This window comes from Hydrogenibacillus schlegelii (genome assembly GCF_001653195.1).
Classification (GTDB): domain Bacteria; phylum Bacillota; class Bacilli; order Thermicanales; family DSM-22653; genus Hydrogenibacillus; species Hydrogenibacillus schlegelii.
This window is the reverse complement of record NZ_JXBB01000023.1, coordinates 55691-112610: the sequence shown is the minus strand read 5'-3', so window position 1 is coordinate 112610 and position 56920 is coordinate 55691. Positions and strand designations below refer to the sequence as shown.

General features: G+C 69.2%; 52 protein-coding genes, 1 tRNA gene, 4 pseudogenes and 1 riboswitch (2 of these 58 cut by a window edge). Of the genes and pseudogenes, 14 read left to right on the top strand and 43 right to left on the bottom strand.

The window, feature by feature from the left end:
* The 31 genes and pseudogenes from SA87_RS07465 to SA87_RS07320 form a co-directional block, all read right to left on the bottom strand.
* Window positions 1–817 carry the start of an insulinase family protein gene (locus tag SA87_RS07465; RefSeq protein WP_066201463.1) on the bottom strand. It extends 2114 nt beyond the left edge of the window, so 817 of the gene's 2931 nt are visible here — the first part of the coding sequence; the start codon lies at window positions 815–817; the stop codon falls past the left edge of the window.
* Window positions 818–961: 144 nt separating this feature from the next.
* On the bottom strand, window positions 962–1417 hold the full coding sequence (locus SA87_RS07460) for a bactofilin family protein (protein WP_156423454.1): 456 nt from the start codon (window positions 1415–1417) through the stop codon (window positions 962–964).
* Window positions 1389–2435 carry a M23 family metallopeptidase gene (locus tag SA87_RS13750; protein ID WP_066201456.1) on the bottom strand — a complete coding sequence of 349 codons (1047 nt, stop codon included), beginning with the start codon at window positions 2433–2435 and terminating at the stop codon, window positions 1389–1391. The genes SA87_RS07460 and SA87_RS13750 overlap by 29 nt, the downstream gene beginning before the upstream one ends.
* 126 nt (window positions 2436–2561) lie before the next feature.
* Window positions 2562–3284, bottom strand: a complete 723-nt coding sequence (gene deoD / locus SA87_RS07450) for a purine-nucleoside phosphorylase (protein ID WP_066201453.1) — start codon at window positions 3282–3284, stop codon at window positions 2562–2564.
* Window positions 3281–4780 (bottom strand): protoporphyrinogen oxidase, encoded by a 1500-nt coding sequence (hemG, locus tag SA87_RS07445; RefSeq protein ID WP_066201452.1) that lies wholly within the window; start codon window positions 4778–4780, stop codon window positions 3281–3283. The genes deoD and hemG overlap by 4 nt, the downstream gene beginning before the upstream one ends.
* A complete protein-coding gene (gene hemH, locus SA87_RS07440) occupies window positions 4777–5700 on the bottom strand; it encodes a ferrochelatase (RefSeq protein ID WP_066201449.1) in 924 nt (307 codons plus the stop codon). Before hemH ends, hemG begins: the two co-directional genes overlap by 4 nt.
* Window positions 5697–6827, bottom strand: a complete 1131-nt coding sequence (gene hemE / locus SA87_RS07435; protein WP_066201447.1) for a uroporphyrinogen decarboxylase — start codon at window positions 6825–6827, stop codon at window positions 5697–5699. The genes hemH and hemE overlap by 4 nt, the downstream gene beginning before the upstream one ends.
* Before the next feature lie 44 nt (window positions 6828–6871).
* On the bottom strand, window positions 6872–7381 hold the full coding sequence (gene ribH, locus SA87_RS07430; RefSeq protein WP_066201443.1) for a 6,7-dimethyl-8-ribityllumazine synthase: 510 nt from the start codon (window positions 7379–7381) through the stop codon (window positions 6872–6874).
* Window positions 7382–7463: 82 nt separating this feature from the next.
* Window positions 7464–8738, bottom strand: a complete 1275-nt coding sequence (locus tag SA87_RS07425) for a bifunctional 3,4-dihydroxy-2-butanone-4-phosphate synthase/GTP cyclohydrolase II (protein ID WP_066201440.1) — start codon at window positions 8736–8738, stop codon at window positions 7464–7466.
* A complete protein-coding gene (locus tag SA87_RS07420; protein ID WP_066201683.1) occupies window positions 8735–9379 on the bottom strand; it encodes a riboflavin synthase in 645 nt (214 codons plus the stop codon). The genes SA87_RS07425 and SA87_RS07420 overlap by 4 nt, the downstream gene beginning before the upstream one ends.
* A 53-nt stretch (window positions 9380–9432) precedes the next feature.
* Window positions 9433–10539 carry a bifunctional diaminohydroxyphosphoribosylaminopyrimidine deaminase/5-amino-6-(5-phosphoribosylamino)uracil reductase RibD gene (gene ribD / locus SA87_RS07415; RefSeq protein ID WP_066201436.1) on the bottom strand — a complete coding sequence of 369 codons (1107 nt, stop codon included), beginning with the start codon at window positions 10537–10539 and terminating at the stop codon, window positions 9433–9435.
* A gap of 184 nt (window positions 10540–10723) precedes the next feature.
* A riboswitch (FMN riboswitch) is annotated at window positions 10724–10907 on the bottom strand.
* A 69-nt stretch (window positions 10908–10976) separates the two neighbouring features.
* Window positions 10977–12713 carry a phospho-sugar mutase gene (locus SA87_RS07410; protein WP_245637677.1) on the bottom strand — a complete coding sequence of 579 codons (1737 nt, stop codon included), beginning with the start codon at window positions 12711–12713 and terminating at the stop codon, window positions 10977–10979.
* Between the two features lie 36 nt (window positions 12714–12749).
* Complete coding sequence (locus tag SA87_RS07405) at window positions 12750–13229, bottom strand: MerR family transcriptional regulator (RefSeq protein ID WP_066201432.1); 480 nt, start codon at window positions 13227–13229, stop codon at window positions 12750–12752.
* An 86-nt stretch (window positions 13230–13315) separates the two neighbouring features.
* Window positions 13316–13795, bottom strand: a complete 480-nt coding sequence (locus SA87_RS07400; RefSeq protein WP_066201429.1) for a 23S rRNA (pseudouridine(1915)-N(3))-methyltransferase RlmH — start codon at window positions 13793–13795, stop codon at window positions 13316–13318.
* Between the two features lie 50 nt (window positions 13796–13845).
* The gene (locus tag SA87_RS07395) at window positions 13846–15033 is read right to left on the bottom strand and encodes a S1C family serine protease (protein ID WP_066201427.1); all 1188 of its coding nucleotides are present in this window, start codon (window positions 15031–15033) and stop codon (window positions 13846–13848) included.
* 32 nt (window positions 15034–15065) lie between these two features.
* A complete protein-coding gene (locus SA87_RS07390; protein WP_169793290.1) occupies window positions 15066–15926 on the bottom strand; it encodes an MBL fold metallo-hydrolase in 861 nt (286 codons plus the stop codon).
* 2 nt (window positions 15927–15928) lie between these two features.
* On the bottom strand, window positions 15929–16711 hold the full coding sequence (locus tag SA87_RS07385) for a two-component system regulatory protein YycI (protein ID WP_066201424.1): 783 nt from the start codon (window positions 16709–16711) through the stop codon (window positions 15929–15931).
* Window positions 16708–18141, bottom strand: a complete 1434-nt coding sequence (locus tag SA87_RS07380) for a hypothetical protein (RefSeq protein ID WP_066201422.1) — start codon at window positions 18139–18141, stop codon at window positions 16708–16710. The genes SA87_RS07385 and SA87_RS07380 overlap by 4 nt, the downstream gene beginning before the upstream one ends.
* Window positions 18129–18509: pseudogene (locus SA87_RS14405) on the bottom strand (sensor histidine kinase); the annotation flags it as partial. The gene SA87_RS07380 and the pseudogene SA87_RS14405, both read right to left, overlap by 13 nt.
* A 165-nt stretch (window positions 18510–18674) precedes the next feature.
* Window positions 18675–19946 (bottom strand): annotated as a pseudogene (locus SA87_RS14545) (sensor histidine kinase); the annotation flags it as partial.
* Window positions 19946–20653 carry a response regulator gene (locus SA87_RS07370; protein ID WP_066201418.1) on the bottom strand — a complete coding sequence of 236 codons (708 nt, stop codon included), beginning with the start codon at window positions 20651–20653 and terminating at the stop codon, window positions 19946–19948. The pseudogene SA87_RS14545 and the gene SA87_RS07370, both read right to left, overlap by 1 nt.
* A 120-nt stretch (window positions 20654–20773) precedes the next feature.
* The gene (locus tag SA87_RS07365; RefSeq protein ID WP_066441893.1) at window positions 20774–22276 is read right to left on the bottom strand and encodes a M23 family metallopeptidase; all 1503 of its coding nucleotides are present in this window, start codon (window positions 22274–22276) and stop codon (window positions 20774–20776) included.
* Window positions 22277–22397: 121 nt separating this feature from the next.
* Entirely contained in the window at window positions 22398–23771 is a 1374-nt protein-coding gene (gene dnaB / locus SA87_RS07360; protein WP_066201409.1) for a replicative DNA helicase, read from the bottom strand.
* Window positions 23772–23774: 3 nt separating this feature from the next.
* Window positions 23775–24221 (bottom strand): 50S ribosomal protein L9, encoded by a 447-nt coding sequence (rplI, locus tag SA87_RS07355; RefSeq protein WP_066201679.1) that lies wholly within the window; start codon window positions 24219–24221, stop codon window positions 23775–23777.
* A 61-nt stretch (window positions 24222–24282) separates the two neighbouring features.
* The gene (gene rpsR, locus SA87_RS07350; RefSeq protein ID WP_066201407.1) at window positions 24283–24504 is read right to left on the bottom strand and encodes a 30S ribosomal protein S18; all 222 of its coding nucleotides are present in this window, start codon (window positions 24502–24504) and stop codon (window positions 24283–24285) included.
* A gap of 75 nt (window positions 24505–24579) precedes the next feature.
* A complete protein-coding gene (gene ssb, locus SA87_RS07345; protein WP_066201402.1) occupies window positions 24580–24999 on the bottom strand; it encodes a single-stranded DNA-binding protein in 420 nt (139 codons plus the stop codon).
* 49 nt (window positions 25000–25048) lie between these two features.
* A complete protein-coding gene (gene rpsF, locus SA87_RS07340; RefSeq protein WP_342669834.1) occupies window positions 25049–25354 on the bottom strand; it encodes a 30S ribosomal protein S6 in 306 nt (101 codons plus the stop codon).
* A gap of 116 nt (window positions 25355–25470) precedes the next feature.
* Window positions 25471–26571, bottom strand: a complete 1101-nt coding sequence (gene ychF, locus SA87_RS07335) for a redox-regulated ATPase YchF (protein ID WP_066201397.1) — start codon at window positions 26569–26571, stop codon at window positions 25471–25473.
* Entirely contained in the window at window positions 26568–28559 is a 1992-nt protein-coding gene (locus SA87_RS07330; protein ID WP_066201395.1) for a molybdopterin-dependent oxidoreductase, read from the bottom strand. Before SA87_RS07330 ends, ychF begins: the two co-directional genes overlap by 4 nt.
* A 12-nt stretch (window positions 28560–28571) precedes the next feature.
* The gene (locus SA87_RS07325) at window positions 28572–28772 is read right to left on the bottom strand and encodes a DUF951 domain-containing protein (protein ID WP_066201392.1); all 201 of its coding nucleotides are present in this window, start codon (window positions 28770–28772) and stop codon (window positions 28572–28574) included.
* On the bottom strand, window positions 28756–29427 hold the full coding sequence (locus tag SA87_RS07320) for a lysophospholipid acyltransferase family protein (protein ID WP_066201389.1): 672 nt from the start codon (window positions 29425–29427) through the stop codon (window positions 28756–28758). The genes SA87_RS07325 and SA87_RS07320 overlap by 17 nt, the downstream gene beginning before the upstream one ends.
* 99 nt (window positions 29428–29526) lie before the next feature.
* Between SA87_RS07320 and yyaC the strand changes: the two genes are divergently transcribed.
* Entirely contained in the window at window positions 29527–30099 is a 573-nt protein-coding gene (gene yyaC / locus SA87_RS07315; protein WP_066201386.1) for a spore protease YyaC, read from the top strand.
* Here the strand turns inward: yyaC and SA87_RS07310 are convergent, their stop codons facing one another.
* The 10 genes from SA87_RS07310 to rpmH all read right to left on the bottom strand — a co-directional run bounded on the left by SA87_RS07310 (window position 30100) and on the right by rpmH (window position 38891).
* Complete coding sequence (locus tag SA87_RS07310) at window positions 30100–30801, bottom strand: DUF554 domain-containing protein (RefSeq protein WP_066201383.1); 702 nt, start codon at window positions 30799–30801, stop codon at window positions 30100–30102.
* Entirely contained in the window at window positions 30798–31673 is an 876-nt protein-coding gene (locus SA87_RS07305) for a ParB/RepB/Spo0J family partition protein (RefSeq protein ID WP_066201381.1), read from the bottom strand. Before SA87_RS07305 ends, SA87_RS07310 begins: the two co-directional genes overlap by 4 nt.
* 17 nt (window positions 31674–31690) lie before the next feature.
* Window positions 31691–32467, bottom strand: a complete 777-nt coding sequence (locus SA87_RS07300) for a ParA family protein (protein WP_066201379.1) — start codon at window positions 32465–32467, stop codon at window positions 31691–31693.
* 39 nt (window positions 32468–32506) lie between these two features.
* Window positions 32507–33340, bottom strand: coding sequence for a nucleoid occlusion protein (gene noc / locus SA87_RS07295; protein WP_156423592.1), 834 nt, complete (start codon window positions 33338–33340; stop codon window positions 32507–32509).
* 125 nt (window positions 33341–33465) lie between these two features.
* Window positions 33466–34176, bottom strand: a complete 711-nt coding sequence (gene rsmG, locus SA87_RS07290) for a 16S rRNA (guanine(527)-N(7))-methyltransferase RsmG (protein WP_066201377.1) — start codon at window positions 34174–34176, stop codon at window positions 33466–33468.
* Complete coding sequence (gene mnmG, locus SA87_RS07285; protein WP_066201375.1) at window positions 34169–36061, bottom strand: tRNA uridine-5-carboxymethylaminomethyl(34) synthesis enzyme MnmG; 1893 nt, start codon at window positions 36059–36061, stop codon at window positions 34169–34171. Before mnmG ends, rsmG begins: the two co-directional genes overlap by 8 nt.
* Before the next feature lie 66 nt (window positions 36062–36127).
* Window positions 36128–37504 (bottom strand): tRNA uridine-5-carboxymethylaminomethyl(34) synthesis GTPase MnmE, encoded by a 1377-nt coding sequence (mnmE, locus tag SA87_RS07280; protein ID WP_066201373.1) that lies wholly within the window; start codon window positions 37502–37504, stop codon window positions 36128–36130.
* 12 nt (window positions 37505–37516) lie between these two features.
* Window positions 37517–38290 carry a YidC/Oxa1 family membrane protein insertase gene (locus SA87_RS07275; protein ID WP_169793320.1) on the bottom strand — a complete coding sequence of 258 codons (774 nt, stop codon included), beginning with the start codon at window positions 38288–38290 and terminating at the stop codon, window positions 37517–37519.
* 44 nt (window positions 38291–38334) lie between these two features.
* Window positions 38335–38709 (bottom strand): ribonuclease P protein component, encoded by a 375-nt coding sequence (rnpA, locus tag SA87_RS07270; protein WP_066201367.1) that lies wholly within the window; start codon window positions 38707–38709, stop codon window positions 38335–38337.
* 44 nt (window positions 38710–38753) lie between these two features.
* A complete protein-coding gene (gene rpmH, locus SA87_RS07265; RefSeq protein ID WP_066201673.1) occupies window positions 38754–38891 on the bottom strand; it encodes a 50S ribosomal protein L34 in 138 nt (45 codons plus the stop codon).
* 346 nt (window positions 38892–39237) lie between these two features.
* Between rpmH and dnaA the strand changes: the two genes are divergently transcribed.
* From dnaA to SA87_RS07205, 13 genes and pseudogenes are all read left to right on the top strand, one after another.
* Entirely contained in the window at window positions 39238–40599 is a 1362-nt protein-coding gene (dnaA, locus tag SA87_RS07260; RefSeq protein WP_066201671.1) for a chromosomal replication initiator protein DnaA, read from the top strand.
* Window positions 40600–40719: 120 nt separating this feature from the next.
* Complete coding sequence (dnaN, locus tag SA87_RS07255) at window positions 40720–41844, top strand: DNA polymerase III subunit beta (RefSeq protein ID WP_066201362.1); 1125 nt, start codon at window positions 40720–40722, stop codon at window positions 41842–41844.
* Window positions 41845–41857: 13 nt separating this feature from the next.
* Entirely contained in the window at window positions 41858–43021 is a 1164-nt protein-coding gene (gene recF, locus SA87_RS07250) for a DNA replication/repair protein RecF (RefSeq protein ID WP_066201360.1), read from the top strand.
* A complete protein-coding gene (gyrB, locus tag SA87_RS07245; RefSeq protein ID WP_066201358.1) occupies window positions 43018–44937 on the top strand; it encodes a DNA topoisomerase (ATP-hydrolyzing) subunit B in 1920 nt (639 codons plus the stop codon). The genes recF and gyrB overlap by 4 nt, the downstream gene beginning before the upstream one ends.
* Before the next feature lie 21 nt (window positions 44938–44958).
* On the top strand, window positions 44959–47439 hold the full coding sequence (gyrA, locus tag SA87_RS07240) for a DNA gyrase subunit A (protein ID WP_066201356.1): 2481 nt from the start codon (window positions 44959–44961) through the stop codon (window positions 47437–47439).
* Between the two features lie 21 nt (window positions 47440–47460).
* Window positions 47461–48588, top strand: coding sequence for an HD-GYP domain-containing protein (locus tag SA87_RS07235; RefSeq protein WP_066201354.1), 1128 nt, complete (start codon window positions 47461–47463; stop codon window positions 48586–48588).
* A gap of 86 nt (window positions 48589–48674) precedes the next feature.
* Window positions 48675–49385, top strand: a pseudogene (locus SA87_RS14395) (putative glycoside hydrolase); the annotation flags it as partial.
* Window positions 49312–49998, top strand: coding sequence for a putative glycoside hydrolase (locus SA87_RS13175; protein ID WP_156423524.1), 687 nt, complete (start codon window positions 49312–49314; stop codon window positions 49996–49998). The pseudogene SA87_RS14395 and the gene SA87_RS13175, both read left to right, overlap by 74 nt.
* A 265-nt stretch (window positions 49999–50263) precedes the next feature.
* Entirely contained in the window at window positions 50264–51721 is a 1458-nt protein-coding gene (guaB, locus tag SA87_RS07225; RefSeq protein WP_066201347.1) for an IMP dehydrogenase, read from the top strand.
* A gap of 102 nt (window positions 51722–51823) precedes the next feature.
* On the top strand, window positions 51824–53155 hold the full coding sequence (locus SA87_RS07220) for a D-alanyl-D-alanine carboxypeptidase family protein (RefSeq protein ID WP_066201345.1): 1332 nt from the start codon (window positions 51824–51826) through the stop codon (window positions 53153–53155).
* A gap of 95 nt (window positions 53156–53250) precedes the next feature.
* Window positions 53251–53931 (top strand): type 1 glutamine amidotransferase family protein, encoded by a 681-nt coding sequence (locus SA87_RS07215; RefSeq protein WP_066201343.1) that lies wholly within the window; start codon window positions 53251–53253, stop codon window positions 53929–53931.
* A gap of 127 nt (window positions 53932–54058) precedes the next feature.
* Window positions 54059–55327, top strand: coding sequence for a serine--tRNA ligase (gene serS / locus SA87_RS07210; RefSeq protein ID WP_066201336.1), 1269 nt, complete (start codon window positions 54059–54061; stop codon window positions 55325–55327).
* 127 nt (window positions 55328–55454) lie between these two features.
* Window positions 55455–55531, top strand: a tRNA-Arg gene (locus SA87_RS07205).
* Between the two features lie 334 nt (window positions 55532–55865).
* On the opposite strand, the gene SA87_RS14020 is transcribed toward SA87_RS07205, so the two are convergent.
* Both SA87_RS14020 and SA87_RS07200 read right to left on the bottom strand, forming a co-directional pair.
* The gene (locus tag SA87_RS14020) at window positions 55866–56267 is read right to left on the bottom strand and encodes a copper amine oxidase N-terminal domain-containing protein (RefSeq protein ID WP_245637678.1); all 402 of its coding nucleotides are present in this window, start codon (window positions 56265–56267) and stop codon (window positions 55866–55868) included.
* Window positions 56250–56920: pseudogene (locus SA87_RS07200) on the bottom strand (phosphate ABC transporter substrate-binding protein); its annotated part runs 208 nt beyond the window's last position; the annotation flags it as partial. The gene SA87_RS14020 and the pseudogene SA87_RS07200, both read right to left, overlap by 18 nt.

Sequence of the window (56920 nt, the reverse complement as noted above, 5' to 3'; positions counted from 1 at the left end):
GAACCGTCTTGGCGGTGGCGAAGGGCATCTGGCGGAGCGGGGCGGCGCCTGCGGGTCGGCGGCCGAACGCCGCGAGGTAGTCGTCGGCGAGCTTTTTGAGCGCCGCCTTGAGGTCGAGGTCGCCGTAGAAGAAGAAATACGCGTTGGACGGATGGTAATACGTGTCGTGAAAGCGGACGAACTCCTCCTGCGTGAGCGTCGGGATGACGTCGGGGTCGCCGCCGGCGTCGAAACGGTACGGCGTATCCGGATAGAGGGCGCTCTGAAGCGCCTGGTAGAGGACGCTCTCCGGCGAGGAGTAGGCGCCCTTCATTTCGTTGTAGACGACGCCCCGGATGAGAAGGGGGTCTTCCGGCCGGCGGAGTTCGTAGTGCCAGCCTTCCTGTTTTAAAATCATCGGATCGTTTTTGAGGTTGGGGAAAAACACCGCGTCGAGGTAGACGTCCATCAGGTTCCAGAGGTCTTTTTCGTTTCGGCTTGCGACGGGGTAGACGGTCTTGTCCGGATAGGTCATCGCGTTCAAAAACGTATTCAGCGATCCTTTCGCCAGCTCGACGAACGGCTCCTTGAGGGGGTACTTCCGAGAACCGTTCAACACCGAATGTTCGAGGATGTGCGGCAGGCCGTTGGACGAGGCCGGCGGGGTGCGGAAGGCGACGGCGAACACTTTGTTGTCGTCGTCGGCGAGGAGGGCCAGCACCCGCGCCCCGGTCGGCCGATGCACGAGCCGGAGGGCCAGCGCCGGAATCTCTTCGACCGTCTCCTCGGCTTCGAGGACGAAGCCGGCCCACTCGGCCGGCCAGTCGATCGGCTGCATGCGTCCACCCCTTTTCCTCATCGCGGTGGCGTCGATCATACATAGTGTGAACGGAAAGGTTTGCCTTATGCCGCCTGAGAGCCCCGGCGGCCGACGGGAAGAAAAAGGGCCCGCCCCCGGCCGGACCCCGGACGGCGGGCTCCGTCAGGCGTCCGGCTCCGCCGCCTCTCCCGGCTCCGGCGCCGCCGCGTGGGGCCGGATGCGGGTCTGAAAGCGGCTCCGACGGCCGCCGTCTTCCGCCGGCGGATCGGCCGCCTTTTTCCGAACCGTTCCCGTCAGGGACGCCCCTTCTTCCACCGCGAGGACGGCGTACTCCACCGTCCCCTCGATGTCGGCGGTCCGCTCGAGGACGAGCGCTTCCGCGACGAACAGATCCCCGCGAACCTTGCCGGCGATGTGGGCTTCCCGGGCCCGGACCGTCCCGTGCACCTGTCCGGTGGCGCCGATCGCGAGCGCCCCCTCGACGGTGACGTCGCCTTCGACGGTGCCGTCGATCCGGACCGCCGCGGTGGCGAACAGATGGCCTTCGAGCCGCGTGCCGGCGTCGATGACCGTCATGCCCGCCGGCGACTCAGTCCTGGGCTTCTCCCGCTTCCACACGGATCTCCCCTCCCAGATACGGCGCCGGGTCGACCGGGCGGCCGTAGCGGCGCACTTCGTAGTGCAGATGCGGTCCGGTGCTCCGGCCGGTGTTTCCCATGCGGCCGATGACCGCCCCCTTGTCCACCGTTTCGCCGACCCGGACGGCGATCGCCGACAGGTGGGCGTACACCGTCGAGAGCCCCCCTCCGTGGTCGATCTCGACCATCAGGCCGTAACCGCCGTCCCGTCCGGCAAAGACGACCGTCCCCTTCGCCGTCGCGACGACCGGCGTCCCGACGGCATTGGCAAAATCGACGCCTTCGTGAAAGCGCTGCGTTCGCGTAAACGGATCCGGGCGAAAGCCGAACCCGCTCGTCACCCGGCCGGCCGCCGGGGCGATGTCCGGCGTCCGGCGCAAGCGTTCCCGATACGCTTCGACTTCCGCCGCCGTCTCCTCGATCGCCGCCCCCTGGGCGGCGGCCGCCTTTTCGAGGGCGGAAAGCCCCCGCTCCGCCGCCTCGACGAGCGCCGAAGCCGGCGGCGCGCCGGCCGCGAGCGGCCGGGCGGTGAGGGCGGCGATCCGGGCCGTCTCCCGCTTGGCCGCGAGGAAGACCGCCTGCCCCTTCGCGGGCGCCTTCGAAGTCGGCGGCGCGATCGATTTCAACCGTTCGTCGTTCGTTTCGACGGTTTCTTCCAGCCGGCGAAGCCGCTCGAAAAGCTCCTCATACCGGCTCCGGAGGGTGCGGTTTTCATCCCGCAGACGATCCGACTCTTCCGCCGCCTGCCGGACCGCCTGCCGGCTTTCGCCCCGGACGGCTTCGAGCCGCGCCTCGGCCGCCAAAAGCGCCTGCCGGCTCCAGACGAACGCCAACACGGCCAGGGTGAAGCCGAGCCAAAAAAGCGCGACCCCGCCCAGCGCCAGGGCCAGCATCCAGCCGCGGAGGCGGACGTGGCGGATCTCGCCGGCATCCCCCGGGACGATCTGCACGTGCCACGGCCGACCGAGGCGCCGGACGAGCGCCTTCAGGCGTCTCATCGAGCTCCTCCTTCCCAAACGGAAGGAGTTCGACAAAAAAAGAAAGACTCCTTCCCTGAGAAGGAGTCTTTTTTTGCAAGATGGATCGACCGGCGCCGATCCGTCGTCCCGCGCCGCCGCCGGGCGTCATCCTTCCCGAGCCGCTTCGGCCACGAGCGCCTCGAGGGCGATCTCGACCATCTGCCGAAACGTCCGTTCCCGTTCCTCGGCCGTCGTCTCCTCCCGGGTGACGAGATGATCGCTCACCGTAAGGACCGAAAGCGCCTGGGCCCGGAACTTGTGGGCGAGGGTGTAGAGGGCCGCCGTCTCCATCTCCACCGCCAGCGTGCCGTAGGCGATGAGCGCCTGAAGCGGCCGGTCGTCGTCGGCGTAGAAGCTGTCGGTCGTAAAGACGTTGCCGATCTTCACCGGCACGCCGAGGGCGCGGGCCGCGGCGTCCGCCGCCTGAAGCAGCCGGAAGTCGGCCGTCGGGGCGTAATCGATCCCGTAAAACCGGAGCCGGTTCATCTGCGAGTCCGTCGCCGCGCCGACGGCGAGGACGACGTCCCGGAGCTTGAGCTCCGGCTGGAGCGCCCCGCACGTGCCGACGCGGATGAGGCGCCGGGCGCCGTAGTCGCGGAGAAGCTCGTGGACGTAGATCGAGATGGACGGCATCCCCATGCCCGTCCCTTGGACCGACACCGGCACCCCCTTGTAGGTCCCGGTGTAGCCGAACATGTTCCGCACCCGGTTGTACTGAACGGCGCCTTCGAGGTACGTCTCGGCGATCATCTTCGCCCGGAGGGGATCGCCGGGGAGCAGCACGTTCGGCGCGATCGCCCCGGGCTCGGCCCCGATGTGAATGCTCAAGCCCCTGCCTCCTTTCCCTCCGGCGGCCCGCCGGCGCCCGGCGCCGGAGCGCCGCCCCCTTGAAGGTAATCAAGCGCCGCCTCCGCCGCCCGGCGACCGCTTTCGGCGACGTCGGGGAGCCCGACGCCGTCATAAGCGCTCCCGGCGACGAAGATGCCGGGAAGCGTCCGTTCGAGGGCCGCCCGGAGCGCCGAGAGGCGCTCCCGGTGGCCGACGCCGTACGCCGGCATCGCCGCCCGCCACCGGCTGACGAGGACGCCCGCCGGGGGTCGGCGGACGCCGGACGTCTCCTGGAGAAACGAAAGCGCCGCCGCCTCGAGCTCGGCATCGGTGAGCCGCTCGGCGACGTCGGTCGTGGCGTCGCCGAAGTAGACGCGAAAGAGCGCCCCGCACGGCGGCGTCGTATGGGGCCACTTGCGCGTCGTCCAGGTCACGGCGGTGATCGCCGGTCGCCCGTCCCGGGCGACGACAAACCCCGACCCCGGCGGGAGCGCCGAGAGGGCGGCCGCCTCGGTCCAGACGGCAACGTTCGCCACCGAGGCGTACGGCGTCCCCGCTTCGAGGGGCAAAAACGCCTCTCCCGCCGGCCCCAAAAGCGCCCGGGCCGCCGCCGCCGGCACCGCCAAGATGACCGCCTCGGCCCGGATCGCCTCGCCGCCCTCCAGGGCGACGGCGTACGCCGACCCCTCCTTTCGGATCGCCACGGCGCCGCGGCCGGCGATGAGGCGGGCGCCCCCGGCGGCGAGGGCGGCCGTCAGCGCCTCGACGACGGTCAAAAGGCCGCGCCGGAAGCTCACGAACGTCGAGCTTTGGACCGCCTCCGGCCACGGGGGATCGATCGCCGGCGGCCGCTCCCGCGGCCCGGTGAGCATCGTCCGGAGCAGGCTCCCGTGGCGGGCCTCGAGGGCCTTCAGGTGCGGAAACGTCGCCAGGACGCTCAGCCGGTGCACGTCTCCGGCGTAGATGCCGGATAGGAGCGGGCCGGCGAGGCGATCCGTCACCTCCCGGCCAAAGCGGCGGGTCAAAAAGGCGCCGAGGGCCTCATCGCCGGCCGGGCCCCGGGGGAGAAAAAGCTCGAGGGCCGCCCGGGCCTTTCCCCGAAGGCTCAGAAGGCCCGTACGGACGAGCGGCCCGAGCCGGGTCGGGATGCCCGTCGCCATCCCTTCCGGGAGCGGGTGCAGACGGCCGCGGAAGAAGACGTACGCCCCGCGGCCTTCGGGCCCGGTGCCGACCGCCTCGCCGTCCAAGCCGAGGGCGGCGACGAGCCGCCGGGCGGCCGGCTTCCGGGCAAGGAACGAATCCGGTCCCCGCTCGATGACGTAGCCGTCCCGGCGGACGGTGTCGATCTTGCCGCCGAACCGCGGCGAACGCTCGACGACGACGACCTCCGGCAACCGCTCGGCCGGAAGGCGCCACGGCGCGCCGGCAGCCGGCGACAGGGCGTACGCCGCCGCGAGGCCGGCGAGCCCGCCGCCGACGACGACGACCCGCGTCATGCCTCCCACGCCCCGAGCACGGCCTCGATCCGATCGGCGAGAAGGCCGATGAAGCGCGGATCATCGTCCGGCATCCGAATGCGCCGGACGTCGAGGCCGAGCCGCTCCCCTTCGGCCCGGGCCTCGATGTCGAGGTCGTAGCAGATCTCGAGGTGTTCCGTGACAAACCCGATCGGAGCGACGAGGACGCCGCCGTAGCCTTCGGCCCGAAGGGCCGGCAGCACCTCCCGGATGTCCGGCCCGAGCCACGGCTCCGGCGTCTGCCCGGCGCTCTGGAAGGCAAACGTCCAGTCGGCGACGCCGGCGGCGGCGGCGACGAGCCGGCTCGTCGCGAGGAGTTCCGCCTCGTACGGGTCATTCATCGCCCGGATGCGCGCCGGCAGGCTGTGGGCGGAAAAGACGACCTTCACCTTCGAGGCCGGCGGAAAGGCCCGGAGCGCCTCGACGACCCGATCCCGGAGGAGGGCGATGAGGGCCGGATCGTCGCCGTAGCGCTCGATAAAGCGGGCGGCAAGTCCGGCGGCGTCGGCCGCCTTTTGGGCGCGGGCGAAGTATTCGCCGACCGACAGGGCCGAATAATGCGGGGCGAGCACCAGGCCGACAACCCGCCGCACGCCGGCGGCCCGAAGGGCCTCGACGCCGTCTTCGATGAACGGCGGGGCGTGCTTGAGGCCGAGCCGGACGACCATCGCCCCCGGACGGCGGGCTTCCAGGACGTCCGTGAGCGCCCGAACCTGCCGTTCGGTGTTTTCCCGGAGGGGAAACGTGCCGCCGATCGCCCGGTAGCGGCGTTCGAGATCGCGAAGCTCCCCCTCCGACGGCCGGCGGCCGCGGCGGATGTGGGTGTAGTACGCTTCGATTTCCGCAAAGCTCCGGGGCGTGCCGTAGGCCATGACGAGCACGCCGATCGGTTCCTTCACCGCGCTTCACCTCGCTCTGGCCCATCCCCGGCTCCGGCCGAAGGCCCCCCGGCCGCCGGCGGTCCGCCGGCCGCCGAACCTTCGCCGACCCGCCGGCCGGCGAGGCGCTCGGCCGAATATTCCTGGACGGTGGCGACGAGGTCCCGCACCGCCTCGAGTTCCGCCTCGGGGTAGAGGCCGTGGCCGAGGTTGAAGATAAACCCCGGCGCCTGAAGGCCCGCGTCGACGACCGTCCGGGCGTAGGCCCGCCGGACGTCCGGCGGCGCCTCCAGCCAGAGGGGATCGTAGTTCCCTTGCAGGGCAAACCGACCGTTCAGGCGGCGATTGGCCTCGGCCAGGGGCACCCGCCAGTCGACGCCGACGACGTCGATCGGAAGCGCGCGGAGAAGCGGCAAAAGCTCGCCGGAGGCGACGCCGGGAAAATATATCTTCACCGCCGGGCGGCCCGCCAGAGCCTGAAAGATGCGCCGGACGTACGGCAGCGCATACCGCTCGTAGTCGACCGGCGCCAGGTGCCCGGCCCAGGAATCAAACAGCTGCACCGCATCGGCGCCGGCGTCGAGCTGCGCCTCGAGGTAGCGGACGGTCATGGCGGTGAGCGCTTCCATGAGCTCGGTCCACACGTCCGGGGCCCGCAGCATGAGCCGCTTCGTCTCCCGGTACGTCCGGGTCGGACGCCCCTCGATGAGGTAGCTCGCCAGCGTAAACGGCCCGCCGGCAAAGCCGATCAGCGGCACGGAAAGCGATCGTTTGACGAGCCGGATCGCCTCGAACACGCCGGCGACCGCCGCCGGATCGAAGGCGCCGAGGGCCCGGACGTCCTCGGTGGAGCGGATCGGCCGCTCGACGACCGGGCCCACCCCGGCGACGATGTCGTACGAAAGGCCCACGCCTTCGACCGGCGTCATGATGTCGGCGTAGAGGATGGCGGCGTCGACGCCGAGCTTTTTCACCGGAAGGGCGGTGAGCTCCGCCGCCACCTCCGGCAGGCGGGCGATGTCTTTGAACGAAAGGCGGCCTTTCAAGGCGTGATACTCCGGGTCGTACCGCCCGGCCTGGCGCATGAACCAGATCGGCGTCCGGTCGACCGGCACCTTCCGGGCGGCCCGGAGAAAGCGATCGTTCATCGCAATCGGCCCGTCGCTCCTTTCTCCGTCCGCCCCTTATCTTATCACGTTTCAACGCCGTTTTGCCCGCCCGGCGCCAAACGTTGCCCCGTCCCGAGCTTCCGGCGGAGCGAGGCGAGTTCGATCGCCGTCATCGCCGCCCGTTCGCCGGCGTTTCCCGCCTTCGTCCCGGCCCGCTCGAACGCCTGCTCCAGCGTATCCGTCGTGAGCACCCCGAAAGCGACCGGCACGCCGGTGGCGGCGATGACGCTCTGGATGCCGGAGGCCGCCCCGCCGGCGACATAATCAAAGTGGGCCGTCGCGCCGCGGACGACGGCCCCGAGGGCGATGAGGGCGTCGTAGCGCCCGGAGCGGGCGAGCATGCCGATCGCCCACGGAAGCTCAAACGCCCCCGGTACCCAGACGACGTCGATGCGGTCCGGATCGGCGCCGTGCCGCCGAAGGGCGTCCAAGGCCCCGCTTAAAAGCGCTTCGGTGATGAGGCCGTTGAAGCGGCTTACGGCGATGCCGAAGCTGAGCTCCCGGGCGTCGTAGTCGCCTTCAAACGTCCGCACCGAACTCCCCCTCTCCGAAACTTCTCTGCGCCTGCGACGGCCGGCCGCCGCAGACGGCGCATGCCGGCCCCCTTTCTCCGGCTCAGAGCCAGTGACCGAGGCGAAGGCGCTTCGTCTCCAGGTAGCGGCGGTTGTGGGGCCCCGGCGCGACGACGAGGGGCTCCCGCCGGACGACGGCGATGCCGAGGGCTTGAAGCCCTCGGATCTTCGCCGGATTGTTCGAAAGCAGCGCGATCTTTGTCATGCCGAGGTCGACGAGCATCTCCGCCGCGACGGCGTAATCGCGGGCGTCGGCCGGAAAGCCGAGCTGGTGGTTCGCCTCGACGGTATCGAGGCCCGCGTCCTGAAGGGCGTACGCCCGGATTTTGTTCCCGAGGCCGATCCCCCGCCCCTCCTGCCGGAGATAGAGAACCGCCCCGCGGCCGGCGGCGGCCACCCGCCCGAGGGCCGCCTGAAGCTGCGGTCCGCAGTCGCACCGGAGCGAGCCGAACGCATCGCCGGTCAGGCACTCCGAGTGGATCCGGACGAGCGGCGGATCGATGCCTTCCGCCCCGCCCAAGCCGGCCGCTTCGGCGTCCGGCGCCGCGCCGGGGCGCACGGCCCCCGGTTCCGGGACAAGGGCGACGTGTTCCGCGCCGCCGGCCCGCTCCCGGTAGACGATGATGCGAAAATCGCCGGCTTCCGTCGGAAGCTTCGCCTCGCCGACCCGCTCGATCAGCGGGTCGACCCGCCGCCGGTAACGGACGACGTCTTCCACCGAGAGGACGGGAAGGCCGTGCCGGCGGGCAAACGCCTCCAGCGCCGCCCCCCGGGCCGGGCGGCCGTCTTCGTCCAGAATCTCGCAGATGACGCCGACCGGGGCGGCGCCGGCGAGCCGGGCAAGATCGACCGCCGCTTCCGTATGGCCCCGGCGGGCCAGGACGCCGCCGGGCCGGGCCCGCAGGGGAAAGATGTGTCCCGGCCGGAGGAAGTCGTCCGGCCCGGCGTCGGGCCGGGCGAGCGCCCGGAGCGTCGCCGCCCGCTCGTGGGCGGAAATGCCCGTCGTCGATTCCCGGGCGTCGACGGAGACGGTGAAGGCCGTCCCGAACGGGTCCGTCTCCGCCGCTTCGGGCACCATCGGGGGAAGCGCCAGCCGATCGGCGACTTCCGGCGCCATCGGCGCGCAGACGAGCCCCCGCCCTTCGGTGATCATGAAGTTGACCATCTCCGGCGTCGCCCGCTCGGCAAGGCCGACGAGATCGCCTTCGTTTTCTCGCCCTTCGTCGTCGACGACGATGACGAGGCCGCCGGCGCGGAGGCGCTCAAGCGCCGCCTCCACCTTCGCTTCGACCGCGGAAAAGGTCGCGCCTTCGCTCATTGTCCGATCCCTCCGGCGCCGTCCGGCCGGCCGAACAACCGCCTGTACGGGTCGAGGGCCCGGACGACCAGCTTCGCGATGAGATCGGCCTCCAGGTTCACCGGCGCGCCGACGCCCTTTTCCCCCAGGGTCGTCGCCGCCGCGGTGTGGGGGATGAGGGCCACCTGAAACGCCGTCCCCTCGACCGCCTGGATCGTGAGCGACACGCCGTCGACGGCGATGCTCCCCTTCGGGACGAGGTACGGCGCGAGGGCCGCCGGCGCTTCGATCCAGACCTCGGTGCCGGCCCCCGGGCCCGCCTCCGGCCGGACGGCGAGGATCGTGCCGATGCCGTCGACGTGTCCGGTGACAAAATGGCCGCCAAAGCGGCCGCCGGCGGAAAGCGCCCGCTCGACGTTGACCCGCCGCCCCGGCGCCGCCTCGCCCAAAGTCGTCGCCCGTTCCGTCGCCAAAACGACGTCGACGGCCACGCGCGCCCCCCGGACGTCGACGGCCGTCAGGCAGACGCCGTCGACGGCGAGGGAATCGCCGACGTGAATCTCCAGGCGTTCCGGGAGTTCAAGGAGAAGCCTCCGCCCGCCGGCGGGCTTCGGTTCGACCGCCCGAATCGTCCCGATCGCTTCGATCAACCCCGTAAACATCGCTCCGTCTCCTTCCCGGCCGAAGCGGCGGCCGACCCTCCGCCGGCCGCTTTTCATGGGCGGCGCCTCGCCGCTTCTTCCGTGCGACCGGATGAATCCTGCATAAACCGCGGCCGACCGGTGATGACGAGATCGTCGCCGAGCCGCTCGACCTCCAGCGCCTCAAGCGGCACCGCCGCTTCGAGGGGGACCGGCGGCCCGGCGAGGGTCGGAAGCCCGGCGCCCAGGATTTTCGGCGCCACGAACAGGCTGACGCGATCGACCGCCCGGGCCGCCCAGAAGGCTCCGGCGACCGTCGCCCCGCCCTCGACGAGGACGAGGCGGATGCCCCGCTCGAACAGGACCTGCAGGGCAAAGGCCACGTCCCGGGGGCCGGCGACGATCTCGGCGCCCCGGGCCCGAAGCGCCGCCTTTTTGGCCTCGTCGGCCTCCGGCGTCGTGACGATGAGCACCTCGCCGCGGGAAAAAAGCCGCGCCTCCGGTGGCGTCCGAAGCCGGCCGTCGAGAACGACTTTGAGCGGCGGCCGGGCGCCCGGCAGGCGGGGCGAAAGGTCGGGGTCGTCGGCCAAAACGGTGCCGCTCCCCACGAGAACGGCGTCGGCTTCGCTCCGAAGCTCGTGCACCCGGCGCCGGCTCGCCTCGCCGGTGATCCACCGGCTCCGCCCGTCGGCGGCGGCGATGCGGCCGTCGAGCGTCATGGCGAGCTTCAGCCAGACGTACGGCCGGCCGAGCGCCTGTCCGGTAAGGTACGGAGCGTTGATCGCTTCCGCCGTCTCCCGAAAAAGCCCGACGTCGACCTCAAGGCCGGCGGCCTGAAGCCGGGCGATGCCGGCGCCGCGCACCCGGGGATCCGGATCCTCCATCGCCACGACGACCCGCTTGAGGCCGGCGGCGATGATCGCCTCCGTGCACGGCGGCGTCCGGCCGGTGTGGTTGCACGGCTCGAGGGTCACGTACATCGTCGCCCCGCGGGCCGCCTCCCCGGCCATCCGGAGCGCCTGCACTTCGGCGTGGGCCTCGCCGGGCCGAAGGTGGGCCCCGAGGCCGACGACGCGACCGTCTCGGACGATCACGGCCCCGACGCGCGGATTGGGGTGCGTCTGACCCCGCGTCCCCCGGGCGAGCTCCAGCGCAAGCGCCATCCACCGCTCGTCCGACATGCGCCTCCCTCCTCCTCAAGCGGCCTCCGGCGCACGATAAAACCCCGAAGCACAGCGCTTCGGGGTCGGATGAAGTCGGCCGGGCAAGGCGGGCAGGTCCCAAGACAATACGATCCCTCCGGCATCTCCGGCCAAGCCCGCCCGGCGGGCCCGCCGGCCATGCCGCTCCCGCTTACGCCGTGGCCGTTTCCTTCTCCCATCCGGACTGTACCGTCGGTGTTGGATTCGCACCAAACTCCTGCGGCTTCCGAGTCGCCGGAAGCCGCTCGTGGACTCGTCCGAAGGCTTGGCCTTCGGCATCACCACCGGTCGGGAATTGGCCCGCACCAAAGGCTCGGCCCGGGCCTCACCCTGCCCCGAAGGAACCGCCACGCCTCGATTTTGGGTCCATTGTACGCGCCGGGCCCTCGGATGTCAACGGCCCGCGGCGCCGGCGCTTACGGCACCGCCTCGAGGCGCTCGACGAGCGCCCCGGCGAGAGCCTCCGCCCGGGCTTCCGCCTCCTCCCGCTCCCGGGCGACGGCGCCGACGTACACCTTGATCTTCGGCTCGGTGCCGCTCGGCCGGACGGCCGCCCAGGCGCCGCCCTCGAGACGAACCTTGATCACGTCGGCCTGAGGCAGCGCAAGCTTCCGGAGGGGCCGGCCGGCGGCGTCCAAGACGGCGCCGGCGCGGTAATCTTCGATCTCGACGACGGGAAGACCCGCCAGCGCCTTCGGCGGCGCCGAGCGGAGGGCGGCCATCATCCGCCCGATCCGGGCCGCCCCCTCGGCGCCCTTCAACGTGAGGGACCGGAGCCGCTCGGCGTGGGCGCCGTACGTTTGGTGGAGCGCGGCGAGGGCGTCCACGAGCGTCCGGCCTTCCGCCTTGTGATGCGCCGCCGCTTCGGCGAGGAGGACCGCCGCCTGGACGGCGTCCTTGTCCCGGACGAAGTCGCCGGCGAGGTAGCCGTAACTTTCCTCGTAGCCGAAAACAAACGGCACGCCCTCCCGCTCGAGCGCGCCGATGAGGGCGCCGATGAACTTAAAGCCGGTGAGCACTTCGTAGACCCGAAGGCCGTTCGCTTCGGCGATCGCTTTGCCGAGGTCGCCGGTGACGATCGTCTTGATCACCGCCCCGCCCGCCGGGAGCGTTCCCCGGGCGCGGCGGCCGGCGATGAGGTAATCGAGAAGGAGCGCCCCGATGGCGTTTCCGTTCAGGAGGACGTATGCTCCGTCCCCCGTCCGGACGGCCGCGCCGACCCGGTCGACGTCCGGATCGGTGGCGAGGACGAGGTCGGCGCCGAGGCGCCGCGCCTCCGCCAAGGCGAGGCGGAACGCCTCCGGCTCCTCCGGATTCGGCACCGCCACCGTCGGAAAGTCGCCGTCCGGCTCTTTTTGCGCCGCCACGACGTGCACGCGGGCAAAGCCGGCCCGCCGGAGCGCCTCCAGCACCGGGCGGGCGCCGGCGCCGTGAAGCGGCGTGTAGACGATCGACAGGGCCCCCTTCGCCGGATCGTCCGGCGCCCGGAAGCCGAGGCCGGCAACCCGCGCCAGGTAGTCCGCCTCGATCTCCGGGCCGACGTCCCGCACCAGCCCGGCGGCCCGGGCTTCCGAAAGGGGCCGCACCGGCACCCGAAACACGTCGTCGTAAGCCGCCATGTGGGCGGTGATCCGCTCGGCGACCTCCGGCGTGATCTGCACGCCGTCCGGGCCGTAGACCTTGTAGCCGTTGTACTCCGGCGGATTGTGGCTCGCGGTGATGACGACACCGGCGTCGGCCCGAAGCGCCCGCACGGCAAACGACAGCTCCGGCGTCGGCGTCACCTCCGGGAAGAGGAGCGCCTCGACGTCAAAGGCGGCGAGCACCTCGGCCGTCGCCTCGGCAAACCGCCGAGACCCCCGGCGGGAGTCGTAGGCGATCACGACCCGGGGCCGGCGGCCGGCGACCTGTTCCCGGAGCGCCGCCGCGAGCCCGGCGGTCGCCCGCCGGACGACGTAGACGTTCATCCGGTTCGTCCCCAGGCCGAGTTCCCCTCGCATGCCGCCGGTGCCGAAGGCGAGGTGGCGGTAAAAGCGGTCGAAGACGTCGGCCTCCGAAAGGCCGTCGAGCTCCGATCGCTCTTCCGGCGAAAGCGGCGCCGCCAACCAGGTCGCGTAGCGGCGCCGGCTCAAATCCCGGAGTGCTTCGTCCACGCGTTTCACCCCCCGTCCAGCGCGATGCCAGGAAAATTATACCGGATTCCCCGGACGCGCACCAGCCGCGCCGTCGGAACGGCCGCCCTCCCCGGCGAACGCCGCCGCCGTCCACCGGAGGTGGTCGACGACGGGACAGGCGAAGAGGTCGTCGAGGTGCGGACAGCGGCGGTCGAGATCGGCAAGCAGCGCCTCCAGCTGCCGGAGGGCGGCGATCTTCCGGGCGACCTCCTCCCGCTTCGCGCGGATGAAGTCGCCGATCCGATCGCATCGGGCGGCATCGCGGTCGACGATCGCCATGAAGCGGCCGATCTCTTTGAGCGTAAACCCGAGGGCCTGAAGCGTCCGGATGAGCCGCACCCGATCCACTGCCTCCGGCGCAAACTGCCGGTAGCCGGCCGACGTTCGGCCGAGCGGCCGGAGGAGTCCCTCCGCCTCATACAGCCGGATCGCGTCGCGGCTGACCCCGGTTCGCGCCGCCAGGGCGCCGATCGAAAGCGCTTTTTCCTCGGCCACGGCTTCCCCTCCCCGATTTCAGACGCGCGGCACCGCCCCGAAGCGCCGGTCCCCCGCGCCTTTTTGACCGGCGCCAAAGCGTTTCGCTATTTGTGGTACGGTTCCCCCCGGAGGATTTTGAGCGCCCGGTACAGCTGCTCGTAGACGATCACCCGGGCCAGCGAGTGGGGAAACGTCAGCGGGGAAAGGGACCAGACGAAATCGACGGCCTCGGGCATTTCCCGGGAAAATCCTTCGCTTCCGCCGATGAGCCAGGCGATGTCCGACCGGCCGGCCATGCCCCAGCGGTCGAGATGCGCCGCCAGCGCTTCCGAAGCGAGCAACGTCCCGCGGGGATCGACGAGGACGCGGAAGGCGCCTTTCGGCGTCGCCCGGAGCACCCGGGCGCTTTCGTCGGTCCGAACCCGCTCCCGCTCCGCCGCCGTCTCCGGCGATGGACCGGCCGCCTCCCGCACTTCGATCTCCCGCACCGCCGCCAGCTGCGAAAGCCGCCGCCGATAGTGATCGGCGGCGGCCCGGAGGGGCGCCGGAAGCCGCCCGACCGCCACGATGGAAAACCGGTACATCCCCGCTTCCTCTCCCCCGCCCGCCGCCGGCCGGCGCGCCGGATGAAGCCCTACGGCATCGTCCCGAGGACGGCCGTCGCCTCCCGGCGGACGCCGTCGCGGAAAAAGGCGATTTTCACCGCATCGCCGGGGCGTTTTTTCGTGTACAGCCATTTGCGCAGGACGGCGCCGGTCGGCGTCGGCTGCCCGTCCAGCGCGACGATGACGTCGAGTTCTTTGAGGCCGGCGCCGGCCGCCGGCGATCCGGGCGCCACGTCGACGAGAACGACCCCCTCTGTCACGCCCCGGGGCAGGCGGAGCGTCGTCGCCCAGTCGTCGGAAGAAAATTCCTGAAGGTCCTTGACGCCGATGCCAAGGTAAGGGCGCACCACCCGCCCCGCCGTGACCAGCGCCTGCAGGACGGGCCGGGCGAAGTTGGACGGGATGGCGAAGCCGATCCCCTCGACGCCGACGTCGCTGATCTTGGCGCTCGAGATGCCGATCACCTGGCCGGCGATGTTGAGGAGCGCGCCGCCGCTGTTACCCGGATTGATCGCCGCGTCCGTCTGGACGACGTCCAGCTCCCAGTCGACGTGCCCGTCGCCGGCGAGGTCGACCGGGATGCTCCGGTTGGTGGCGCTGATGACGCCGACGGTCACCGTCCGGGAGTACTCGAGGCCGAGCGGATTGCCGATGGCGATCGCCGGCTCCCCGACCCGGAGCCGGTCGGAGTCGCCGAACGGCAGGACGGCATACGGCCCGGCCGGCCGAGACACCTGGAGCACCGCGAGGTCGCTCAGCCGGTCGGCGCCCCGGACCGTCGCCGGAGCGCGGGAGCCGTCCGGGAAGACGACCTCCACCGCGCCGGCGCCCTCGATGACGTGATGGTTCGTTGCGACGAAGAGCGTGCGGCCGTCATCGGCAAAGATGATGCCCGACCCCGTCCCCTGAAGGAGCGGCGCCGTCCGCCGCTCCCAGAAACCCGGCTGCTCGGCCAGATTGACGACGCCGACGACGCCGCTTTCCGTCCGCTCGACGACGTCGCTCACGGCGCTCGTCACCTCGACGCGCATTGGGGACGGAGCCGCCGGGGCCTCCCGCGGCGCCATCGGGGCGGGTCCCGGCGCCGGAAGGCGCTCGAGGGCCGCCGCCATGACGGCCACCGCGACGGCCGCCCCGAGGGCGGCGCCGAAGAGGGCCGGCCAGAACCCGGATCGGCGGGGGCGGCGCCGGTCGTCAAACACCCGATAAGGATCCACCGGTCATCCCTGCCTTGCTGGCGTTGGTGGCCTTATCCAGTGTGCCCGTTTCCCCCCGCCGGCAACCGGCCGGCGCAAGCGACCGACCGCTCGAGCGGAAAAAGCGGCGACGGAACATCCGGTCGGGCGATGTCGAGGATCGCCTCGGGACGGGCGTGGCGCCCCCGCCGGGCGAGCATCTCCCCCACCGCCCGAAGGGCCAGATCCGGCCGGTTGTTTTCCCGGCTCAGGTGCGCCAGATGGATCCGCTGCGTCGCCGGGCCGACGACGTCGGCCAGAGCACGGGCCGCCTCCTCGTTCGAGAGGTGCCCCACCGGACTGGCGATCCGCCGCTTGATCGGCCACGGATAGCGGCCGCCCCAGAGGAGCGCCGCGTCGTGATTCGCCTCGAACACGTACGCATCGGCCCCCTCGATGACCGCCTTGACCCGATCCGGCACGACGCCGAGATCGGTCACCAGCGCGAGGGACGGCCCCCCGACTTCCGCAAAATGAAACATCATCGGGTCGGCGGCGTCGTGGGAGACGGAAAACGTCGTCACGTCGAGACCGCGAAACCGGTGCCGGGTTCCGCTCGGAAAGAGGTGCAGCCGGAACGGCGCCCCCTCCGCCCGGAGCGCCTCGAGCCGGGGGGAAAGGGCCGCGTACGTCTTTGGGTTCATAAAGAGCGGCACCGGCGCCCGCTTGAGGAGCGTCCAGAGGCCCCGCACGTGATCGTCGTGCTCGTGGCTGATCCAGATGCCGTCCAGAGCCGTAAGCGTCACGCCGAACGCCCCGAGCGCCGCCTGAATCCGCCGGGCGCTCACGCCGGCGTCGACGAGAAAGCGCATGCCGCCGCCCTCGAGGTAAAACGCGTTCCCCGACGAGCCGCTCGCCAGAATGCTGTAGCGCACCGTCATCCCTCATCCGTTCGTTCGACGGACCCGCGGTCCTCGAGCCGCGGCGGCCCGTCGGGAATCGGCGTGCCGAGAAATCCGTTCACATCGAGGGCGCCCGCCCCGGTCACCACCCGCCAGACCGGCACGAGAAACGATTCGCCGCCGGTCGGCTGAACCCGCCGGTACCCCGGCAAAACGGCCTCGATCCGGCTCCCCGGCGGAATCAGCCCCCGATCGGCGAGCGCGTAGACGGCGACCGCCGGCGGGATGAGCGGCCGCGGATCGCCCCCTTCGCCGACGATCCAGAAGCGGCCCCGGAGGCCGACGACGCCGCCCGGCCCTTCCTCCGGATCGAGGCGCGCCTCAAACAACGGATAACCTTCAACGAATTCGATCCACCCGCCGCCGTCCGCCGGCCGGAGTTCGCCGGCGCCGGGAAGATACGCCCGGAGCCACCCCGCCCCCGCGAGCGCCGGCGCTCTGACCGGCGGCGCCCACCGGAGGACAAGCTCCCCGGTCTCCGGATCATAGGCAAAGCGCCGCACCGCCGGCCCGTCGCCGGACGCCGCCGGGGCCGGCCTCTCCTTTTCCAGGGAAAAATAGCGAAGCGCCGGGGACGGCCCCTTCCCCTCCGGCACCGTGAGCCCGAGCTGGGCGAATTTGCTCCGGAGAAACTCCGCCTCGCCGCTCATTTCGATCACGGCCGCCTCCCGCCTCGACGCCCGCCACTCGGCCCACAGAAAGAGGTCGAGGAGGAGAAAGGCGACGAGGAGAAACGTTTTGGCCCGTTCCCAGTTCATCCCGGCGGCCTCCTTTCCGCCTCATGAGGCAGGACGAGGACGTCCCCGTCGGCCTCGAGGAGAAGCGCCGGGACGAGGCGATAGGCGTCCGGCGACGCCGTCTTTTCTCCGACGAAGACGAGCTGGGAGCGGCGGACCGCCTCCGGCCGGCGGCCCGCCGCCTCGAGCGCCGTCAGGATCTCCTGAACGCCCGGAAGCCGCGCCCGGCCGTCGCCGTCCGGCGGAAGCCAGCGAAAAAGGCCCCGCCGGTAGCGGACGACCTCGCCGCCGTCGACGACGACGACGAGGTCCCGCACCGCCCGGGCGGCGCCGGTGATCGGAAAGCCGAAGGCGGTGCCGCCGAAGTGAAACGCGGTGCCGTCGGCCGTCGCGCCGATGCCAAGCAGCCGATCCCCGTCGCCCCATCCGGCGTGGCGGTTGACGAAGGCGACCGCCGCCTCGAACGCTTCTCGGGCCGGCCGCGGCCGGCCCGCGGCCGGCGCGAAATAATCCAGCGTCCCCTGCCGCGGGTCGAGGCGGAGGCTGCGGGCGCCGTCCGAAAGAAGCCACGTCCCGTCCCGCTCCCGGGCTTCCCGAAGCGCCCCGAGATCCCCGAGGAGCGCCTCGGCCGCCGCCTCCGGCGGAAGGCCGACCGCCCGGACGACGGCCGCGGAAAGCTCCGCCCCGGCGGCCGGGATGGCCGGCATAAAGACCGCCGGCGGCGGAGCCCACGGGACGAGGGGGACCGTCTCGCCGGCGGCGAGCGCCGTCTGGACGAGGTCCTCCTCCGCCTGAAGACGCCACGCCTCCGCCCGTCCGGACGCCCCGTCGATCGCCGTGGCGACGGCGCCCGCCGCTTCGAAGGCAACCCAGAGCGCGTCGACCTCGGGCAAGGTCGGCGGCGGCCAGTCCGGAAACAGCCGGGAAAAAAACGCCGGCGAAAGCCCGGCCGACCAGGCGAAGTAAAGCCCCGGCCGCGGCCGAGACCCGCCGGCGGCGCCCGGGCCTTCCGGCCTCTTCCCGCCCTCGCCGGCCGCGCTTTCGCCCGGCGGCCGGTCGGGAGCCGCCCCACCGCCCGGCGCCCCGCCTTCCGGCCTTTTCGCCGCGGGCGCCGGGGGGGCCGGCGGAGGCACCCACCCGCCGGGACGCCCCGGCGGAAGGTCCTCCGGCGGCGCGGTCCGTTCCGCCGGCAGGCGGCGCAGGGCGTCGAAGGCCGCGGCGACCGCCGGCGCCTCGGGCGGGAGAAGGAAGGGCCCGTCGGCCCCGGCGGCGCCGGAGAGCGTCGGCATGAGCAGCATATCCGGCGCCGCCTCCCGATCGAAGCGGATCGGCGCCGCGTACGGCGCCTCCCCGACGGAGGCCGTCGGCGCCGGCGGAAGCCAGAGGGCGACCGACAGCCAGAAGCTTATGGCCACCAAAAGCGCCAGGGCGACGTTTTTCACCCGGGCCATGCGGACGCCTCCCTCCCGGCCTCCGGCGCCCTCCCGGCCTTTGCGACGGCCGGCAGGCGGATGACGATCGCCGTCCCGCCGCCCGGCCGCCCTTCGGCCCGGATCGTGCCGCCGTGCCGCTCGACGATCTCCCGGGCGATCGAAAGTCCGAGGCCGCTTCCGCCGTGGGCCCGGGAGCGGGCCTTGTCCACCCGGTAAAACCGCTCGAACACCCGCTCCCGGGCTTCCTCCGGGATGCCGATGCCGGTGTCTTCGACGCGAATCTCGGCGGCCCCGCCGTCCGCCGGACCAAGCGTCACCGTCACCTGCCCCCCCGCCGGCGTGAACTTGAGGGCGTTGGACAGCACGTTGTCCAGCACCCGGTCGAGCATGTCCCAGTCGCCGTCCGCCCACAGATCGGCCCCGGCCGCCTCTAAGGCGAGGGCGATGCCGGCCTGCCGGAAAGCCGGCCGGAACCGCTCCGCCGCGCCCCGGACGAGCCGCTCGAGCGAAAGCGGCACCCGGCGAAGCGGCGCCGCCTCCCCTTCCAGCCGGGCGAGAAAGAGGAGGTCGCCGACGAGGCGGATCATCCGGTCCGTCTCCCGGGCGACGGTGGCGAGAAACTTCGCCTGCACCTCCGGCGGCGGCGGATCGTCGAGGAGCGCCTCGACATGGCTTTTGATCGTCGTAAGCGGCGTTTTCAGCTCGTGCGACACGTCGGCGACGAACGCCTTCTGCCGCGCCTCCAGCCGCTTGTCTTCGGTCACGTCGACGAGGACGACGATGGCCCCCGTGCCCCCCGCCTCCGCCACCGGCGACGTCGTCACCCGAACGGTGCGGCCCTCCGGCGTGTCGAACAAGAACGTCCCCGGCCGGGAAAAGAGCGATCCTTCCGCCTCTTCCGGCGCCAGCCCGAAGGCCGCCTCCGCCGGCCGGCCGATCCACCGTTCCGCCGATCCGGTCAGGCCGAGCAACCGGATCGCCTTCGGATTGATCGCCGTAAGCCGCCCCTCCCGGTCGACGGCGAGGACGCCTTCGCTCATGTGGGTCAGGATCGAGGCGAGCCGCCGCCGCTCCCGATCGGATGCGTCCAGGGCGTCCTTGAGCCGGTCGGCGAGGGTGTTGAACGCCCGGGCGAGGCGGCCGATCTCGTCCTCACCGTACACCGGCACCCGGACGCCGAAGTCCCCGCCCATCATCGCCTCCGCCTGCCGGGTCAAGGCCTCCACCGGCGCCGCGATCGCCCGGGTGATGAGCCCGGCGACGCCGATCGCAAGCCCCAGCGCCAGCGCGGCGGAGGCGACGTAAAGGCGCATGATGCGGCCGACGTCCGCATACATTTCCTCCATCGAAGCGACGAGGAGGACGGCGCCGACCGTCGCCCCGTCGTGCTCGATCGGCACCGCGAGGAGCTCTGCCCGCCCGAGGCCTTCCTGAATCCCCCGGCGGGAAGCGGGCATGCCGGCGAGGGCGCTTTTCGCCTCCGGCGCCGTGTTCCGGAGCCCGACGGCGCCGAAATCCGGCGGCGAGGCGACGAGGATGACGCCGTCGGCGCCCAAGACCTGCACCCGCGCCCCGGCGAGGGAGGAAAGATTTTTGAGCACGTTGTCGATGTCCGCCAGGACGAAATCTTCCCGCTCCCCCGACGCCCGGGCGACGTACGGCGCCAGGTGAAAGGCGAGAAGCTCCCCCTGGGCCGCCAGCGCCCGGGAAAACCGCTCGAGGTGGGCGCCTTCGACGCTCCGGAAGACGAAGGCGCCGGCCGCCTCAAAGGCAAACACGAGGATGAGGCCGAGGCTTACGGCGAGCTTCGTCCAGAGGCGCATCACGGGCCGGGTCCTTCGTCTTTCGGGATGAAGTAGCCGACGCCGCGGCGGGTAAGGACGATCCGCGGCGCCCCGGGGTCGTCCTCCACCTTTTCCCGGAGGCGGCGGACGGTGACGTCGACCGTCCGGACGTCGCCGACGAAGCCGTAGCCCCAGACCCGACCGAGGAGCTGCTCCCGGGAAAGCACCTGCCCCCGGTGCCGGGCGAGCTCGACGAGGACGTCGAACTCACGCGGCGTGAGCGCCACCGGCCGGCCCTTCTTCGTCACCGCGACCGCTTTGAGATCGATGACGAGGTCGAACACCTGAAGCCGGGACGCTTCCTGCGCCGGCGCCTTCGCCCGGCGAAGCTGGGCCCGCACCCGGGCGATGAGCTCCCGGGCGGAAAACGGCTTCGTCACGTAGTCGTCGGCGCCGAGCTCGAGGCCGACGACCTTGTCCGCTTCGGCGTCCCGGGCCGACACGATGATGACGGGGACGTTCCGGACGTTTCGGAGCCGCCGGAGGACGTCGAGGCCGTCGAGCTCGGGGAGCATGAGGTCGAGGATGACGAGATCGACGCCGTCTTCCGCCGCCCGGGCGAGCCCCGTCGCCCCGTCCGCCGCCACCCGAACGCGGAAGCCCGCCTTCTCCAGGTGATAGGCGACGATGTCGGCGATCGGCGCCTCATCTTCGATGATGAGAATCGTCTCCGGCCTCGGCTCCATCCCGCGCCACCTCTCGCGGCCGTTTTTTTCATTATAGCGAAATCCCGGCGGGAGCGGAGGCGGCGGAAGAAAAAAGGCGGCCCGCCGAAGCGGGCCGCCATCCGGCCGCCCGACCGGGCGCTAGCGACGGCCGACGTATCTCGTCGGGTCCTGCGCCTGGCCGTTGAGATGAATTTCGAAATGGAGATGCACGCCGGTGGCGTGGCCGGTGGCGCCCATGACGCCGATCGGCTGCCCCTGGTCGACCGGCTGGCCGGCGGAGACGTCGATCCGGGCGAGGTGGGCATACCACGTCTCGTATCCGCCCGCGTGGCGGATCTTCACGAGATGACCGTAGCCGCCGTCCCAGCCGGCAAAGGTGACGGTGCCGGCGGCGGCGGCGACGATCGTCCGGTCGACGACGCCGGAGATGTCGACCGCCGGGTGAAACTTTCCCCCGCGCCAGCCGTAGCCGCTCGTGATGTAGCCGCCCCGGGTCGGCCAGAGGAACTGCCCGGCAGGGGCCGACGGCCGCGGCTTCGTGCCGACGACGATGACCGCTTCCACCGGCGGCGTGATCACCCGTTCGTCCACCACCGTCTCTTCGACGACGTCGCCGTTTTCCCGCGTGAGGCGGTACGTGATCTCCTTGACGCCGTCTTTTCCGGGTTGCTGGACCCGACGCTCGCCTTTGTAGAGCGAGGCGTCTTCGATCGTCCGGGTCGTGTACGGCACCGGCACCCGGACGGTCTTCGTCGTCTCGGTTTGGACGACGATTTCCGGCTTCGCCCGCCGGACGAGGATCTCCTGGCCGATCTGGAGGATCGTCTCCGGCGTGAGGCCGGGGTTTAAGGCGAGAAGATCGTCCAGCTTCATGTTGTAGCGGGCGGCGATGCCGCTTAAGGTGTCGCCCGGCCGGATGACGACCTTCGCTTCCCCGTCTTCGCCCATGAGCCGCGCCTCGACGACCGCCTCGTCGTCCACCGCCTCCGGATCGACGAGGGCCGGGACGATCTCGACGTCGTTTTTGAGCGCGGCGTCGACGACCGTCTCCGCTTCCGGCTTCGGCGCCGGAGCCGAAAGCCGGGCGATTTTCACCGTCTTCGCCTTGCCGTCGTAGACGAGGGGTTCCCGGGCGACTTTGGCCGCCACCCGGCCGACGATCGCCTCGGCGGCGGCGCGGTTTTTGACGACGCCGATCGTCTTCCCATCGACGACGAGCCGCACCGCCTCGACTTTCACCGCGAGCCGCTCGTCGAGCGCCGCAAGGACGCCGGCGTCGTCGGCCCGTCCGCGGTACACCCGTTCGGCGCGAAACTGAAGGGCATTCGCGACGACGGCCCGGGCGCCGTCCGCCCGGGCGGACGCCTGCCGGAGGCGGCTTTGGATCCACGCGTCGACGGCGTCCGGCGATGAGGCGGCGCCCACGTCTTCGCCGTCGACGAGGACGCGGTAGAGCGTCACCGTCCGGGCTTCGACGTACCGGTCCGCGCCGAAGCCGGCGGCGACGAGGGCGGCGGTGATGAGGGCGGCGAGCGCCCCTTCTCGGCGCCGCGGCCGGAGGAAGGCGACCGCCGCCCGCCACCCCCGCTTCCCCTCTCCCCAGGCGGCCGAAAGCCGCCGTCGGATCGTCTCGGTGTCCATGCGCTCCTCCTCGTGGGGGGCGGCCGGCCGGCGGACGAACGGGGTTTTTAATTCTTTGTACACGATACCACGGGATCTCGGGAGGGGCAACCGACCCAGGCTGCAAATGATTCTTATTTGATTATATTTGCATCATGCTCTCATCCCGATAGGCCGGCGCAAGATTGACAAATTTGTTATACTCCTTCAAAAACGCAAGCCGCACTTTCCCCGTCGGCCCGTTCCGGTGCTTGGCGACGATGACCTCGACGACGTTCGGCTCGTCGGTATCCGGGTGATAGTAGTCGTCCCGGTACAAAAAAGCGACGACGTCGGCATCTTGCTCGATGCTGCCGCTTTCGCGGATGTCGGAGAGCATCGGCCGCTTGTCCTGCCGCTGCTCGACGGCCCGGGAAAGCTGCGACAGGGCCAGGAGGGGGACCTCGAACTCCCGGGCGAGCCCTTTGAGCTGTCGGGAGATCTCGGAGATCTCCTGCTGGCGGTTTTCTCCCGGGCGTCCCCGGCCGGCGATGAGCTGCAGGTAGTCGACGACAATGAGGCCGAGGGGGCCCGTCTCCCGCATGAGGCGCCGGAGGCGGCTTTTCATGGCGAAGACCGTCAGCCCCGGCGTGTCGTCGATGTAAATCGGCGCCCGGGAGAGGACGTCGATGGCGGCGATGAGCTTTTCCCAGTCGGGATCGTCCGGCGAAAAGGAACCGGTCCGAAGCTTGTGTCCGTCGATCATCGCCTCGGCGGCGAGCATCCGCTGGGCGAGCTGCTCGCTCGACATCTCGAGGCTGAAGATCGCCACCGGGGCTCCGCCCCGGACGGCGACGTTCTGGGCGATGTTGAGGGCGAAGGCGGTCTTCCCGACCGACGGCCGGGCCGCGACGACGATGAAGTCGCTTTTCTGCAGCCCCGAGGTGAGGCGGTCCAAATCGTCGTAGCCGCTCGCGAGGCCCGTCAGCGTCCCCTCCCGCCGGGCGAGGCGGTCGAGCCGGACGTACGTCTCGGTGAGGATGTCCCTCAGGCGCACGAAACCCTGCCGCGACCGCTCGCCGCTTAAGGCGAGGATGTCCTTTTCCGCCTCGGCGAGAATCGTCTCGACGTCATCCGCCTCATCGTACGCCCGCTCGACGATCCGGGTCGCCGCCTGAATGAGCCGCCGGAGGAGGGCCTTTTCCGCGACGATGCCGGCATAGTACGCGGCGTGGGCGGCGGTCGGCACCATCGCCTGAAGCTCGGCGAGGTAGGCGGCGCCGCCGATTTCTTCCAGGGCCCCCCGCTGCTTGAGCTCGTGAGCGACGGTGACGGCGTCGATCGGCTCGCCGCTTTCGGCGACGGCGAGCATGGCGGCGAAGATCTTCCCGTGGGCCGGCCGGTAGAAGTCGTCCGGCCGGACGAGATCCGAGACGGCGACGATCGCCTCGCCGTCCAAAAGGATCGCCCCCAAAAGCGCCTGCTCCGCCTCCAGCTGGTGCGGCGGCGTCCGGACGAAGGCCATCCCGTCGGCCATCGCTTACGCCTCTTCGATGAGCTCGACGAGGAAACGGGCGGTGACGTCCGGATGGAGCCGGGCGGTGACGGTGTGCCGGCCGAGGGTGCGAAGGGGCTCTTTCATCTCGAGGCGCCGTTTGTCCACCGAAAGCCCCTGGGCCCTGAGCGCTTCGGCGATCCGCTCCGCCGTCACGGCGCCGAAGAGCTTCCCGCCGGCGCCCGCCTTCACCGGCAGGCGGAGGGTGAGGCGCTCGAGCGCCGCCTTCAGCGCCTCGGCTTCCGCCTTTCGCCGGGCTTCGGCTTCCGCCTCCCGGGCCCGGGCTTCTTCGAGACGTTTCAAATTTTCTTCCGTCGCCGGGATCGCCAGCCGCCGGGGAAAGAGGTAGTTGCGGGCGTAGCCGTCGGCGACGGTCTTCACCTCGCCCTTTTTCCCCTGTCCCGGGACGTCGGCGGTAAAGATGACCTTCATGCGCACCCCTCCTCGGCGACGAAAAAAAGGGAGATCGCTCTCCCTTTTTTCGCCGTCGACCTCAGTCGATGACGTACGGCAGAAGCGCCACCTGCCGCGCCCGCTTGATCGCCTTGGTGAGCATCCGCTGGTAGCGGGCCTTCGTGCCGGTCACCCGCCGGGGGAGGATTTTCCCCCGCTCGTTGATGAACCGCTTCAGAAGTTCGACGTCCTTGTAGTCGATGTACTCGATCTTGTTCACCGTAAAGTAACACTGCTTGCGGCGCTTTTTCCGGCGGGCCACTTGGGTCCCTCCTTTCGTCTCGCCGGCCGGCCGACGCCTTCGGCCGACCGGGCCGCGTGAATCCCGGCCGTCCGGTCAAAACGGGAGCTCGTCGTCCGACAGATCGATCGGCGTCGCCTCGTCCTGAAACGGATCGACCGCCGGGGGTTGGCCGCCGTCGGCCGGGGCCTGCCCGCGGGCGCCGTCGAGGAACTGGACGTTGTCGGCGACGACTTCCGTCACGTACACGCGGCGGCCTTCGTTGTTCTCATAGGACCGCGTCTGGATGCGCCCTTCGACGGCGACGAGGCGCCCCTTGCGGAGGTAGTGGGCGCACGTTTCGGCCAGCTTCTGCCAGGTGACGATCGGGATAAAATCCGCCTCCCGCTCCCCCTGGCCGCGGCCAAAGCGCCGGTCGACGGCGAGGGTAAACGTCGCCACCGCCGTGCCGTTGGCCGTGTACCGGAGCTCCGGGTCGCGCGTCAGGCGCCCGACGAGCACCGCGCGGTTTAGCATCCGCTCCTCCCCCTCTGGCCGCGGCGACCCCGGCGATCGGCTCGCCCGTTCAGGCGGCGTCGTCGTCGTGTTTGACCACGAGGTGCCGGATGATCGCCTCGGTGATGCCGAGGACCCGCTCGACCTCTTTGACCGTCTGCGGCGTGCCGCGAAAGTAGATCACGGTGTAGATGCCTTCCCGGAACTTCTTGATCTCGTACGCCAGGCGGCGCTTGCCCATATCCTCGACCTTCTCGATCTCGCCGCCCTGGGCCCGGATGATCTCCTGGAGCCGTTCCCGGTGTTCGGCGACGGCCTCCTCTCCGAGGTCGGGCCGCAGGATGAAGAGGACTTCGTACCGGCGCACCCCGTTCACCTCCTTCCGGACATGAGGCCCCGCCCCGCCGGCGGAGCAAGGAGACGCGCCTCGAGGCGCGAACTCGCATTCTCGGATTATAGCAAATCCATCGCCTTTCCTCAAGGCCGGTCGCCCTAGACGTTGAAGCGGAAGGTGATGACGTCGCCGTCCTGGACGACGTAATCTTTCCCTTCCAGCCGGACGAGGCCGAGCTCCCGCGCCCGGGCGAGGCTTCCGGCCCGGAGGAGGTCGTCGTAAGCGACGACTTCCGCCCGGATAAAGCCCCGCTCGAAGTCGCTATGGATGACGCCTCCGGCTTCCGGCGCCCGGGCGCCGGCCGGGATCGTCCACGCCCGGACCTCCTTCTCGCCGGCGGTGAAAAACGTCCGCCAGCCGAGGAGGCGGTACGCCGACCGGATCACCCGGTCGAGGGCCGTCTCCTCGAGGCCGTAGGCGGCGAGATACGCCGACCGCTCCTCCGGCGGAAGCGCTCGGAGTTCCGCCTCGAGGGCCGCCGAAAGGACGATCACCTCCGCCCCTTCCGCTTCGGCCCGCGCTTCGATGGCCCGAACGTGGGAAGTCGGCGTGCCGTCGAGATAACTCGCCTCGTCGACGTTGGCGATGTAGAGAACCGGCTTTTGGCTGAGCAAAAACAATTCCCGAAGCAGGGCCTGTTCCTCTTCGCCGGCCGGGAACGTCCGGGCGGGCCGGCCGGCGTCGAGGTGAGCCTTTAAGCGTTCCAGCCCCTCGAGGGCCTTTTTCGCCGCTTCATCGCCGCTTTTCGCCTGGCGGGCGGTCCGCTCCAGCCGGCGTCCGACCGTCTCCAGGTCGGCGAGGATGAGCTCCGTCTCGATGACGTCGATGTCCCGGACCGGATCGACGCTCCCGAAGACATGGGTGACGTTCGGGTCGTCAAACGCCCGGACGACGTGGAGGATGGCGTCGACCTCCCGAATGTGATGCAAAAACTGGTTCCCCAGGCCCTCGCCGCGGCTCGCCCCTTCGACGAGGCCGGCGATGTCGACGAAGCGGAACACCGCCGGCGTCGTCTTTTCGGGCCGGAACAACGCCGCCAGGGCGTCCAGCCGGGGATCCGGCACCGCGGCGATGCCGACGTTCGGTTCGATGGTGCAAAACGGATAATTGGCTGCCTCGGCGCCGGCGCCCGTCAGCGCGTTGAAGAGCGTCGACTTGCCGACGTTGGGCAGCCCGACGATGCCGGCGGACCGGCTCATCCCAGCGCCTCCTCGCGTATCGTCTTGTCCCGTTCGTCCGGCCGAAGCGGCGCGATCCGGACGAACGCCTCGTACTGGGTGCTGCCCCGGCCGAGATCGGCGAGCCCGGACGGCGTCAGGGCGTTGATCCCCGGGGTGACGCCTTCCTCGACGACGATCGCCTCCGGGTGAAGCCCCGGCAGCGCCGCGGCCGCCACCTCGACGCGGGCGCGGCCGTCGGTGAGGACGACCCGCGCTCCCGGCGCGATCCCTTCCCGGGCCAGCGCCTCCGGCGCGAGGTAGGCGACCGGCGCCGGCGGCCGCGCGGCAAAAAACCGGTGCTGGCCGTGGAGCGAACGTCGGGGATGAACGGAAAGGAGCCGGTAGCGCCGCGGCCCACCGGCCTCCGGCGCCTCCGCCGCCAAGGCCGTCCGCTCCGCCCACGGCGGGACGGCGAAGTGAAACCGGCCGTCGGGCGTCGCAAACGTCCGCTTCTCCCAGGCGATCCGCTCCGGCACGAGGCGGACGAAGCCCCGGGTGAAGAGCGCCTGCCAGTCCGCCTCCGTCATCCGGTCATCCAGGGCGAGGCGCCAGAAGGCTTCGTCGCTTTCCCGAAAGGCGTCGGCTGCGCCGAGGCGCCGGGCAAGCTCCCGGACGATCCACCGCTCCGGTTTTGCCTCGCCGGGCGGCGGGACGAGGGCTTCCCCGTACTGGATGTAGCCGTGCCACATCGAGCTCACGTAGATGTCCGCCTGCTCAAAGTTGTCCGCCGCGGGAAGGACGTAGTCGGCGACGGCCGCCGTCTCGGTGAGGAAAAAATCAACGACGATCTTCGTCGGGATCGACCGGTAGACGTCCCGCAGACGGTCCGCCTGAGGCGCCTGGGCGAGCGGATTCGCCCGGGCGACGTAGAGGATTGCCGGCGGCGGGTCGAGGCGGGGAATCTCGTCCGCCTGCCCGGCCCGGGTGACGGTCCGGTACGCCCGCCGCCAGTCGGGCCGGGTGATCCGATGAGCGGCGATGCTTTCGCCTAAAGCCGTGTGGGCGTAGTCGACGCCGCCGCCGGGGCGCCCGACGCTCCCGGTCAGGGCGATGAGGGCGTCGATCGCCCGGACCGTCGCGCCGCCGAGGCGGTAGCGCTGGAGGCCGTAGCCGAGGATCGCCCGCACCGGCGGCGTCGCAAAGACGTCGACGAGGCGGGCAAACGTCTCCTCGTCGACGTCCGCCGCCCGAAGGAGCGCCGCCCGGTCGGCCGCGAGGACCGCCGCCCGGTACGCCTCAAAACCGGCGGCGTGATGCGTCACGAACGTCCGGTCGAACGCCCCCCGCTCGAGGAGCGCCTGGGCGGCGGCGACGGCGAGGGGCCCGTCGCCGCCCGGACGGACGCGGACGACGAGATCGGCCTCCCGATCGAGCGGGCTCGGCATCGGGTTGATGTGGACGAGGCGGCTTCCCTGGGCGCGGGCCTGCCGGAGGAACGGGAGGAGGTGAACGTTGGTCGTCGCGGCGTTCCGCCCCCAGAGGACGATCCCCTTCGCCAGGGGAAGGAGCGCCGGGTCGCTCGTGCGGGCGCCGCCCAGGTCCAGCCGCTGCGCTTCGAGGCCGGCGGACCAGCAAAGGGTGCTCACCGTCTCGGTCATCCCGCCGAGGCGGTTCCAGAGGCGCTCCTCCAGGAGGGTGAGAAGGCCGCCGCTTGCGTAGTCGTAACTGTAGAGGATCGCCGTCGGGCCGAAGCGGTCGATCGCCGCCCGAATCCGTTCGGCGATCTCGTCGAGCGCCGTCTCCCACGGGACGGGAACGAACCGGTCTCCCACGCGCTTTAAGGGCCGGGTGAGCCGTTTCGGATGCCGGTGGCGGAGAAGAAGCCCCCGGCCGCGGCCGCAGATCTGTCCACGGGTGATCGGGTGGTCGGGATTGCCCCGCAGGTCGACGAGACGCCCCCCGGCGACCGTCGCGAGCAAGCTGCAGCCGTCAAAGCAGTTCAGGGGACAGGCCGAAAGGCGTTCCATCGCATCGCTCCCTCACGCGCCGGGCGTCGCCTTTTTGAGGACGCGCCGGAGCCGGCGCTCGAATTCCGAGCGGACGAACAAGACCGTCGCACCGCATCCGGTGCACTTCAGGCGGATGTCCATCCCCATCCGGACGATCGTCCAGGCGTTCGTCCCGCACGGGTGGGGCTTTTTGAGCTCGACGACGTCGCCCAGGTCATAGTCCTTCCGCATCCCGCGTCCCCCCTCCGGACGGCGCCTCCCGACCTTCTTCCGGATAGCTCTTCCACCCTCGGGCGGCGCCGTCCTGAAGGAGCGCCTGAAGCGCCGCCTTGATCCGCTCGGCGAACGCCGCCGGCGCCTCGCCCGGCCGGGGGAGAAGCGGCGACCCGAAGACGATCCGCACCTTGGCCGGCCGGATCCCCCGCTTCCCCTTCGGCATCGCTTCGCCGGTGCCGAAAAGGGCCGCCGGCAGCACCGGGACGCCGCTTTTGATGGAAAAGTACGCCGCCCCCTCTTTGAACGCCGACTCGGCAAACGAGCGGGAGCGGGTCCCCTCCGGAAAGAGGCCGATCGACCGCCCCTCCTTCAGGCGGCGAAGCGCCGTCCGAATGGCCGTCAGATCCCGGCCGGCCCGATCGACGGGAAAGGCCCCCAGGGCGCGGATGAGCCAGGCGAGCCACGGGTTTTGGAACAGCTCTTTTTTGGCCATGAAAGAAAGCGGCCGCGGGTAGAAGGCCGCGAGGTAAATCGGGTCGAGATTGCTCACGTGGTTGCTTACGACGATGTGGGGGCGCTTCGGGTCGACGTGCTCGCGGCCGTAGACTTCCACCCGGTGATACAGTTTGATGAGCCCGACGGCGATCGGTTTGAGGAGAACGTACAGCATGGCCCTCCCCGCTTTCCACGCCGGGCGTATGCCGACGCCCGGCCGTCGCTATACTAGATGATACCATGCGCCGCGGGGCGGATAAAAGGAGGCCGAGCCGTGCCCGCCATCCATCCCGACCGACCCGGTGGGCGGAGCCGCCTGGAAGCCGCGATCGCCGAAGTGCTTCAGGGGGCCGACGGTCCGTGGGTCTTCCTCTGCATCGGCAGCGATCGGTCCACCGGCGACAGCTTCGGCCCGCTCGTCGGGCGGTTTCTCCGGGCCCGGGGCTTCCCGGCGCCCGTCTACGGCACGCTGGAAGAGACGATCCACGCCGTCAACCTCGACGACGCCCTTCGGGCGATCCGCCGGCATCATCCCGGCGCCCGGCTGTTCGCCGTCGACGCCTCCCTCGGAAATCCGGACGACGTCGGGGCGCTCTCCGTCGGCCCGGGGCCGGTTTACCCGGGCCGGGGCGTGAACAAAGCCCTCGCCCCGGTCGGCGACGCCCACCTCGTCGGCATCGTCGGGCCGGCCGGCTGGATGCCGTTTTGGGTGCTGCAAAACACCCGCCTCTCCCTCGTCTGGCGCCTGGCGGAAGCGGCGGCCCAAGCGATCCACGGCGCCTGGCTCCGCACGGTCCTGCCGTGGCCCGAGGCCGAAGACGCCTCCGGCGACCGGGCGACCGGCTGATCAGAGCGCGAGATGGATCCCGCTTCCGGCCCAGAGAGCGGCAAAGGCGACCGCCGGCAAAAGGTCCGCGACGCGGAAACGGCCCAGGCCGATCATGTTGAGGCCGATCGCGGCGATGAGGACACCGCCGGTGGCGCCGATGAGGTCGATCGCTGCCGTCAGGGACGCTTCCGGGACGAGGGCGGTGATGCCGCCGGCGGTGAGGGCGATCGATCCCTGGAAGAGGACGATCGGCGCCGCCGAAAGGGCCACCCCGGCGCCGAACGTCCCGGCGAAGAGGACCGACGTCACCCCGTCGAGGAGCGCCTTCAGGTAAAGCAAGCGGTGATCGTGTTCCAGCCCGCTCTGAAGGGCGCCGAGGATGCTCATCGAGCCGACGCCGAAAAGAAGCGTCGCCGCCAGAAACCCTTCCGCCGTCCGGGACCCGCCGCCGAAACGGGCGGTGAGCCGTTCGGAGCAACGGTTCAGCCGCCCTTCGAGGTCCGCCCACCGGCCGACGGCCGCCCCGGCGGCGAGGCTCGCCGTCATGCCGAGGACGTCGTCGCCGGCGAGGGCCATCTTCAGGCCGATCACGACGACCGCCAGGCCGAGGGTCTGAAAGATCGCGTCCCGAAGCGGCGCCACCGCGCGACCGACGGCGAGGCCGATCAGCGTGCCGGCGACGATCGCCAGCCCGTTGACCAACGTGCCGGCGAGGATCATGGGACCTCCGCGGCCGCTTCCGGCCCGAGGAGGAGATCGACGAGCCGCCGGAGATCCTCCTCATCGACGAAGGCGATCTCGATCCGGCCCCTTTTTTCCCCGCGGATCGTCACCGGCGTACCGAAGCGCTCCCTGAGCCGGCTTTCGAGCGCCCGCCGGCGGGCCGCCTCCGGCGATCGGTCCGATCGCGCCGGCCGCCCGGCCGCCGGTTTCGGCCGGGCGGCCCGGAGCGCTTCTTCAAGCTTGCGGACGCTCCATCCTTCTTCCGCCGCCTGTCGGGCGACGGCGACGAGCCGACGCTCGTCGGCGACGCCGGCGAGGATCTTCGCATGCCCCATGGTCAATGTTCCACGTGAAACATACGCCCGGACTTCCTCCGGGAGGGTGAGAAGGCGCAAGGTGTTGGCCACCTGAGAGCGGCTTTTCCCCATCCGGCGGGCCAGCTCTTCCTGCGTCAGGGCGAACCGTTCCATGACCGCCCGGTACGCCTCGGCAATCTCCAGCGGGTTTAAGTCCTCCCGCTGGATGTTTTCGATCAGGGCGACTTCCATCATTTCGGCATCGGACATTTTCCGCTCGACGGCCGGAACGGTCTTCAGGCCGGCCATCTCCGCCGCCCGGACGCGCCGCTCGCCGGCGATGATCTCATAGCCGTGCACCGCCCGCCGGACGAGGATCGGCGTGAGGACGCCGTGGGTCCGGATCGACTCGGCGAGCTCCTTGAGCGCCTCCGGATCGAACGTCTTCCGCGGCTGGTACGGGTTCGGCCGGAGGTCGGCGAGGGGGATCTCCTGAATGCGGTCGTCGTCGGAAATCGAAAGACCCGGGATGAGGGCATCGAGCCCCCGCCCGAGGCCGCCTTTTTTGGCCATCGTCTCCCCTCCTCGGGCTACGCTTCGGCCGCCTTTTCGATGCCGAGCACTTCCCGGGCCAGCTCCATGTACAGATCGGCGCCCCGGGACTTCGGATCGTAGGTGACGACGGCCTGGCCGTGGCTTGGCGCCTCGCTCAGGCGGACGTTTCGCGGAATGATGGCCCGGTAGACTTTGTCCTTAAAATACTTTTTCACTTCTTCCGCCACCTGGAGGCTCAAGTTCGTCCGGGCGTCGTACATCGTAAGCAGCACCCCTTCGATCGTGAGCGCCCCGTTCAGGTGTTTTTGCACGAGGCGGATCGTGTTGAGAAGCTGGCTCAAGCCTTCGAGGGCGTAGTACTCCGCCTGGATCGGGATGAGGACGGAATCGGCGGCGGTGAGGGCGTTGATCGTCAAGAGCCCGAGCGACGGCGGACAGTCGATGAGGATAAAATCGTACGCCGATCGGATCGGCTCCAGAGCCCGCCGAAGGCGCACCTCCCGGCTTAACGTCGGCACGAGTTCGATCTCCGCGCCGGCCAGCTGGATCGTCGACGGAAGCAGATCGAGGTTCGGGACGTTGGTCGGCCGGACGACGTTTGCCGCGGGCACATCGTTGATCAAAAGATCGTAGACGTCGTAGACGACGTCCGCCTTGCTCACGCCGATGCCGCTCGTCGTGTTGCCCTGAGGGTCCATGTCGACGAGGAGCACCCGCTTTCCCAGGAGGGCGAGGGCCGCCCCGAGGTTGACGGCCGTCGTCGTCTTGCCGACGCCCCCTTTTTGGTTGGCGATGGCGATGATTTTCCCCACGCGGGTCACCCTTCCTTCTGCCGGCGAAAAAAAAAGCCCTCATCCCTTCGGAATGCGGATCGTCACCCGATACGCGCCCTCTTCATCCGCTTCGTCCACGTCGAGGGGAATGCCCGCCTCCCGGACCATGGCGATCGACCGCCGGATCGTGTTGAGGGCGATGCGCACGTCCCGAGACACGCCGCGGAGATGCGGCTTCTTTTTTTGTTTTTGTTGATTTTGTCCGCCCAAAAACCGCGCCACTTCCGCTTCCGTCCGCTGGACCGTCCACCCCTCGGCGAGAATCCGCGAAAGCACCCCCTCGATCGCCGCCGCGTCTTTGAGCGGAAGAAGCGCCCGGGCGTGCCGCTCCGTGATCTTCCGTTCCCGGAGCGCCCTTTTGACCGACTCCGGCAGGGCGAGGAGCCGGAGCTTGTTGGCCACCGTCGACTGACCCTTGCCGAGGCGCTGGGCGAGGGCCTCCTGCGTCAAGGCGTGGAGCTCCATCAGGCGGGCGTACGCCTCGGCCTCTTCGATCGGCGTCAGATTTTCCCGGTGAAGGTTTTCGATGAGGGCCAGGGTCGCCGCCTCGAGGTCCGTCAGCGACCGCACGATCGCCGGAATGTCCCCCTGCCCGAGGGCCTGAACGGCCCGAAGCCGCCGCTCACCGGCGATCAGCTCATAGCGGCCGTCGTCCAGAGGCCGGACGACGATCGGCTGAATGATGCCGTGTTCGGCGATCGTCCGGGCGAGCTCGGCGATCGCCTCCGGGTCAAACACCTGCCGGGGCTGATGGCGGTTCGGCACGATCCGATCCACCGGCAGGCGGACGACCGCCTCCCCTTTGTCGGCATCTCCCCCCAGGCCCAACCATCTGGAGACATACCCTTTCACCGTCGCCCCTCCGTTTCCCGAACGCGGCCGTCCCAAAAGCGGCCGGACCGTCGCGCCGGATATCCGCTCCCCCAACAGATTCGCCGCCGGCGGTTAAAATCCTTCCTGTTTCACGTGAAACATCGTCAGCGGAGGGGTCGGCGTTCCGGTTCGCCGGGACGCCGGGGGTAGCGCTCCGGCGTCGGATGAACCTTCCGAAACCAGAGCAGGACCCGCGAACCGTAGGCTCCGGGAAGCGCCAGCGGTTCCACCGCCGCCACCTCGGCGCCGAGGGCGGTGATCGCCCGCCCGGCGCCGGCAAGCTCCTCCCGGCCCCGCTCCCCCTTCCAGGCGACCGCCAGTCCGCCGGGCCGGACGAACGGCAAAAAGAGCTCAGCGAGCACCGAAAGCGGCGCCACCGCCCGGGCGACGGCCAGATCGAACCGGTCCCGGTACGCCGGATCCCGGCCGAGGACCTCGGCCCGACCGTGGACGAGGCGCACGTCCTGAAGGCCGAGGTCGGCGACGACCGCCTCGAGAAACCGGAGGCGTTTTTCTCGGGCGTCGAGGAGGACGAGGGAGAGCTCCGGGCGGACGATCTTCATCGGAAGCCCCGGAAAACCGGCGCCGGTCCCGACGTCGATCACCGACCGCGGGGACGGATCGTGCGGCGACAGGAAAACGGTCAGAGAGTCGTAGATGTGCTTGACCCAGATCGCCTCCGGCTCCGTGATCGCCGTGAGGTTCATCCGTTCATTCCAGGCGAGCAGGAGTTCGATGTAGCGGCCAAGGCGCGCCCGGGCCGCGGCGTCGATCGGAAGCCCCCGGTTTTCGAGCGCGGCGAAGATGTCAACCATCGCCGGCGACCTCGACCGGCCGACGCCCTTCGAGATGAACGAGGAGCGCGGCGATGTCCGACGGCTTGACGCCAGGAATGCGGGCCGCCTGACCGACGGTGAGCGGGCGGATGCGCTCGAGCTTCTCCCGGCCTTCGCGCGAGAGGCCGTAGACCGCCCCGTAGTCGAAAGACGGGGAGAGGCGCTTGTGCTCAAGGCGCTTCATCCGCTCCACCTCGGCCAGCATTTTCTTGATGTACCCTTCGTACTTCACGTCGATCTCGACCGCCTCGGCGACTTCCGGCGGCACCGGCGCATCCGGCGGGAAGGCCGACGCGAGGGCCGCATACGTCACCTCCGGCCGCCGGAGGAGCTCCGCGAGCGTTGCCGGCCCCTGAAGCGGCCCGAGGCCGACCGCCTCGAGGCGCCGATTCGTTTCGGCGTCGGGGCGAAGGCGCGTCTCCTCGAGGCGCCGCCTTTCCGCTTCGATCCGCCGCACTTTTTCCTGAAAGCGCCGGTACCGCGCCTCCCCGATGAGGCCGACGGCGTAGCCGATCGGCAAAAGCCGCCGGTCGGCGTTGTCGTGCCTAAGAAGCAGCCGGTACTCCGCCCGGGACGAAAGCAGCCGGTACGGCTCGTCGACGCCCCGGGTGACGAGGTCGTCGATCATGACGCCGATGTACGCCTCGTCCCGCCGAAGGACGACCGGTTCCTTGCCGGCGACGTATCGGGCGGCGTTGATGCCGGCGATGAGCCCTTGCCCCGCCGCCTCTTCGTAGCCCGAGGTGCCGTTCAGCTGCCCGGCGGTAAACAGCCCCTCGATCCGCTTCGTCATGAGGCTCGGCCAGAGCTCCGTCGGATCGATGACGTCGTATTCGATCGCGTAGCCGGGCCGCATCATCTCCGCCCGTTCGAGGCCCGGAATCGTCCGGAGCATCGCGACCTGGACGTCCTCCGGCAGGCTCGTGTAGAGCCCCTGAACGTACACCTCGTCGGTCTGCCGGCCTTCCGGCTCCAAAAACACCTGATGGCGCGGCTTGTCGTGGAAGCGGACGATCTTATCCTCGATCGACGGGCAATACCGGGGGCCCACCGCCTCGATCGCCCCGGAGAACATCGCCGACCGGCCGAGGTTGGCCGCGATCAGTTCGTGCGTCTCCGGCGTCGTGTAGGTGAGCCAGCAAGAAAGCTGAGGCTCCGGAAGCGGCCCCTCGGTTTCGTACGAAAAAAAGTTGGGCTCCGGATCGCCGGGCTGCTCCTCCATCCGGGAGACGTCGATCGTCTTTCCGTCGATCCGAGGCGGGGTCCCGGTCTTGAAGCGGAGCAGATGAAAGCCGAGGGCCTCGAGCCGAGCGCCCAACGCCTCGGCCGGCCGGGTGTGATTTGGCCCCGAAGGAAACGACAGCTCCCCGATGTGAACCCGGCCCCGAAGGTACGTCCCGGTCGTCAAGACGACCGCCGGCGCCCGGTAGACCGCCCCGGTCTCGGTGACGACCCCGTGCACGCGCCCCTTCTCGACGAGAAGGTCCGTCACCATCGCCTGCCGGAGCAAAAGCCCCGGGGTCCCCTCCAAGACCGCCTTCATCCGCCGGCTGTAGGCGAACTTATCCGCCTGCGCCCGGAGCGCCCGCACCGCCGGCCCCTTGCCGACGTTGAGCATCCGGATCTGAACGTAGGTCGCATCGATGTTTTTTCCCATCTCGCCGCCCAACGCGTCGATCTCCCGGACGACCTGCCCCTTGGCCGGTCCGCCGATCGACGGGTTGCAGAACATGAACGCGACATGATCGAGGCTGACGGCGAGAACGAGCGTCCTCGCCCCGAGCCGCGCCGCCGCCAAAGCCGCCTCGCTTCCGGCGTGCCCGGCGCCGACGACGATGACGTCGTACCGCCCGGCTTCGTACATCGTCTCCCCCCTTTCCGCCGTCCGGCACCGGCCCGTTCGGCGGATCGCCGATCGACCGGCGGCCGCTTACTTCCCGACGCAGAAATCGGAAAAAATCGTGCGGATGACCGTTTCGTCGACGTCCTCTCCGAGAATGGCGCCGAGATGCCGGAGGGCCTGCCGGAGGTCGACGAGGACGGCATCCTCCGGCGCTCCGGCGCCGGCGGCCCGGCGGGCGGCCTCTACCGCCTCGAGCGCCGCGTCGAGGGCCGCGAGGTGCCGGGCGTTCGCCGTCGCCATCGCCTCCGGTCGCGCCTCCGGCGAAAGGCCGAGCACCCGGAGGATCGCCGCCCGAAGCGCCGGAAGCCCGGCGCCCGTTCGGGCGCTCACCCGAACGACCGGGGCGCTCGGAAGATGCGCCGCCACCGCCTCCGGCGTGACGACCGAAGGCAGGTCGCTCTTATTCAGGACGACGATCGCCGACCGCTCCCGAAGCTCGGCCAAGAGCGCCGCGTCTTCCGGCGACAGAGGGCGGGCGCCGTCGACGACGGCAAGGACGAGGGACGCCTCCCGGAGCGCCTTCCGGGCCCGCTCGATGCCGATCGCCTCCACCGGGTCGTCGCTCCGGCGGATCCCCGCCGTATCGACGAGGCGGAGGACGACGTCGCCGACGACGAGGCGCACCTCGAGGACGTCCCGAGTCGTCCCCGGGACGTCGGTGACGATCGCCCGCTCTTCTCCGGCGAGGGCGTTAAACAGGGACGATTTGCCGGCGTTCGGCCGGCCGACGATCGCCGTCGGGACGCCGTCGCGAAGGAGGCGCCCCAGCGCGGCTTCGCCCCGAAGCGCCCGAAGGCGCCCGACGAGCGCTTCCAGCTCAGCGGCGATCTCGGCCCGGGTCACGTCCGGCTCGTCGTACTCCGGGTAGTCGACGGCCACCTCCAGCCGGGTGACGAGGCGAAGGAGCGCCGCCCGCACCGCGCGGACCGCCTCGCCGAACGCCCCGCGGAGGGCGCGGCCGGCCGCCAGGAGCGCCGCCTCCGTCTCGGCCCGGATGACGTCGAGGGTCGCTTCCGCCTGGGCGAGGTCGATTCGTCCGTTTAAAAACGCCCGCAAGGTAAACTCCCCCGGCTCCGCGAGGCGGGCGCCTTCCTTGAGAACGAGCTCCAGCGCCCGCCGGGCGACGAGCCGGCCGCCGTGGACGTTCAGCTCGACGACGTCCTCGCGGGTAAAGCTCCGGGGCCGGCGCATGACGCCGACGAGGACCTCGTCCAAGACGGCCTCCGTCGCCGGGTCGACGAGGTGGCCGTAGACGAGCCGGTGGCTTTCGATCGACCGAAGGGGCGTGCGGCCGCGAAAAACCCGATCGGCGATCGCAATCGCCTCCGGGCCGCTCAGGCGCACGATCGCCACGCCGCCCTCCCCCGGCGGCGTGGCGATCGCCGCAATCGTATCGTCCCGCATCGCATCCCTCCGCTACCGGCGGACCGACGGCTCTTCGGACCCCATCCGGCCCGCCCGAAGCAGATCTTTAAACAAAAACGTCTGCACGAGGGTAAACAGGCTGGAAAACGTCCAGTAGAGGGGAAGCGCCGCCGGGAGCGACAGCGTGATAAAGAACGTCATCAGCGGAAACAGGATGAGCATGAGCCGCATCTGGGGCGCCCCCTGCGGCATCGGATTGATCTTTTGCGTCACGTACACCGTAAGAAGCTGCGCCAGCGCCGCCACGAGGGGCAGGACGAAGGTCGGATCCCGGCTCCCGAGCTCGAGCCAGAGAAAATGGGCGCTTTTGATGTGCGGGCTGCGCCGGACGGCATCGTAGAGGGCAATGAACACCGGCATCTGAACGATGAGCGGCCAGAAGCCGCCCATCGGGCTCACGTCATGGGCCTGAAAAAGCTTCAAAAGCTCCCGCTGCATTTTCTCCGGGTCCTTCTGGTATTTTTCCCGGATCTTCTGCACTTCCGGCTGGAGCTTTTGCATCTTCGCCATGTTTTTATACTGATTGAAGACGAGAGGGAGAATGAGCACCCGCACGATCACCGTCACCGCCAGGATGGCGACGGCGTACGAGCCGCTCAGCGCGCCGAACCAGTCGATGAGGAGCGATATCGGATAGACGAAAAACGCATCGAAAAAGCCGTTCCGCGGATCCGGCGGCACGTCGACCGGCGCACAGCCGGCGAGCCCCAGCGCCGGCACGAGCGCCAGGGCGACGCCCATCCGGCGGCGCATTCCCCGCGACACCGCCATTCCTCCTTTGACTTTCCCGCCTCAACGCCGGAACCCGCTCAGCCGTCCGGGCCACCCGGGGGAGGAAAAAGCGCCGCCGCCTCCGCGAGCCGCGCCCGTACGGCGAGACGGCGAAAGGAGGCGTCCACCGCCCAAAAATCGCTCCCCCGGATCGACGGGCGGGCGATGACGACGACGTCGACCCCCGGCGGAAAGCGGTCGGCGATCTTCCGCGCGATCTCCCGGAGGACCCGTTTGTAATAGTTGCGGACGACCGCCTTGCCGACCTTTTTGCCGACGGAAAAGCCGATCCGCACCGGGCCGCCGTCATCTCGCCTTAAATAATAAAGAACGAGCCGCCCGTCCGCAACCGAGCGGCCGTTTTCGATCACCCGGGCAAAGTCGTCGCTTTTTCTGAGCCGCTCGACCGCCACCCCACCCCCTCCTCCGCGAAAAAAAAGACCACCCGCGGTGGTCGTCAAGCCGTGAGGCGCTTCCGGCCCTTTTTCCGCCGGGCCTTGATGATTTTCCGGCCGCTTTTCGTTTTCATCCGCTTGCGAAAGCCGTGGACCTTTTTTCGATACCGCTTGTTCGGATGATACGTCGGCTGCGCCATCGTCTTCCTCCTTCCCCACCCGATCTTTTCTGCATTATAAAAACCCGCGCCGCCGCTGTCAAACCGCCCGGCCGGCGGCGGTTTTTCCCCGGCCACGAACGGTGTTTTCCACGGCCTGTCCACCGGTCTCCCCCATCCGATCCACAGCGCACAGGCGCCCGATCGCCATCCACAGGGAAACGGTGGAAAACCGTCGACGGGCCGGCGGATCATTGCGGTCGGCGTCGATTTTTGCTAAGATAATCGATGCCTCGGGTTGTGGATGGCGCCTCGTTATCCACAGCTCCGTCCACAGCTGTGGAGAACCGATGTTGTGGATTTTTTTTTGTCCCGCGAGGTGACCGCCATGCCGCCAGAGACGTCGGTCCGGGCGCAAGAACTGTGGAATCGCGTCCTCGAGCGCCTGAAGGCCCGAATCAGCAAACCGAGTTTCGACACGTGGTTCGGCGAGACGCGTGCCGCGGCCAAAGATGACGATCATTTCATAATCATCACGCCAAATGCGTTCATCAAAGGCTGGCTCCAGGATCACTACACCGGCTACCTCGCCGACCTCCTCGCGGACGTCGCCGGCCGGCCGTACCGCCTCACCATCGTCACCGAAGACGAGTGGACCGCCCCGCCGGCCGCCCCGCCGGCCCCTTCCGCCGGCGCCTCCGATCCCCTCAATCCGAAGTACGTCTTCGAGACGTTCGTCGTCGGCAACGGCAACCGCTTCGCCCACGCCGCCGCCCTCGCCGTCGCCGAGCGGCCGGCCCGATCCTACAACCCGCTCTTCATCTACGGCGGCGTCGGCCTCGGCAAAACCCACCTCATGCACGCCATCGGCCACTACGTCCGGCGCCACCACCCCCACCTCAAGGTCGTCTACCTCTCGGCGGAAAAATTCACCAACGAGTTCATCTACGCCATCCGGGACAACTCCCCGGAAGCGTTTCGCCAGAAATACCGGAGCGTCGACCTCCTCCTCATCGACGACATTCAGTTTCTCGCCAACAAAGAACAGACGCAGGAAGAATTCTTTCACACCTTCAATACGCTCCACGAAGCGAACAAGCAGATCGTCATCACGAGCGACCGGCCGCCGAAAAGCATCCCGACGCTCGAAGACCGCCTCCGCTCCCGCTTCGAGTGGGGGCTCATCACCGACATCCAGCCGCCGGACCTCGAGACCCGCATCGCCATTCTTCACCGGAAGGCCCGGGCCGAAGGGCTTTCCCTTGACCCCGACGTGCTCACGTACATCGCCGCCCAGGTAAGCACCAACATTCGGGAGCTTGAGGGCGCCCTCATCCGCGTCATCGCCTACGCCTCCCTCGTCCGCCGGGACATCGACGTGCCGCTGGCGGAAGAGGCGCTCAAAGACCTGATCGCGCAAAAAAATACCAAACCGCTCACCGTCTTCGACATCCAAAAGGTCGTCGCCGACTATTACGGCGTCCCGCCGGAGGCGCTGAAAAGCAAAAAGCGCAGCAAGGATGTCGTCCTGCCCCGACAGGTGGCGATGTACCTCACCCGGGAGCTCACCGCCCTGTCGCTGCCGAAGATCGGCCAGGAATTCGGCGGCCGCGACCACACGACGGTGCTCCATGCGTGCGAAAAGATCGCCGCCCAAAAAGAAACGGACGTCGAACTGGCCCGGGCGCTCCGGGAAATCCACGAGCGCCTGAGCGTATTCACAGCCCGCCCCAAGCCGGTCGACGGCTGAATCCACAGCCCGTCGCCGGGCGAATCGGTTATCCACGGCCCTTTTCCACATATCCACAGTCCTGATGAAGACGACGGCGACGACACCGGTACCCCAAAGAAAGAGAAAGCGAGGATCGCGATGCGCGCCACGATCGACCACCGCACCCTCCTCGACGGGCTGCAGACGGCCGCCCGGAGCATCGAGACGCGGACGACGATGCCGATCCTCTCCGGCGTCCTCATCCGCCTCGGCGAAACGCTGGAACTCATCACGACGAACGACGACTACACCCTCGTCCAGCGCCTTCCCCTCGAGGCGGAAAAAAACGCCGTCTACGCTCCCGGCGCCGTCGTCCTCCCGGCGAAGCTCGCCCACGAGCTCATCCGGAAGCTTCCGTCGGGGCCGATCGACGTCGAGGCGGAGGGCGCGAGCGCCGTCTTTCGCGCCGGCGCCCTGGAAGTCACCGTCCACGGCTTTCCGCACGAAGAATTCCCCCGGCTTCCCGATGAGCCGGCGGAAACGAAGTGGCACCTCACCGGCGAGCGGCTGGCGGCCCTCTTCCGCCAGGTCCTCTTCGCCGTCGCCACCGACCAGACGCGTCCGATCCTAAAGGGCGTCGAGCTCGTCGCCGAAGGCGGCGTGATCACCGCCACCGCCACCGACAGCCACCGGCTGGCCCAAAGCCGCCTGGTCCTCGCCGAGGCCGGCGCCGAAGGCCGCCTCGTCGTCCCGGGGAAAAGCGTGCAGGACGTCCTCGGCCTTTTCGAAGACGAAGACGAAGACGCCCCCCTCCGCCTCGCCCTCGGCGAGCGGACCCTCATCGTCGAAGCTTCCCGCTACACCGTCTACTTTCGGCTCCTGGCCGGCGCCTACCCGGATACGCGGATGCTCATCCCGGACGCGACGAAAACGCGGGCCGTCTTCGACCGGGCGGCGCTCGTGGAAGCCCTCGACCGGGCGTACGTCATCGCCCAGTACAACCGCAACCAGACGGTCCGCCTGACCCTGGGCGACGGGCCGGAGGCGGAACTGTTTACCGTCCACCCGGAGCTCGGCCGCTTCAGCGAACGGCTCGCCGTGCGCGAGCGAAGCGGCGAGCCGATCACCCTCTGGTTCAACGCCCGCTTCCTCCTGGACGCCCTCAAACACCTCCCGGCCGATGCCGTCGAATTCGGCGCCAACGGCGCGCTGTCGCCGTTCGTCGTCCGGGCGGCCGGCGCCTCGCATCCCTTGAATCTCATCGTGCCGGTCAAAACCGGCTGAGCGGGGATTCGGCGTGCTCGTCCGGCGGCTCATCCTCCGACAGTTTCGCAACATCCGAAGCGCCGACCTCGCCTTCGGGCCGGGGACGGTCATCTTCTACGGCGAAAACGGCGCCGGCAAGACGAACCTCATCGAAGCGATCGCCCTCCTCGCCCTCGGCAAGTCGTTCCGCGCCGCCCGGGACGCCGCGTGGCGGATGTGGGGCACCGAGGAAACCTTGCTCCGGGCGGAGGTAGAGACGGCCCGGGGCCGGGAGACGCTGGAGCTCCGCCTCGTCGGCGAGGAAAAGACCGCCCGGGCCGGCGGCCTGCCCGTTCCGCGCCTCGCGGACTTCGTCGGCCGGCTGGGGATCGTCCTCTTCGTCCCCGACGACGTCGAGCTCGTCGGCGGCCCGCCGGCCGTCCGCCGGCGGTTTTTTGATCTCGAGCTCAGCCAACGGTGGCCGCGTTATTTGTATCATTTATCGCGTTATCATAAAATATTGCTGCAGCGCAATCGGCTGCTGAAAAGCGACGGCGATCCGGCGACCCTTGGGCGCCTCCTCGAGGCGTATGACCCGCTCCTCGCCGAAAGCGCCGCCCCGATCGTCCGGGCGCGGGCCCGCTTCGTCGACCACCTCCGGCCCTACGCCGAGGCGGCCTATCGGGCCCTCGCCGGAGGCCGGGAAGCGCTTCGCCTGGAATACGTCAGCGGAAGCGGCCTCGCCGGCGCCTCGCTCGCCGGCGAAGAGGCGGCCCTTCGGGCAGCCCTCCTCAAGCGCTTCGAGGCGGGGCGGGCGACGGACGTCCGCCGCCGGCAGACGCTCACCGGCCCTCACCGGGACGACCTCACCATCGCCTTGGACGGCCACCCGGCGGAAGGTCACGCCTCCCAGGGGCAGCGCCGGAGCATCGCCCTGGCCCTCAAGCTCGCCGCCGCCCGGGTCGCCGAGGCGTGGACCGGCGAGGCCCCGGTCGTCCTCTTGGACGACGTCCTTTCGGAACTAGACGAGCGGCGGCAGCGGGCGTTTCTCACCCTCCTCGGTGAACAGGGCCAGGCGTTTCTCACCGTCGCCGATCGCCGGGGGCTTGAAGCCCTCCGGCCGGGGGCGCAACTTTTTTCCGTCACCGCCGGCGCCGTCCGGCCGGCACCGCCGGGCGGCGCGGCCGATGGAAACGGGCAGGAGGAACGCGGATGACGAGCCACGATGCCGGCCTTCGTTACACCGAAGCGGACATTCAAGTGCTGGAAGGCCTGGACGCCGTCCGGCGGCGCCCCGGGATGTACATCGGTTCGACGAACGCCCGGGGACTCCACCACCTCGTCTGGGAGATCGTCGACAACTCCGTCGACGAGGCGATGAACGGCCACGCCGACCGGATCGAGGTGACCGTCCACCGGGACGGCCGTCTCACCGTCGTCGACAACGGCCGCGGCATCCCGGTCGGCATCCATCCCCAGACGGGAAAGTCCACCGTCGAGACGGTGCTCACCGTCCTGCACGCCGGCGGCAAATTCGGAAGCGGCGGTTACAAGGTGTCCGGCGGCCTCCACGGCGTCGGTATCTCCGTCGTCAATGCGCTTTCGCTCGAGCTCGAGGTCGAAGTGAAAAAAGACGGCGGCCGCTACCGCCAGCGCTACCGCCGCGGCGTCCCTCAAGGGCCCCTCGAGCGGATCGGCGACGTCCCGCCGGGGGAGACCGGGACCCGGGTGACGATCCTTCCGGACCCGGAGATTTTCAAAGAGACGGTCGCCTTCGACGCCGACGTCCTTGCCGAACGGCTCGAGGAACTCGCCTTTTTGAACCGCGGCGTCACGTTCCGCCTCGTCGACGAGCGGACCGGCCGGGACGAGACGTTCGTCTACGCCGGCGGCCTGGCGGCCTTCGTCGAGCGCCTTGCGGAAGGCCAGACGGCGCTTACGCCGCCGCTCCACTTCGCAGGCGCCAGGGAGAAAATGGAAATTGAAGCCGCCCTCCTGTACGTCGAGGGCGACCAGACGATCCTCCGATCGTACGTGAACAACATCCCGACGACCGAAGGGGGTACCCACGAAAGCGGCCTCAAGGCCGCCCTCACCCGGGCGATCAACGATTACGCCCGCCGCGGGGGGTTTCTTAAGGACAACGAGGCGAACTTCATCGGCGAAGACGTCCGGGAAGGGCTGGTGGCGGTCTTGAGCCTGCGCCTCATCGAGCCGCAGTTCGAAGGCCAGACGAAGACCCGCCTCGGGAACAGCGAGGCCCGGACCCAGGTCGAGGCCTTCATCTACGAAAAGCTCGCCACGTACCTGGAAGAACACCCGGCCGTCGCCCGCCGGATCGTGGAAAAAGCCCTCCTCGCCGCCCGGGCCCGGGAGGCGGCCCGCCGGGCCCGGGAGCTCACCCGGCGGAAAGGCGCCCTCGAGATCACGAGCCTCCCCGGAAAGCTCGCCGACTGCGCGAGCCGCGACCCGGAGGAAAGCGAACTGTTTATCGTCGAGGGCGACTCCGCCGGCGGCTCCGCGAAGCTCGGCCGGGACCGCCGGATCCAGGCGATCCTTCCCATCCGGGGAAAGATCATCAACGTCGAGAAAGCCCGGGACGAGAAGGTGTTCGCCAACGAAGAGATCCGCGCCCTCGTCACGGCGATCGGCACCGGCATCGGCGAGCACCTCGACCTCGGCAAGCTTCGCTACCACAAGATCATCATCATGACCGACGCCGACGTCGACGGAAGCCACATCCGGACGCTTCTCCTGACGTTTTTCTACCGGCACATGCGGCCCCTCATCGAGCGGGGGCACATCTTCATCGCCCAGCCCCCCCTCTACCGGCTGCAGCGGGGAAAGACGGTCCGCTACGCCTACGACGACGCCGAAATGGAGCGGATCAAGCGGGAGCTCGGAGGCCGGGGCGAGATCACGATTCAGCGCTATAAAGGGTTGGGCGAGATGAACGCCGAACAGCTCTGGGAGACGACGATGGACCCCAAGGCGCGGATTCTCCTCAAGGTCGAGCTCACCGACGCCCGGGAAGCGGAGCGGGTGTTTGAGCTTCTCATGGGCGAGCGGGTCGAACCCCGGAGACAGTTCATCCAGGAACACGCCGCCTTCGTCCGGAACCTGGACGTGTAAACGGCACCGAGGAGGCCACCGATGCTGCCGGAGCGCATCCGCGAAGTGAACATCACCGAAGAGATGAAGAGCGCCTTCATCGATTACGCGATGAGCGTCATCGTCAGCCGGGCGCTCCCCGACGTCCGGGACGGGCTCAAGCCCGTCCACCGGCGGATCCTCTACGCGATGCTTGAAGCCGGCATGACGCCGGACCATCCGTACCGGAAGTCCGCCGCCATCGTCGGCGACGTCCTCGGAAAATATCACCCCCACGGCGACGCCGCCGTCTACGAGGCGATGGTGCGGATGGCGCAAGATTTTTCCTACCGTTACCCCCTCGTCGACGGCCAGGGGAACTTCGGCTCGATCGACGGCGACGGCGCCGCGGCGATGCGCTACACCGAGGCGCGCCTCTCGCCGCTGGCGATGGAGCTCCTTCGGGACATTCAAAAGGACACCGTCGACTTTCAGGACAACTACGACGGCCGCCACAGGGAGCCGGTCGTCCTCCCGGCCCGCTTTCCGCATCTCCTCGCCAACGGCGCGAGCGGCATCGCCGTCGGCATGGCGACGAACATTCCGCCGCACAACCTGGGAGAGCTCATCGACGCCGCCGTCTTTCTCCTCGATCATCCGGAGGCCGACGGCCGGGCGCTCCTTCGCTTCGTGAAGGGGCCGGACTTTCCGACCGGCGGCCTCATCCTCGGCCGAAAGGGCATCGAAGAAGCTTACCTCACCGGCAAAGGCTCGATCGTCGTCCGGGCGAAGGTCGCCATCGATGTCGAGGGAGGCCGGACGCGGCTCATCGTCCAGGAGATCCCGTACCTCGTCAACAAGGCGCGCCTCATCGAGCGGATCGCCGAGCTCGTCCGGGACAAGCGGCTCGAGGGCATCAGCGACCTCCGGGACGAGTCGGACCGGGAAGGCGTCCGGATCGTCATCGAGCTTCGGCGGGACGCAAACCCCCACGTCGTCCTGAACCACCTCTTTAAGCACACCGCCCTTCAGACGTCGTTCGGCGTCCTCATGCTTGCCCTCGTCGATGGCCGGCCGGAGGTGCTCACGCTCAAGGAGGCGCTTCTCTCCTACCTCGCTCACCAGCGGGACGTCGTCCGGCGCCGGACGGCCCATGACCTCGCCAAGGCCGAAGCCCGGCTGGAGGTCGTCCACGGCCTGATGAAGGCGATCGACATCGTCGACGATCTCGTCGACCGCCGCGGCCCGATTCGCGCCGCCCGGACCCGGGAGGAGGCGCTTCGGAATCTCATGGCGCCGACCTATCGGCTGGGCGACCGGGACGTGCCGATGGGCTTTACCGAAGCCCAGGCCAAGGCGATCCTCGACATGCGCCTCGAGCAGCTCACGGGTCTTTCGATCGAGCGGCTCGCCGAGGAGCGGGAGAGGCTCGAAGCGGACGTCGCCCGCCACCGGCACATCCTCGCCGATCCGAAGGCCCTAGACGGCGTCATCCGGGAGGAACTCCTTGAGATCAAAGCCCGCTACGGCGACGAGCGCCGGACGAAGATCGTCGACGAAGACGGCGGGATCTCCGACGAAGATCTCGTCGACGACGCGCCGGTCGTCATCAGCCTCACCGACGGCGGCTACATCAAGCGGGTGCCGGCGGCGACGTACCGGAGCCAGCGCCGGGGCGGCCGGGGCGTCATCGGCATGGGCATGAAGGCCGACGACGTCGTCCGACACGTCGTCACCGTCCGGGCGCACGACACGGTGCTCTTTTTCACCGACCGCGGCCGGGTCTACCGCCTGCGGGCGTACGACGTCCCCGAAGCCGGCCGGACGGCCCGCGGGACCGCCCTCGTGAATCTGCTCCCGCTCCTCCCTGAGGAGAAAGTCGCCGCCGTCGTCGGCCTTCGGACCGACGCGGAAGAAGAGCGGGCGCTTTTGTTCGTCACCCGGGACGGCCTCGTCAAACGGACGCCGCTTCGGGAATTTCAGACCATTCGCCGCGGCGGCCTCATCGCCCTCACCCTCCGGGAGGACGACGCCCTCGTCGCCGTCCGGCCGGCCGACGACCGGGACGAGGTGATCCTCGGCACGCAAAACGGCCTCGGCATCCGCTTTTCCGTCGCCGACGTCCGGCCGATGGGGCGAACCGCCGCCGGCGTCAAGGGGATCGACCTGGTGGACGGCGACGCCGTCGTCGGCGCCGCCGTCCTCCCCGCCGGCGCGGAGGAAGGGACGCTCCTCGTCGTCACGGAGCACGGCTACGGCAAGCGGACGCCGCTTTCGGAGTTTCGCCTGCAGGCCCGGGGGGGCCGCGGCGTGCGGACGATCCGCCGGGGCCCGAAGACGGGCCGGGTCGTCGGCGTCGCCGTCGTCCGGGACGACGACGACCTCCTCATCGTCGATGAAGGAGGCGTCGTCATCCGGGTGCCGGCGGCGGAGATCCCCGTCATGGGCCGGGACGCCCAAGGCGTCCGCCTCATGCGCCTGGACGGCGGCGGGAAGGTGGCGGCGTTTGCCCGGGTCGCGGACGACGCCGCCGACGAGACGTGATCGGAGACGGGAGGGGAGACGATGCGCCTTGTCGTCGGGCCGGAGATCGTCGGCCGGGTGCTCGCCCGGCCGGTGGAGCTCCCGGACGGCGGCCGGCTCCTTTCCGCCGGCCGACGCCTTGAAGAAAGCGACGTTGCTTATCTCCGCGCTTTCGGCGTCACCGCCGTCGAGGTCGATGAAGAGCCCGGGGCGGCGCCAGATCGGGCTGCCGCCGGCCGGCCGGCGTCGGCCTCGGTCCGAACGGCGGAGGGCGTCCGTCCCCCGGCGGACCGGCCGCCGGAGACGCCGCGGCCCCCGGCGCCGGCGCACGAAGGCGCGTGGCGGGCGGCGGTCGAAGGCGCCCTCCGGCGGACGGCCCTCGGGGCGCCGCCGCCGATCGCCGACCTCCGGGCGATCGTCCGGTCGTGGTTCGCGGAAGACGCCCGGCCAACGGCCTGGGTTCGCCTCGTTCGGGTTCGCCCGGAAGCGGCGGAAGACCCGGCGGAGCGGCTTGCCGTCCACGCCCTTTCGGTCGGCCGGCTGGCCGCCGCGCTCGCCCGGCTCCTCGGCCTGGCCGACGGCGAGGTGATGCAGGTGGCGCTCGCCGGGCTATTGGCCGATGTCGGCATGTGGCGCCTCCCGCCGCGCCTTCTCCGGCATCCGGGCGTCTATGCGCCGGAGGAGCGCCGAGACATGGAGCGGCACACCGCCCTCGGCTACGAGCGGCTGAAGGGCCGCCTCGGCCTGTCTCCGGAAGCGGCCCTTGCGGCGCTTCTCCATCACGAGCGGATGAACGGCTCCGGCTATCCGTCCGGCCTGCCCGGCGAGCGCATTCCGCTCCTCGTCCGGATCGTCGCCGCCGCCGACAGCCTCGCCGCCGGGGCGAGCGCCCGGCCGTACCGGCCGGCCAAATCGTGGTGGACGATCGTGTCGGAGATCGCCGCCAGCGCCGCCTACGACCTCGCCCTCCGGCAGGCGATGCTCGAGTCGATCCGCCGGCTTCCGGCCGGCACCACGGTGCGGTTCGCCGACGGGCGGTCGGCCCGGCTTTTGCGCGTCGACGCCGCTCGTCCGCTCCTTTGGGAGCTGGAGGCGGACGGAGCCCTCCTCCCCCTGTCGGCGCTCCCGGACGTCGTCGCGGTCGATCCGCCGGACGAGGCGGGCGGTTGAGGCGAGGGCGCCGGCCGAAACGGGCCCCGCGAACGGCGGAGCGTCGGGCGTTTCGCCGGCGAAAGATCCATCCCCTTCGCGTCGGCATGGGGAAGGTCAAACGAGGAGGGGCTCCGATGGAAGGCGGTTCGATTGGTCGCGCCATCCGGCGCATCCGGCTCATCGTCCTCGTTTTCGCCGCCGCGGGCATCCCGGCCGCCCTGACGGCCCTTAATGTTTCGGGCGGGCGGGCGGCGGCCGAAATCGATTCGAAATCGGCCCATGAGGCGCCGAGTTTGCCGGCGCTTGCGCCCGATCGGCCGCCGACCGCCGGCCCGTCGCCGGCGCCGGTTACGGCCAGCGCCTGGAACGGCGAAAATTTCGAGACGATCCGGCGTCTTCGCATCCCGTACGCCGTCCGGGGGGTCTACGTCACCGGCTGGACCGCCGGCGGCCCGAAGATGGCCGACATCCTCGCCCTGATCGACCAGGGGCTCGTGAATGCCGTCGTCATCGACGTCAAGGAAGATCGCGGCCGGATCACGTACCGGACCGACGTCCCCCTGGCCCGGACGGTCGGCGCCGACCGAGAGCGGATGATTCCCGACCTCGACGGCCTTTTGGACGCCCTCCACGAGCGGAACGTCTACGTCATCGCCCGGCTCGTCTCGTTTAAGGACCCGCTTCTGGCGACGGCGCGGCCCGAGTGGGCGCTTCGGCTGAAAGACGGGGGCCTCTATCGCGATGCCAAAGGCGTCGCCTGGATCGACGCCTACCAGCAGCCGGTCTGGGCGTACAATGCCGACATCGCCGTCGAACTCGCCGAAAAAGGCGTTCAGGAAATCCAGCTCGACTACGTCCGTTTTCCGGAAAACGGATCCGTCGTCGACGGAAAACGGATCCGTCGTCGACCGGCTCGTCCGCTACGCCAACCCGGATGGCCGGTCGAAGGCGGAGGGGATCGCCGACTACATCGCCACCGTCCGGGAGCGGCTCCGACCGTACCCCGTGTTTCTTTCCGCCGACGTTTTCGGCCTCGTGACGACGGTCGCCGACGACATGAACATCGGGCAAAAATGGGAGCTCATCTCGCCGCGGGTCGACGTCATCTCGCCGATGATGTACCCGTCGCATTATGCGCCGGGGTCGTACGGCGTGCCGAAGCCGGATCTCGCCCCGGCGGCGATCATCGCCGCCGGACTCCAAGATGCCGCCCGAAAAGATGCCGCCGTGCGCGCCGCGGGTTACCGTCCCGCCGCCATCCGGCCGTGGTACCAGGCGTTTTCCGCGCCATGGCTCGGAACAGGGAACTGGATGCCGTACGGTCCCGCCGAGGTCAAGTCCCAGATCACCGCCGGCGAGGCGGCCGGCATCCGTTCGTACCTCCTCTGGGACCCGGCCAACCGCTACGAGGCGGCGTATTTCCGCTAAGGTCGCGGTGCCTTGCCCCCGCGGTTCCGCTGAACCGCAGGGACATCAGCTTTTTCGCCTTTTTTCGCTTTTCTTCGGCTTGACGCTCGGACGGGCCGGTGATACACTGGCGCCAAATCCGAAGGTCCGTCCGGAGGATCCTCCGTGCGAACGGGTATCTGAGCGTCTCCGGCGGAGGGGAAAGGGCGAAAAGGGCAACGGAAGAAGGGCGAACGAACGCCGTTCGCCCGAAAGCGAGGCCCCGAACCAAAAGGAGGACGACTCCGTGTGGGAAGCCAAATTCGGTTCCGTCGCCCTCACGTTCGATGACGTCCTCGTCGTCCCCCGCGCCTCGAGCGTCCTCCCGTCCGAGGTCGACACGTCGACCGAGCTCGGGAAGCTCAAGCTTTCGATCCCGATCCTGAGCGCGGCGATGGACACGGTGACGGAGTCGGCGATGGCCATCGCCATGGCCCGGGAGGGGGGCCTTGGCGTCATCCACAAAAACATGTCGATCGAGCGGCAGGCGGAAGAAGTCGATCGGGTCAAGCGCTCGGAAGCCGGCGTCATCACGGACCCGTTTTACCTCTACCCGGACGCGACGCTCGCCGACGCCGAAGCGATTATGAGCAAATATCGCATCTCCGGCGTGCCGATCGTCGAGCGGTCGGGGAAGCTCGTCGGCATCATCACCAACCGGGACCTCCGCTTCGAGCGGAACATGGATCGTCCCGTCGCCGAAGTGATGACGAAGGAGCCCCTCATCACCGCTCCGGTCGGAACGACCCTCGCCGAGGCGGAGGGGATCCTCCGACGGCATAAGATCGAAAAACTGCCCCTCGTGGACGCCGAAGGGCGGCTCAAGGGGCTCATCACGATCAAAGACATCGAAAAAGCGATCCAGTATCCGAACGCCGCTAAAGACGCCGCCGGTCGGCTCCTCGTCGCCGCCGCCGTCGGCGTCGGGAAATCCGCCTTCGAACGGGCGGAAGCCCTGGTCGCAAGCGGCGCCGATGCCCTCGTCGTCGACACGGCGCACGGCCACGCCCAGGCGGTGCTGGAGACGGTCCGGATGCTCAAGGAGGCCTTTCCGGAGGTGACGCTCATCGCCGGCAACATCGCCACCGCCGAGGGCGCCGAAGCGCTCTTTCGGGCCGGCGCCGACGTCGTCAAGGTCGGCGTCGGCCCGGGCTCCATCTGCACGACCCGGGTCGTTGCCGGCGTCGGCGTGCCGCAGATCACCGCCGTCTACCAGGCGGCGACCGTTGCCCGGCGTCTCGGCAAGCAGATCATCGCCGACGGCGGCATCAAATATTCCGGCGACATCGTCAAAGCCATCGCCGCCGGCGCCGACGCCGTCATGCTCGGTTCGCTTCTCGCCGGAGCCGCCGAAAGCCCCGGCGAGGAAGAGATCTACCAGGGCCGGCGCTTTAAGACGTACCGGGGCATGGGGTCGCTCGGCGCGATGAAGGCCGGCGGCGCGGAGCGGTATTTCCAAGGCGGCATGTCGAAGTACGTCCCGGAAGGCGTCGAAGGACGGGTGCCGTACAAAGGGCCGGTGGCGGACATCCTCTACCAGCTCGTCGGCGGGCTTAGGTCCGGCATGGGCTATGCCGGCGCGCCGGATCTCCGGACGCTCAAAGAAGAGACCCAATTCGTCCAGATCACGCACGCCGGCCTGATCGAAAGCCATCCCCACGACATCGTCATCACGAAAGAAGCGCCGAACTACAGTCTGCGCTAACGGCGGCGACGGACCGCCGCGGCTGGTGCCGCGGCGGTTTTGTCGGTCTCGAAGCCGCCGGGGATGCATCGAAGCGATCGACTGGGAAAGCGAGGGAGAGCAGTGCGCACGGCCCGACGGTTGGCCCTTGCCGTTCTCGTCGGCCTCATCCTCTGGGTCCAGATGGGCGTGCCCGCCCAGGCCCGTCAGGACGACCTGAAGCTCGACGTTCGCTCGGCCCTCCTCGTCGACGCGAAGACGGGGCGGGTGCTGTACGCCGACGCGAACATCGACACGCCCTATCCGCCGGCCAGCATGACCAAGATGATGACCGAGTACCTCGTCCTCGAGGCGATCGGGGCGGGGAAGCTCCGCTGGGACGACGTCATCACCGCCAGCGACACCGTTTATTTCCTGGGAAAACATGCCGGGAGCCGCGTGTTTTTGAACGCCGGCGAGAAGCGGACGGTCCGAGAACTGTTTGAGGCGATGGCCATCTATTCGGCCAACGACGCGACGGTCGCCCTGGCGGAGGCGGTCGCCGGAACGGAGACGGCGTTCGTCGAGCGGATGAACGAAAAAGCGCGGGCCCTGGGCCTTACCCACACCCACTTCGTCACCGCCACCGGGTACCCGGAAGATGAGCTCGGCCCGTATCGGCCGAACGTCCCGGGCGAACAGACGATGTCGGCGCGGGACGCCGCCCTCCTGGGGCTGGCGCTCCTTCGGGACCATCCGGAAGTGCTTCAATTTACCTCCATTCCGAAAAAGACGTTTCGCGCAGGGGAAGCCAATCCCCTGGAGATGATCAACTGGAACTGGCTGCTGCCGGGGCTCCCGTACGCTTACGAGGGCACCGACGGGCTCAAGACCGGCCACACCGACGCGGCCAAATTTTCCATCACCGCGACGGCCAAGCGGGGAGACATGCGCCTCGTCGCCGTCGTCATCGGCGCCGAATCGGAAAAGGACCGCTTTGAAGCCGCCCGGAAGCTGTTCGATTACGGCTTTTCCCATTTTCGATACGAGACGGTGGCCCGAAAGGGCGATCGGCTTCCGGCGGCGCCGGCCATCGAAGTGCAAAAAGGTAAAAGTTCTTCGGTGCCGGTCGTCCTCGGCGAGGACGTCGTCGACGTCGTCGCCGACGGCGGCGATGGGCCGAAGCTCAGCGCCGAGCTCGGCCCGCCGCCGGAAGCGCCGGTCAAGGCCGGCGATCGGGTCGGGATCGTTCGCCCCGAGCAGCCGGATCTCCCGTACCTCGCCGCCGCCTACGCCGAAGCGGCGGCCGTTTCGCTCGTCGCCGAAGCGGACGTGCCCCGGGCCGGCGCGTTCCAGCTTTTCTTCCGGGCGATCTTCGACTGGATCGGCCGCCTCTTTGACCGCATCACCGGCGGGCTGGGAGCCTCCGGCGCCGAGCCGTCTCTTGCCGCCTCGCTTCCCCATCTGCTACAATAACCGCGAAGCGCATCCCGGGAAGGAAGCCCACGGCAGGCTGGCGGGAACGGGACAGGCTTTCCGCCCGGAAGACCGGCGACGCTGGGGGGATCGACATGGTCGCCGTCGGCGTTCTGGCACTGGCGGGCGCGTTCGGAACGGCGGCGGCGCGGCTTTTGGCCGCCGGCGCGTCGGTGCGGCTCATCCGCCGACCGGAGGCGCTTTCGGACGTCGATGCTCTCGTCATCCCGAGCGCCGAGCCGCACCTGCTTCGGGTCACGATGGAAAGGGAATGGCCAGCGGTGCTCGAGCGGTATTGGGCTTCGGGCGGACGGCTTTGGGCGATGGGGCCGTCGACCCTCCTTTTCGTTTCCGGCGGCAAAGCGGCTTCCGGCGACGACACCGGCGTTGCCGCCGGCGGATCCTCCGGGCCCGCACCGATCGGGGCGCTCGGCGGCGGGACCGTCCCGCCGCTCTGGCGCCATTTTCCCCTGGTGGCCCGGCCGGAGCCGCTTCGATCGCCGGCAGACCGCTCGGTCTGTTTCTTCGTCCGCCTGAGCCTGCCGGGGGTGGCGGAGGACTATCTGGCGCCGTTTTTGCGGGCGCCGGCCTTTCCGGCGGAGGCCTATCGCGACGAGGCCGGAAAGCTTCGCCGCATCGGCAAGTGGGGCGAGCACATCGTCTTTCTCGACTGGGATGGTTTTTGGCTGACGGCGTTTTCCCCGGAGTGGGCCGACGATCCGGCGCCGTTTGTGGCCTTCGTGCGGGAGCTCGAGGCCGGCGCGCGGATCGGCTAACGCGGACCGGGCCGAAGCGGTGGGCCGTCCGGCGGGCCCAGGCGGCGGCGTCTTCGGATCGGAGGGCGATGTTGTCCCGGCGGGCGGGGCGCCAGAAAGACCATAGCGGTCAAGGGGCGGAAGGCGATTGCTGGATATCCAGTTCATCCGGGAAAACGTCGATGCGGTCAAAGAAGCGGCGCGGATGAAAGGGATCGACGTCGACATCGATCGCTTGATTCACGTCGACAACGAGCGGCGGTCCCTCATCCAGGCCGTCGAACGGTTGAAACACGAACGCAACGAAAATTCGAAGCGGGTCAAATCCTTGGCCGGCGAAGAAAAGACAAAGCTGATCGAACGGACGCGGGCGATCGGGGAAGAGATCAAAGCGCTTGAGGGCCGACTCGATGCGGTTTTGGCGGAGTGGCGGGCGCTGATGCTCCGGGTGCCCAACGTTCCGTCGCCGGATACGCCGATCGGGACGTCGGAGGAAGACAACGTCGAAATCCGCCGCGTCGGAACGCCGCCTGCCTTTTCCTTTCCGCCGAAAAACCACATCGAGCTCATGACGCTGCACGGCATGGTCGACGTCGAGCGGGGCGTCAAGGTGGCCGGCAGCCGGTCGTACTACCTGATCGGCGATGGACTGCGCCTGCATCTGGCCGTGCAGCAGCTGGCGCTCGATCTTCTGGCCGAACGGGGCTTTACGCCGATGGCCGTGCCAGTCCTCGTCAACGGCTTTGCCCTGGAAGGGACGGGGTATTTCCCCCTCGGCGAAGAACAGGCGTACCACTGTGAAACCGATGACAAGTACCTCATTGGGACGGCGGAAGTCTCTCTGGCCGCCTATCACTACGACGAGATCCTTCGGGAAGAGGAGCTCCCGAAGCGGTACGTCGGCGTGTCCGAATGCTTTCGCCGGGAGGTCGGATCCGCCGGACGGGACACGTTTGGGCTTTACCGGGTGCACCAGTTTTCCAAGGTGGAGCAGGTGATCATCGGTCCGAACGACGAAGCGATGTCCCGACGCCTCCACGACGAACTCCTGGAAAACGCCGAGCTCATTTTGCAGCGCCTGGAGCTTCCGTATCGCGTCGTGCAGGTGTGCACCGGGGAGATGGGACAGGGGCAGGTGCGGAAGCACGACATCGAAACGTGGATGCCGTCTCGAGGCGGCTATGGCGAGACCCACTCCTGTTCGACGTTTCACGATTTCCAGGCCCGGCGTCTCAAACTCCGGTATCGCAAAGCGGACGGATCCTTGGCGTACTGCCATACCCTCAACAATACGGCGATCGCCTCGCCGCGGATTCTGATCGCCCTCGTGGAAAATCACCAGCAAGAGGACGGCTCGATTCGCATCCCCGAGGCGCTTCGCCCGTACATGGGGGGCCGGGTCTTCATCGGGCGCTAGAGCGCCCAATCCGGCGCTTTCCTTTTGGCAAGCCGCTTTGGTTTGTGTTATAATCAAAAGGCCCTCCACAACGGAAAAACCGGCGGCCGCCGCTCCGATTCCGACGATCCGCCGGAGATGTTCACGCGGTCCCGTAGCTCAGGTGGATAGAGCCGCAGCCTCCTAAGCTGTGGGTCGGAGGTTCGAGTCCTCTCGGGACCGCCATACATACCGCGTATTTACTGGCTTTGCAGGCCATGCCCCGATGGGGGATGGTCTTTTTTCTGGTCGTTTGCCGCCATTTTGACGTCATAAACTCATCGCAGCGCCTCGCATTTTGGCTCGTTTCGCCGATGCGGACCGCTTGGTCTTGGGCGGCGCCCGCCTCCGCGCTCATCCCGGCGTTCGCCGCTTCCGTCGATCTTTCGCTCAAACCCGGGCTCGGCGGGTTTCCCGGTTATGGATCGGAGATTCGGGTCCGCTCGGGACCGCCGTCAAAACGAAAAAAGGCGGGCTTCCGAGAGCCCGCTTTTTGGATCGCTGCTTTTTTTCGGATCGCTCACCAGAACCGGACCGATTTCGTCTCCGGAACCCACTTGTATTCGACATCGAGCGCTTCGGCGACCTGGGCGATGGGCACCATCGTCCGACCGTTTACGATTTTCGCTGGCGCATCAAGCGGGCGGTTGACCCCGTTGACCGACATCGTCCTGGCGTCGATTTTGATGACCACCTTCTGATTTCCTTTGGTGATCGTCACGGTCTTTGCCTTTGGATCCCAGACGATGTTGTTCTTCGGCACGCCGAGGGCCGTCGCGGCGAAGCTGATGGGCACGAACGTGCGGTTTTGATCGACGAACGGTGCCGTTTCCATCGAGTACCGCTCGCCGCCGACCGTGTACGTCTGGCTGCCCACCTGGAAGACGACGATCTTTTTCACGTTTCCGGCATGGTCGCGCATGACATGCATGTCGGTCGTCGGGATGTAGCCGGATTTGACCACGAGGCCGCTTGGACCTTGGACCTCCGGATCGTTCAGCATGAAATCGAGGAACGCGGCGACGACGCCGGTCGGTTTGCCTTTGGTGTACATGTGCTGGTAGGCCCAGACCTTGTAGCGGTTCGTCACGACGTTTTCCTTAGTTGGAGCGACGCCGTCGATCTTCAGGGCCTTGACGCTTCCGTCGAGGTAAGACAGGGCGAGGTAGCCGATCGCGCCGGGCGTTTCGGCGACGATCTTCCGCACCGTGCCGGAAGAATCCTCTTCGATGCCGGAGGCCTCCTCAGCGCCGTCCAGGGCGTATTTCTTGAACGTCGCCCGGGTGCCGGAGCTTGCCGGCCGGTTGACGAGGACAATCTTCTGGTTCTTGCCGCCGACGTCCTTCCAGTTCGTGATCTTGCCGGTGAAGATGTCGATGAGCTGCTTTTTCGTCAGGTTGTCGACGCCGACGTCCGGGTGCGCGACGGCCGCCATGGCGACGACCGCCACCTGGTGGTCGACGAGATCTTTCGCCTGTTCGGGCTTGAGCTTTTCTTCGGCGTACAGGTCGGAATTGCCGATGTCGACGCTTCCTTGAGCGACCTGGGACAGGCCGGTACCGCTGCCTCCCCCCT

Excerpts from the sequence above, each read along its gene's own strand:
- SA87_RS07365 (WP_066441893.1), bottom strand. The coding sequence starts at position 22,276 with ATGGACACCGAGACGATCCGACGGCGGCTTTCGGCCGCCTGGGGAGAG.
- SA87_RS07325 (WP_066201392.1), bottom strand. The coding sequence starts at position 28,772 with ATGCGGAAGGACTATGACCTGGGCGACGTCGTCGAGCTCAAAAAGCCC.
- SA87_RS07330 (WP_066201395.1), bottom strand. The coding sequence starts at position 28,559 with ATGGAACGCCTTTCGGCCTGTCCCCTGAACTGCTTTGACGGCTGCAGC.
- SA87_RS14020 (WP_245637678.1), bottom strand. The coding sequence starts at position 56,267 with ATGCGCGACCATGCCGGAAACGTGAAAAAGATCGTCGTCTTCCAGGTG.
- SA87_RS07305 (WP_066201381.1), bottom strand. The coding sequence starts at position 31,673 with ATGGCCAAAAAAGGCGGCCTCGGGCGGGGGCTCGATGCCCTCATCCCG.
- SA87_RS07385 (WP_066201424.1), bottom strand. The coding sequence starts at position 16,711 with ATGAACTGGGAACGGGCCAAAACGTTTCTCCTCGTCGCCTTTCTCCTC.
- SA87_RS13750 (WP_066201456.1), bottom strand. The coding sequence starts at position 2,435 with ATGAGACGCCTGAAGGCGCTCGTCCGGCGCCTCGGTCGGCCGTGGCAC.
- gyrB (WP_066201358.1), top strand. The coding sequence starts at position 43,018 with ATGACGAGCCACGATGCCGGCCTTCGTTACACCGAAGCGGACATTCAA.
- hemG (WP_066201452.1), bottom strand. The coding sequence starts at position 4,780 with ATGACGCGGGTCGTCGTCGTCGGCGGCGGGCTCGCCGGCCTCGCGGCG.
- gyrA (WP_066201356.1), top strand. The coding sequence starts at position 44,959 with ATGCTGCCGGAGCGCATCCGCGAAGTGAACATCACCGAAGAGATGAAG.
- SA87_RS13175 (WP_156423524.1), top strand. The coding sequence starts at position 49,312 with ATGCCAAAGGCGTCGCCTGGATCGACGCCTACCAGCAGCCGGTCTGGG.
- mnmE (WP_066201373.1), bottom strand. The coding sequence starts at position 37,504 with ATGCGGGACGATACGATTGCGGCGATCGCCACGCCGCCGGGGGAGGGC.
- rsmG (WP_066201377.1), bottom strand. The coding sequence starts at position 34,176 with ATGGTTGACATCTTCGCCGCGCTCGAAAACCGGGGGCTTCCGATCGAC.
- SA87_RS07215 (WP_066201343.1), top strand. The coding sequence starts at position 53,251 with ATGGTCGCCGTCGGCGTTCTGGCACTGGCGGGCGCGTTCGGAACGGCG.
- rplI (WP_066201679.1), bottom strand. The coding sequence starts at position 24,221 with ATGAAGGTCATCTTTACCGCCGACGTCCCGGGACAGGGGAAAAAGGGC.
- ychF (WP_066201397.1), bottom strand. The coding sequence starts at position 26,571 with ATGAGCCGGTCCGCCGGCATCGTCGGGCTGCCCAACGTCGGCAAGTCG.
- SA87_RS07420 (WP_066201683.1), bottom strand. The coding sequence starts at position 9,379 with ATGTTTACGGGGTTGATCGAAGCGATCGGGACGATTCGGGCGGTCGAA.
- SA87_RS07320 (WP_066201389.1), bottom strand. The coding sequence starts at position 29,427 with ATGCTGTACGTTCTCCTCAAACCGATCGCCGTCGGGCTCATCAAACTG.
- rpmH (WP_066201673.1), bottom strand. The coding sequence starts at position 38,891 with ATGGCGCAGCCGACGTATCATCCGAACAAGCGGTATCGAAAAAAGGTC.
- ssb (WP_066201402.1), bottom strand. The coding sequence starts at position 24,999 with ATGCTAAACCGCGCGGTGCTCGTCGGGCGCCTGACGCGCGACCCGGAG.
- ribD (WP_066201436.1), bottom strand. The coding sequence starts at position 10,539 with ATGTCGGACGAGCGGTGGATGGCGCTTGCGCTGGAGCTCGCCCGGGGG.
- SA87_RS07425 (WP_066201440.1), bottom strand. The coding sequence starts at position 8,738 with ATGAGCGAAGGCGCGACCTTTTCCGCGGTCGAAGCGAAGGTGGAGGCG.
- mnmG (WP_066201375.1), bottom strand. The coding sequence starts at position 36,061 with ATGTACGAAGCCGGGCGGTACGACGTCATCGTCGTCGGCGCCGGGCAC.
- dnaA (WP_066201671.1), top strand. The coding sequence starts at position 39,238 with ATGCCGCCAGAGACGTCGGTCCGGGCGCAAGAACTGTGGAATCGCGTC.
- SA87_RS07400 (WP_066201429.1), bottom strand. The coding sequence starts at position 13,795 with ATGTACCGGTTTTCCATCGTGGCGGTCGGGCGGCTTCCGGCGCCCCTC.
- dnaB (WP_066201409.1), bottom strand. The coding sequence starts at position 23,771 with ATGGCCGACGGGATGGCCTTCGTCCGGACGCCGCCGCACCAGCTGGAG.
- SA87_RS07310 (WP_066201383.1), bottom strand. The coding sequence starts at position 30,801 with ATGATCCTCGCCGGCACGTTGGTCAACGGGCTGGCGATCGTCGCCGGC.
- hemE (WP_066201447.1), bottom strand. The coding sequence starts at position 6,827 with ATGAACGATCGCTTTCTCCGGGCCGCCCGGAAGGTGCCGGTCGACCGG.
- dnaN (WP_066201362.1), top strand. The coding sequence starts at position 40,720 with ATGCGCGCCACGATCGACCACCGCACCCTCCTCGACGGGCTGCAGACG.
- SA87_RS07370 (WP_066201418.1), bottom strand. The coding sequence starts at position 20,653 with ATGGAGCCGAGGCCGGAGACGATTCTCATCATCGAAGATGAGGCGCCG.
- SA87_RS07235 (WP_066201354.1), top strand. The coding sequence starts at position 47,461 with ATGCGCCTTGTCGTCGGGCCGGAGATCGTCGGCCGGGTGCTCGCCCGG.
- SA87_RS07380 (WP_066201422.1), bottom strand. The coding sequence starts at position 18,141 with ATGGCCCGGGTGAAAAACGTCGCCCTGGCGCTTTTGGTGGCCATAAGC.